This is a genomic window from Marilutibacter chinensis (genome assembly GCF_021725675.1).
GTDB classification, from domain to species: Bacteria; Pseudomonadota; Gammaproteobacteria; order Xanthomonadales; family Xanthomonadaceae; genus Marilutibacter; species Marilutibacter chinensis.
In genome coordinates, this window is sequence record NZ_JAKJPO010000001.1 from 1,027,650 (window position 1) to 1,082,415 (window position 54,766).

Here is a 54,766-nt window from a genome sequence, read left to right on the forward strand (position 1 = left end):
GTAACAAGTGCTTGTTATTTCTCCGAGAGTCATTGGTTCGCGCTGTTGCCATCGGCGCAAGCCACCTTCGTCACCCGCTGGATGGCAAAGAACTTTCCGCGCAGCACACCGTCCTCCTGCGCCTTCTGGAGGTTGCGTGCAGCTCGTGCGCCATACGCCACGAACACGGATCCGGTCGGCGCGGCAGTTCCGGTGGTTCCATCAGGACGCGTAAACTTCAGCCGGCCCCGGGTGAGGAGGATCGCGGTCGTGTTGGGGTGGTTGAGCACGAACTCGTGCATCCAGCCCGGATCCATGTGCGCCGGCACCAGCGCGACACCGCCACCGGGGTGGTTGGCCAGCTTGGCCATCCACTTGTCCATCCCCTTCCCGTAGGGCGGGTTCAACCACACGAAGGCCCTCGGCCACCACGGTGTGGCCAAGCCATCCTGGCTGGGCGGGATCATCCGGCGGGCCGTAGGTGCCGGCAGACGAGAGGGGTCTTCCGGCGTGCAAGGGTCGAGGTCAAACCCTTCCTTGCCACCCAGCGCTTCCACGATGGCCGGCGGGGTATACCAATCGACGGTCGAATGATCTTTGTCGGAAGCCTTGTAGCAAGCGGTGGTGAGCCGGGCGGCCTTGGGCGCTGAGAGGCGCTTGGGGCGCAATGCCGGTTTGAATTGAAGAACGTTGGACTGCATGTCGATCTCGTCTGTCGTTCCCGATCGGAACGGACACGAGATTGCAGTTCTGACCCTGTAGGCCTTCCACGCGAAAACGCCGCTTTATCGGGACAACTGTCCCGATAACGGCCGGGAAGCATTGGTGCGCTTCGCTTGAGCGTTTCCCGTTAAAAAGATCGGGATGTGAAACTTAGCCGGCGGCTTGAACGGCGCGTTCGGCGGCGGCCTGAAGCATGCCCATGGCCCAGTCGTGGAACGGCTGACGTGCTTCGCTGCTCACCCACGGGGCATCAAGAGCTTCAAGAACCGTGAGGGCACGCGCTGGCAACTGGGGGTGAAGCGACGCAAACCCCACCAGGCGATCGACGTGGTTGTAGGCCCAGGGAAGGTCCTGCTCCAGGCCTTCAAGGCCACGTTTCTTCAGCGCGGCCACGACGTCGTCGAGGCGTTGCGCCAGGACGTCGGATTGAATGCGTTCGGCACCGGCGCATCGCACCACCGATGACCATCGGTATTGCGCACCCTGGCGGTTGCTTTTCGCTTGCCGGTGCTCGGGGATCAGTCCTTCGTTGCGTTGGCGACGTTTCTTCAGCGCATCCTTGGAGATGCCCAGCATGTAGGCCGCGACCCCTGGCCCCACCCATTCGCGCGCACCCGCTTTCGCCTTGGCCAGCTCTTCTTCTTCGGTGACGGTCAACGCAAGCGGACCAGGTGCTTTCGAGGGACGGCCCGGCCGTCCACCCATGAGGCCATTTTCGCGCATGCTCAAAGCCGACCTTTCCCTTTCTCGAACGGCCGGAATCCATTGCCTTCCACCACATTGCCGCTCAACCGCTCTTCCAGGTCACTGGCACGCTGGCGCGACCGTGCCGCCTCGATGGCATGCTGAGTAGCGGATAGGACGGCCACGAATGCATCTTGATAGGGCTGTCGGCTCTCGGTGTTGATCCAGGGCTGAGCCAGTGCTTCTTCCAACGACCCTTCCCACTGCTCATCGTCTGCGGCGTTGAACGTGGCATCGTCCACCGCCCAGGCATGACCGGCGATGCGGCCGTCCACCGTAGACCACGGCTGGATTTCCAGCGCGTCGGTGAGGGATTGGAAGCAGACGATGCCCAGGCGTCGTGCGCGCGCCTTGGTCTTGGCGAGCCGATCTTCGGCTTCCTTCAACGCGATGAGGGCCTCGATGCGTTCGGCTTCCTTGAGCACGTCGCCGGTGTCGGTGCGCTTACCACGGGTGATAGGCTCGCCGCTTCGGGTGGCCAGGAACGCGTCCAGCGCTTCCAGCGTGAATCCCAAGTGCTGGTTCTGCGCCGTCGTGCCGGGCTTGCCCGGGTTCTGAATCGGCTGGGGCCCCCTGCCTTCGCGCACCCAGTCGCGCAAGGTTGTGTAGTGAACGCCGATGTAAAGGGCGGCTGCCTTGGTGCTGACCTTGGCACGCACGCCGGCCTTGGCGTCGGCGATCTCCTGGCGCCACTTCTGGGCGTCGGGCGCCGGTGAGGCCAGATCGGGGTCGCGTTGGAGGGGAAAGGAGCCGTCCATGGCCCCAGTGTATCGACGGCGGGCTATTCCTCGGAAGGTCCAGGCACCTGACGGGCCGGCAGCAATGGCCAGTCGGCGGGCTTGAGCATGTTGTAGAAGCTGGGTGCGCTCGATGCCATCAGGTGCTCCACCTTCTGCAACGCGTCTTGCAATTCAAACCACTCTGGCTCTTGGTATCGAACCGAGGACTTCGCGCCTTCGTCCTCGTCGTCCCGCTTGGGTGGCAGGTGGTTGAAAAGCCGGCTGATGATGCGATCGGAAATTCCCACACGCGTGGCGTAACGGCCGAGGGTGCGGCGCAGATCGTGGGGGGTGGGTCCGAATTCCACCGACAGCTTCTCGCCCAGCCCCTTCATGATCGCTTTGCTGTCCTTGTAGTGCCCCTCTGCCGCCCGCTTGCTGCGCGCCGGGTAGACCCAACGCGCCCGCGGATCGTCTTCAGCCAGCCGCTTCTCAAACCGGTGCTTGATGAGCTGGACGGAGATTGGACCTAGGGGCATGGAATGGTCACGGCGGTTCTTCGTCTTGGCGAAGAACACCTGAGGACCCTTTTTCTTGGTCGCCGGATTGACCGATGGAACTCCGGCGCGCCACGCCTTGGGGTCCATTTCGTCCAGCCACACCCACGACTTCGTGGCCCGCTCGCTCTCGCTCAACCGGTCGAACCACGCCAGCTTGGCCGTCTCGTTGCGACGGGCGCCCAGGAAAAGGGTCGTCAGCAGGTAGTAGACCCCGCTCTCGTTTTGCCCCCGCTGGGCTTCCCGCCGACTCCAGAGGTATTCGATGGCGTCGCCCAGTGTGTTGTCCTCGCTGCCCAGTGGATTTCGCACCCTCGCCTTTTCGTAGTAGTCGTGGAGGCCTGCGGCGTCGCGCATCTTGCCTTCCTCCCACAACACCCCGAAGTCGTTGCCGAACAGCACCGCCTTGCGCTCGGCCTTCTTCGCCGCGCGCGCTTCCTTGTCCACCACGTAATTGACGGCGCGGAAGGCGGTGGCGAACGTCTGCTCGGCCGCGGACACGCCAGCGGCGCGGATACGCGAGCGCATTGCTTCGCTGGTCACTCCCAGCTTGGTCAGCTCCGCGTCGGTGAGATCCACCCGCCCCGTCCGCTCCATGAAGTCCTTTACGGGCTGGGACAACCTGTTGGAATGGAGAGCGGCGGACAGCCGGGTGGCTTCAAACGCCTTGGTCACCTTTTCCTCGTCCAGGTCCATGATCGGGGTGTCGCCGATTCCCACCTCCGGACGGGCCAGGCGCGCTATGGAGTTGGTCAGGGTCTTGAGCGTGCCCTCGGTCGCCGGGCGGGTCCGACGGGCCAGCATGTCGTGGTAGAGCTGGATCGCTTGGTTGACGGTCAGTGCCTTGGTGGCCTGGATCGACAGTTCCTTCTCCGCCAGGACCTTGGGGTGCTTGCCTTCCTTCTTCGCCCCGGCGACTTTGACGCCAGCCAGATCATGGGCGTCCTTCAAGGTCAGTTCGCTGGTGTCCCCAATGCTGATCCGCATGACCTTGCCGCCGATCTTGCGTTGAACTTCGTAGGTGGACTTGAGCTTCCCTACGAAGACGCCGAACCCCGTGGGGGCACCCGGCGAGGCGTCGAGGAACCTCCACTGTTTGCCATCGGGATTGGGTTCGAGGACTGCAAACCCCTTTGCGCCGGTGACGATGCCCCCTGCTTTGTCTAGCTTCGGGCGCTGGGTGCTGCGAAGCTGTCGCAGCTGTTCTGGGTTGAGCTTCAGTCGAAATGCCACGGCGGCCACCTTTCCCTGTTCAACGCATCGATCGCGACCCTGTCGCGGGTAGCCAAATTTTGGCACGAATCGACGCATGCAGGAGTTTGGCTACCTTTGGCTACTAAAATGGTCTCCAGACCCTTCCACATGCATGCACTGACCCCCACTTTCGCTAGACTGAATAACGCGCTAAATGTCTGATAAAAAAGAACAATCAAAAAAATCAACGGGTTCGGTGGAGCATACCCCACTCATGAAGCAGTTCTTCGCCGCCAAGGCGGAGCATCCGGACGTGCTGCTGTTCTTCCGGATGGGCGATTTCTACGAACTGTTCTACGACGACGCGCGCAAGGCCGCGCGCCTTCTCGACATCACCCTGACCCAGCGCGGCAGTTCCGGCGGTGCGCCGATCCCGATGGCGGGGGTGCCGCACCACTCGGCCGAGAGTTACCTGGCACGGCTGGTCGCACTGGGGGAATCGGTCGCGATCTGCGAGCAGATCGGCGACCCGGCCGCAAGCAAGGGCCTGGTCGAACGCCAGGTGGTCAGGATCATCACCCCCGGCACGGTCACCGACGAGGCCCTGCTCAACGAGCGCCGCGACACCTTGCTGCTGGCAATCGCACGCAGCAAGGGTGGCTACGGCCTGGCCTGGGCCGACCTTGCCGCCGGTCGCTTCCTGGTCAACGAGGTGACGAGCGAGGACGCACTGGAAGCCGAACTCGCCCGGCTGGAGCCCGCCGAGACGCTGCTCGCCGACGAGGAAGGCTGGCCGGAGTTCGTGCTCGAACGCGGTGGCCTGCGCCGGCGCGCGCCATGGCTGTTCGACGCCGACAGCGGCCGCCGGCAACTGCTGAAATTCTTCAATCTGCATGACCTCTCGGGTTTCGGCATCGACGACAAGCCAACGTCGATCGCCGCCGCGGCCGCTTTGCTCGGCTACGTCGAGGAGACCCAGAAGCAGCGCCTGCCGCACCTCAGCTCGATCGCAGTGGAGTCCGGCGACGGCGCGATCGCGATGAACGCGGCGACCCGCCGCCACCTCGAACTCGACACCCGCGTCGACGGCGACACCCGCAACACCCTGCTCGGCGTGCTCGACAGCACGGTCACGCCGATGGGCGGGCGTCTGCTGCGGCGCTGGCTGCATCGCCCGCTGCGCGACCGCGACGTCCTGCGTCTGCGCCACCAGGCGGTCGAGACGCTGATCGAATCCGGTGCCGGCGACGACCTGCGCGGGCACTTTCGCGCGCTCGGCGACCTCGAGCGCATCCTGTCGCGGATCGCACTGCGCAGCGCGCGCCCGCGCGACCTGTCGACGCTGCGCGACGGCCTCGCCCTGCTGCCCGCGGTGCGTGCGCTGCTGGCGCCGCTGGACGCGCCGCGTCTGGCGGAGCTGACCGGCGAACTGGGCCAGCACGACGCCCAGGCGACGCTGCTCGCCGGAGCCCTCGTGGAGCAGCCGCCGGTGCTCGCGCGCGATGGCGGCGTCTTCGCCGAGGGCCACGACGCCGAGCTCGACGAGCTGCGCCGGCTGTCTGAGAACGCCGACCAGTTCCTGGTCGACCTGGAAACCCGCGAGCGCGAGACCAGCGGCATCCCGACCCTGAAGGTCGGCTACAACCGCGTGCACGGCTACTACATCGAGATCAGCAAGGCTCAGGCCGGCAAGGCGCCGACGCATTACACGCGCCGGCAGACGCTGACCAATGCCGAGCGCTACATCACCGAGGAACTCAAGCAATTCGAGGACAAGGTGCTGTCCGCGCGCGAACGCGCTCTCGCCCGCGAACGCCTGCTCTACGAGCAGTTGCTCGACACGCTCAACGAACGCCTTGCGGAGCTGAAGGCCTGTGCGGCCGCGCTGTCGGAGCTCGACGTGCTGGCCGGACTGGCCGAGCGCGCGCAGGCGCTGGACTGGTCGCGTCCGGAGCTGACCGACGAACCCAGGCTGCACATCGAGCGCGGCCGCCACCCGGTGGTCGAGGCGGTACGCAGCGAGCCGTTCGAGCCCAACGATCTGATCCTGGGAGACACACCCGACGACATCGACGGCGACGGTCGCCGCATGCTGGTGATCACCGGACCGAACATGGGTGGCAAGAGCACCTACATGCGCCAGAACGCGCTGATCGTGCTGCTCGCCCACATCGGCAGCTTCGTGCCTGCAACGCGCGCGGCGATCGGGCCGATCGACCGCATCCTGACCCGCATCGGCGCCGGCGACGACCTCGCCCGCGGCCAGTCGACCTTCATGGTCGAGATGAGCGAGACCAGCTACATCCTCCATCACGCCACCGAACGCTCGCTGGTGCTGATGGACGAGATCGGCCGTGGCACCTCGACCTACGACGGCCTTGCCCTGGCCGAGGCCTGCGCACGCCACCTGGCCGCGCACAACCGTGCCTGGACGCTGTTCGCGACGCACTATTTCGAGCTGACCGCGCTGGCCGAACCCGGCAGCGGCATCGCCAACGTGCACCTGGATGCGATCGAGCATCACGACAAGGTCCACGGCGACCGGCTGGTGTTCATGCACGCGGTCAAGGACGGGCCGGCGAACCGCAGCTTCGGCCTGCAGGTCGCCGCGCTGGCCGGCCTGCCGAAGGCGGTCGTGCAACAGGCCAAGGCGCGGCTGGCGGAACTCGAGCAGCGCGGGCACGACAATCCACCGCCCGCGCCGATGGTGCCGCAGACGCTCGACGCGCCGCGCCAGGCCAGCCTGTTCGCCGCGCCGTCGGCGGCGATGGAGGCGCTGGCCGGTCTCGATCCGGACGAGCTGACGCCGAAACAGGCGCTTGAAGCGCTGTACAGGCTCAAGCAGCTGCAGCGCGAATAGGACGCTTCACGGAGAAGCGGAAAGAAGGCCCGGCATGAAGATGCAGACCCTGATCGCGGTGCGCGACGTCGCCGCCAGCAGCGCCTGGTACCGCGCACTGCTGGACTGCCGCAGCGGCCACGGCGGCGATCATTACGAGCAGCTGCTCGCCCATGGTGAGGACGAGTTCTTCATGCAGTTGCATGCCTGGGGCGAACACGCGCACCCCAATCTCGGCGATCCCGACGCCGCCGTGCACGGCTACGGCACCGTGCTGTGGTTCCGCGTCGACGACTTCGATGCCGCACTCGAACGCGCGATGCGGCTGCAGGCGCAGGTCATCGAGCCGGCGCACGTGAACCCGCGCGCGAACCACCGCGAGTGCTGGCTGCGCGACCCGGATGGCTACGTCGTGGTGCTCGCCAGCCGTTACGGCGAACTCGGCGACGTCAGACCCCACGACACTTAGGCGCCCTCGCCGCCGGCCTCCGCGCCGCTCGTGCGTGCGGCGTCGAAACGACGGGTCTGGCGGCTCGGGTCGAACGGGCCGACCCGCTCTCGGCCATCGAAGCGGTACTCGGCGAACTCGCCGTCGGCGCGCACGTAATGCAGGAATGCCTGCACCCAGTAACGTCCGTCGAAACGCCCGCGCCAGTGCGGCAGATCGGCGCCGCGATACGCGAGCATGTCGCCCGCTCCCAGCGGCAGTTCCAGATCCTCGCCATCGGACTGGATTCCGAGCGACCATGGACGGTCGGCGTCGAAGCCCAGGGTCAGCGAGGTGCTGATCTCGCACGACGGCCGATCGAGGTGGCGCGGCAGCTCGGCACCGGGCATGTAGACACGCAGGTAGGAATAGCACGGATGCAGCGGGCCATCGGCGACCCGCTCCATCAACGGCAGCATCCGCAGCAGCAGGCATTCGCTCAAGGTGTCGGCGTAGCGTCCCTGCGAACCCAGGCTGTCCTCGCGGGTGTAGTAACCGGGAACGCCGGTCTGCATCACCGCGTAGTTCGCGCACAGTTCGGCCTCCTGCGGCGCCAACACCCCGCGCAGCACACTGAAGCCGCGGTCGCGGAAGTGTCCGGCGCACTGGTCGAGGAGATCGGAAGGCGCGCGGGCGGCCGGCTGGATTGCGCTCATGTCGGTGCGATGGCGGGAATGGCTGTGGACGGCCCATGGTAACCGCGTCGCCTGCGCTCTCCCCGGCACGAGCAGGGCACGAGCCGGGACCGCCTGCGAACGAATCCTCGTCTACAGCGAGCCACTGGAGCGGGCTGCAGGCTGCCGCGGAATTTCTGATAGTGCTGAACTATCAATTCAAACAAAACATTCTATTTCAGAAATCAATTGACCGGGCGTAACGTGGACCACGACACCGCAGCCGCTTCGCAACCGCCTGGACGGGCAACGAACTCTCCGTCCCGAGCGCTCCTCCAGGCCAGGCAGGCCCGGCCGCTGGATCGCCGGCACCCGGACGGCGTGCACGTCGCATGCGTCGTGGCGATCCGGATCCGACCGACCGCGTCCCGCTCGCGGTCGCCCTGCCGAACACAGCCAGCCAGAGGAAAGTCCCATGTCCAGCAACGCGAAGAAATGCCCCTTCCACGCCACTGCCGGCAGTGGCACACAGAACCAGGATTGGTGGCCGAACCGGCTGCGGCTCGACCTCCTCAACCAGCACTCGTCCCGCTCCGATCCGCTGGACGAGGATTTCGACTACGCCGAGGCGTTCAACAGTCTCGACTACGCGGCGCTGAAGAAGGACCTCGCCGAGCTGATGACCGATTCGCAGGACTGGTGGCCGGCCGACTTCGGCCACTACGGCGGCCTGATGATCCGGATGGCCTGGCACAGCGCCGGCACCTACCGCATCGGCGACGGCCGCGGCGGCGGTGGCCGCGGCCAGCAGCGCTTCGCTCCGCTCAACAGCTGGCCGGACAACGTCAGCCTGGACAAGGCACGCCGGCTGCTGTGGCCGATCAAGCAGAAATACGGGCAGAAGATCTCCTGGGCCGACCTGATGATCCTGGCCGGCAACGTCGCACTGGAAACGATGGGCTTCCGGACCTTCGGCTTCGGCGGCGGGCGCGAGGACACCTGGGAACCCGACCAGGACGTGTACTGGGGTCGCGAGACCACCTGGCTGGGCGGCGACATCCGTTACGCCCACGGCTCGGAAGGCGTCGAGACGCCTGGCGACGAGGGCGTGCTGGTGACGGAGGACGACGCCGATGGCGACATGCATTCGCGCCGGCTGGAGAACCCGCTCGCCGCCGTGCAGATGGGCCTGATCTACGTCAACCCGGAAGGCCCGGACGGCAACCCGGACCCGGTCGCTGCCGCGCACGACATCCGCGACACCTTCGGCCGCATGGCGATGAACGACGAGGAGACCGTCGCCCTGATCGCCGGCGGCCACAGCTTCGGCAAGACCCACGGCGCCGGTCCGGCGGACAACGTCGGCACCGAGCCCGAGGGCGCCGAACTCGAGGAGCAGGGCCTCGGCTGGCAGAACAGGTTCGGCAGCGGCAAGGGCGCGGACACGATCACCAGCGGCCTGGAAGTGACCTGGTCGAAGACTCCGACCCGGTGGGGCAACAGCTTCTTCGAGATCCTGTTCGGCCACGAATGGGAGCTTTCCAGGAGTCCGGCCGGCGCCCACCAGTGGGTCGCCAAGAACGCCGAGCCGTCGATCCCGCACGCCTTCGACAAGTCGAGGAAGCTGCTGCCGACGATGCTGACCACCGATCTGTCACTGCGTTTCGATCCGGCTTACGAAAAGATCTCGCGTCGCTTCCTGGAGAACCCTGACCAGTTCGCCGACGCGTTCGCACGCGCATGGTTCAAGCTCACCCATCGCGACATGGGACCGCGTTCGCGCTACCTGGGCCCGGAAGTGCCCGCCGAGGAACTGATCTGGCAGGACCCGGTACCCGCCGCCGATTATCCGGCGATCGACGCCGCCGATATCGCCGCGCTGAAGCAGAAGATCCTGGCCTCCGGGCTGTCGGTGTCCGACCTGGTCTCCACCGCCTGGGCGTCGGCTTCGACCTTCCGCGGAGGCGACAAGCGCGGCGGCGCCAATGGCGCCCGCATCCGGCTCGCGCCGCAGAAGGACTGGGAGGTCAATCAGCCCAGGCAGCTGGCGAAGGTGCTGGAGACGCTCGAGGGCGTCCGCGGCGACTTCAACGGCGCGCAATCCGACGGCAAACGGGTCTCGATGGCCGACCTGATCGTGCTCGGCGGTTGCGCCGCGATCGAGAAGGCCGCAGGAGATGCCGGCGTCGCCATCAGCGTGCCGTTCTCGCCAGGTCGCACCGACGCCTCGCAGGAGCAGACCGACGTCGACTCGTTCGCGCCACTGGAGCCTGTCGCCGACGGTTTCCGCAACTACACCGCGCGACGCTTCGCGATACCGGCCGAGCATCTGCTGGTCGACCGCGCCCAGTTGTTGACCCTGACCGCGCCGGAGATGACCGTCCTGGTCGGCGGCCTGCGCGTGCTCGGCGCCAACCACGGCGGCTCCGGCCATGGCGTGTTCACCGACCGCCCAGGCGTGCTGAGCAATGACTTCTTCCGCAACCTGCTGGACATGGGGACGGAATGGAAGCCGACCTCGGACGCGCGGGACACGTTCGAGGGCCGCGACCGCAGGACCGGCAAGACGAGGTGGAGCGCGACCCGTGTCGATCTGGTGTTCGGCTCCAATTCCGTGCTGCGGGCGCTTTCGGAGGTCTACGCAAGCTCGGATGGCCAGCAGAAGTTCGTCGCGGACTTCGTCGCCGCCTGGAACAAGGTGATGAACCTGGACCGTTTCGACCTGGCATGACCCCACTCCGGCGCCGCGATTCCGCCGCGGTGCCGCAACGATGGAGGCAGCCCGCCGGGATCATCGCCGGGCTGCCTCCGGCATGCGGCTACCGTCGCAACTGCGGTTACGGTTACCGCTTCTGGACAGTGGGAGGCTAGGATCACGGTTTCCCCAACCGGATGGACGCCATGACCGCCTCGCTGACCGACGACCTGTTCAACCAGCTCCAGGGACAGCCCCTGGCCGACATGGGCCATCGGCTGGGCCTGTCGCAATCGCAGACCGCCGGTGCGGTGTCGGCGGCGCTGCCGCTGCTGCTCGGAGCGCTGGGTCGCAACACCAGCCGACCGCAGGGCGCCGACGCGCTGTTCGGGGCGCTGCAGCGGGACCATGCCGGACTCGACCTGGGCAGCGTGCTCGGCTCGGTACTCGGCGGCGGCGGCCAGGGAGCAGGCATCCTCGAACACGTGCTCGGCGGACGCCAGGCCAACGCACAGCGCGGGCTCGGCGCCGCTACCGGTCTCGACGAGGGCCAGGCCGGCGCGCTGCTGAAGATGCTCGCGCCGATCGTGATGGCCTACCTCGCCAAGCGCATGTTCGCCCAGCCTTCCAGCACCAGCGCCGCGCCGGCGCTGACGCCGCAGGGTCTGGGCGACATCCTCGGCCAGGAACAGACCCAGATCCGCCAGCAGGGCGGGCTCGGTGGCGGCCTGTTGGGAGCGGTACTCGACCAGGACGGCGACGGCGATCTCGACATCAACGACCTGATGCGGTTGGGCGGTTCGATCTTCGGCAGCCGCTGAGCGGCGCACGGGGGCGAACGACTAGCGCGATCGGCAGCCGTTCGCGCGTCGCCGGGGACGCGCCAACCTCGCATTTCCAGGCCATCGGCGATGGCGCTTGCGCGACCCGCCTTCTCCGCGTGGCCGCTCCCGATCCCGCCGGCCGCGGTTCTGCGCCGGCCGCTAGCTGGCGTCGATATCGCCGAGCGCGCGGATCAGTCGCCGGGCGCGTTTGTCCGGCCTGCCTTCCGGTGCGCGGTAACCGGCGTTTGCAGCGGCCCGCAGCGCGCGCGCCTGCTCACGCGCCGACCTCGACGCTTCGCTCTCCGCATACAGGGCCTGCGCGACCGGCGCCGGTCCGCGGGTGTCGCTGAGCCCGCGCACCTCGACCTCGAACACCTCCTGCGCCCGGGCAATCCGCAACGTATCGCCGATCCGCACCGCGCGCGAGGGCTTGGCGCGCTGGCCGCCGACCTCGACCTTGCCGGTCTCGATCGCGTGCCTGGCCAGGCTGCGCGTCTTGAAGAAGCGGGCCGCCCACAGCCACTGGTCGAGGCGGACGGCGTCGATGGTATTGGCGTCTGTACTCATGAAGATCGACCTGGAAGGTGGCCACGGACGGTGGCGATCCCTCAGGTGTCGAAGTCGTCGATCGGGCCACCTGCACCTGCATGGGTGCGGGAGCCGCATCGATCAAGTGGCATGCGCCGCCCGTCGACAGGTGTCCGAAAACGACGACGGCCGCCCGGGTTGCCCAGGGCGGCCGTCGTAGGCAATGCTGCCGCCCGCGACTCAGTCGGCGGACTTGGCGTAGGCCGACAGGTCTTCCTTGATGCGCGCCTTCTTGCCTTCCAGGCCGCGCAGGTAGTACAGCTTGCCGGCGCGGACCTTGCCGCGACGCTTGACCTGCACCGAATCGATGATCGCGCTGTGGTTCTGGAACACGCGCTCGACGCCGTAGCCGTGCGAGATCTTGCGCACGGTGAACGAGGAATTCAGGCCGGCGTTCTTGATCGCGATGACCACGCCCTCGTAGGCCTGGATGCGTTCGCGGTTGCCTTCCTTCACCTTCACGTTGACGACGACGGTATCGCCGGGGCTGAACGCGGGCAGCTTGCGCTGGACCTGTTCGGCTTCGAATTCCTGCAGGAGCGTATTGAGGGTCATGGTCGTAGAGCCTTGTCGATGTCGCTTTTCTGGTCCATCCGACCGGAACCGGATGGCGCGTTGTTGCGCGAGTGCACGTGGACCCGCGTCATGGCATGGATGGAGCTAAGCCGCGCATTATAACGGCTTTTTTCCTGCCGGCGCCAGAGGCCGACCGCAACGGCAAGGCTCGGGCCGGCGCAGGGGCCAGACCCGAAGGATCTAGCGGTCGTCGCGGCCGGCAGCCGGCTCGCGGTCGTTCGAGGCCCGCCACTCCTCCAGCAGTCGGCGATCTGCCGGCGACAGCGCCGTTTCGTCGAGCAGGTCCGGACGCCGCAGCCAGGTCCGCCCCAGCGACTGCATCCGGCGCCAGCGGGCGATCTCGGCGTGGTTGCCGGACATCAGTACCGCCGGCACCGTGCCCAGCTCATGCTCGACCGGGCGCGTGTAGTGCGGGCAGTCGAGCAGGCCGTCAGCCTCGAAGCTGTCCTGGAGCGCCGACTCGGCGTCGTTGAGGGCGCCGTCCTGCAGCCGCGCGACCGCATCGACCACCACCGCCGCGGCCAGCTCGCCGCCGGACAGCACGTAGTCGCCGATCGACAACTCCTCGTCGACCTCGGCGCGGATCAGCCGCTCGTCGACCCCCTCGTAACGGCCGCACAGCAGGATCAGCCGATCCAGCGACGCCAGCTCACGGACCTTCGCCTGGGTCATCGGCGCGCCCTGTGGGCTCATGTAGACCACCGGCGCCGGCGTCGGCGCGGCAGCGCGGGCGGCGTGGATCGCCGACCGCAGCGGATCGATCAGCATCACCATTCCAGGACCTCCACCGAACGGCCGATCGTCGACCCGGCGGTAGTTGCCCTCGGCGTAGTCGCGCGGATTCCACGCGTGCAGGGACAACAGGCCACGCTCCCCGGCCCGGCCGGTGACGCCGAACGCGGCGCACTGGGCGATGAAGTCCGGGAACAGGGTGACGACGTCGATGCGCATCTGAGGGCTGAGGGCTGAGGGCTGAGGGCTGAGGGCTGAGGGCTGAGGGCTGAGGGCTGAGGGCTGAGGGCTGAGGGCTGAGGGCTGAGGGCTGAGGGCTGAGGGCTGAGGGCACTTTGCAGCGCCGGCGCGTTGATGTCATCCCGGGGCGGGCCCGCCCCAGGGCGCGTTCTCGATTGTGTCGGGCGTTTCAGCCAGATCGGAGATTCAACGCACCATGGAAGCCGTGCTTGTCGACCTGGCGTGCGTGCGCCTGCTCGGGAAGGATAGGACCGGATCTGGCTCGAACGCGGAGGGACTGTGGACCAGGCTGGATCCGTTCAGACCCATCTAGAATTCCGGGTCCCAGTCGACGGTGACGATACCGGCGTCGAAATCGACCGAGGTGACGTATTGCGGCTGCACGAACGGAATCAGGCGCTCGCGCTCGTCGTCGCGGGCGACCAGCACGTCGTTGGCGCCGGTCGAGAACAGATGCGACACGGTGCCCAGCGGCACGCCCCCGGTGGTGACCACGCGCAGCCCTTCCAGGTCGACCCAGTAGTATTCGCCGGGCTTCGGCGGCGGCAGCGCATCACGCGGCACGTGGATCTCGGTGCCGCGCAGGGCCTCGGCGGCATCGCGGTCGGTCACCTCGGGCAGATGTCCGACCAGATACTTGCCGCTCTCGCGCCCCCGTGCTCCGCGCAGCTCCCGCTCGCCGCCGGCCGGATCGACCAGGATCCACGGCTGATAGCGGAATATCGCCGCGCGCGGCTCGGTCCAGGATTCGAATTTCAGTTCGCCACGCAGACCAAAGGCGCCGAGCACCCTGCCCAACAGGATGCGGCGCCCTTGTTCGCTCATCTGTCGCGTATCGCGAGGGCGGCCACGCTGTCGCGCGGCCGGCCGGATCAGGCCGAGGCGGCAGCCGACGCGTCGGTCGACTTCAGCGCGTCCTTGTACAGCGTGGCGACCTTGTCGGTCAGCTGCGCGCCGTTGTCGACCCAGTGCTTGACGCGCTCGGTGTTCAGCTCGACGCGCTTCTCGCCGCCGGTCGCGACCGGGTTGTAGAAGCCCACGCGCTCGATGTTGCGGCCGTCGCGGGCATTGCGGCTGTCGGTGACGATGATGTGGTAGAAGGGACGCTTCTTGGCGCCACCGCGCGCCAGACGGATCTTGACCATTGCTTGCTTTCCTGTGTTGCCCAGCCGCCGGAATGGCGGGGTAAGCCGGCAACTATAGCGGAATCGGGCGCCACGCGGAAGGTGCCGTGGTGCGGCCCGCCTTCTCGGCTTTCCTCTCGGTGTGACCGTTCACGAAGACGCCGGGCCCTCGCGGGCCCGGCGTTTCGTCTGCCATCGTGACGCACGGATGAATCGGCTCAGGGAGTGACCGTGAGCCTCACCGGCACGCTGGCGACCGGTTGGCCGGGGTCGTTGCTGGCGAAGCAGGCCCGCGCCGCGTACGTGCCCGGGGCAAGACCGCCGGCGTTCACGTTCAACCACAGCGGCCGGGACTGGCCGCCCCAGATCCGTCCGCTGCCCGGCACCACGGCGCCCAGCCATGCGGCGCCGCACTGTGCGACGGCATTGACCTGGAAGGTCAGGCCGGGGTTGGTCGCCGAGGTATCGGTCCAGACACCGCCGAGTTCGGGCGACTGCACCACCTTGGCCTGGCTGCCCACGCCCTGCAGCGACTGGTACCAGGCCCAGCGGTTGGCGATGTTGGTGTCGGCGTGCACGTGCAGCCAGTAGGTGCCCGGCGGCAGTTGCACGTCCTGTCCGGCCAGGGTCGGGTCCAGCTGCAGCCAGCCATCGGAAAGCCCCATGCCCGGGCTGCCGGGCAGTGCCGTGTAGGTCCACAGCGCGGTTTCCGGCGCCAGTCTCGGATAACCGGCCGGCTGCCCGCCGTCGTCGGCGTATATCGACCAGGTGATGCTGTTGGCGGTCGCCAGCAGATCCGCCCCGCTGACGGTGAAACCGCGCGCCGCCAGGAAGTCGACCGTACCGCCCTCTTCCATGACGAAGTCGTCGGCCGCATAGAAGCCGCTGCCGTAGTCGGTCATGAAGGCGCTCAGCGTGCCGGTGGTGACGCCTTCGCTGCTGGAGGCATGGACGACGTTGCTGACCGCGCCGCTGGACTGGTAGCTCCACTCCAGCCAGCCGCCGCCATCGTTGTCGACGCTGGCGCGGGTCCAGCCCTGGCTTCCGGCCTTCAGCGAAACCTCGACCGGCGACGGCGCCAGCGCGATCTTCGGCGGCGGTACCGATATGGCCATCGGCAGATGCAGGTCGGCGACATGCGGCGAGTGGCCGACCGGCTCGAGCACCACCTTGCCGAAGTTCCAGCTGCCATCGGCCGGCAGCTTGTGGCCGTCGACGACGATCGTCAGCTTGACCTGCTCTCCGCCCTTGACGCGGAACAGCGCCGGCCAGACGAAGCCCTTCAGCCCTTCCACCCGCGCCGTCCACAGCACGTTGGGGCGGCGGACGCTGCGGAACGTACGGGTGAAGGTGCAGATCCCGACGCAGGCCTGCTCGTTCAGGCCCGGCAGGTTGAGTTCGCTGACGTCACCGCCGTCGACCGGATTGGCGGCCAGGTAGTTCTCGGTGGTCTCGTCCATCACCAGGCCGGCACGGGCGGCATTGCGCACCTGCACCCGCCCGGCCCCCATCGCGAACGGATCGGCCGGGGTCGCGCCGTCCTCGATCAACACCTCCGGGGTCGCGGTCATCATCAGCGCCGACTTGATCTCGGCCGGCGTCCACGACGGGTTCAGCTGCTTGAGCAGGCCCGCCGCGCCGGCCACGTGAGGCGACGCCATCGACGTGCCGTTCTTCAGGCCGACCAGGTCTTCGAAGCCTTCAAGGGTGTCGCCGGCATCGGCCGCCAGCACCGCGACACCGGGAGCGGTGACATCGGGCTTGACCAGCTCGTAGTTGGCCGGACCGCGGGAGCTGAAGCCGCCGAGGACATCGGGCGTGTTGGCCACCGGCGTCGCCGGATAGCCGATGCCTGCAGTGGCGGATGCGCCGGATGCGAAATCGCGGACCGCGTCGCCGTCGGCCTGGGTGATCGCGAACGCCGGAATCGTGGTACCCGGAACCGACGGAATCAGCCCGCCGGCGGCGTTGTTGGCGATCACCACCGCGATCGCACCGGCGGCGGTCGCGTTGTTGGTCTTGATCGAGAACGAGCAGCCGCCGCGGCGGACGAAGGCGATCGCCCCCTGGAAGGTACCGCCCGGATACGCCGCGCAGCCGTCGCTGCCGCTGTCGAAATCCGGAGCGACGACGAACGGCGTGGTGCCGGGAATCGCCATCGTGTGCGCGACGCCGTTGCTGCCGGGCGTCAGCACCACCGACTGCAGCGGTGCCGGCGGAACGCCCGGACCGGTCAGGCTCAGCAGGAACTCGTAGCCCTGGCGACCGTGGGTCGCCGCGGCGACCGTGGTCACCCAAGGCTCGTGGTGACCGAGCGTGCCGGCTCCCGGGCCGGAGTTGCCGGCCGAAGCGGCCACGAACACGCCGGCGTCGGCCGCCCCGAGGAAGGCCTGCGACACCGCCTCGCTCCACGGACTGCTGCCGCCGCCGATCGAGAAGTTGATCACGTCGACGCCGTCGGCGACCGCCTGGTCGATGGCCGCCGCCGAGGACACGTTCGGACACAGTCCGCGGCCGTCGCTGATGTTGGTATAGCAGACGTCGTAGGCAATGATGTTGCCGCGCGGCGCGACGCCGGAAATCCCGACCTGGGCGCCGCGGAAGTCGACGGTGCGCGGATTGCCGGCCGCGGTCGAGGCCACGTGCGAGCCATGGCCGTTGGTGTCGCCGAAGCCGGGCTCCTCGCGGATGCCGGCCACGCCGCAGCGGTTGCCGGGCGCATCGCAGACGAAGTCGTAACCGCCGATCAGCTTGTCGTTGCAGCGGCCCTCGTCGACACCACCGGGCGCGCAGGTGCCCAGGTAGTTGCCGGAGCCCAGCGGATTGACGTGCTGGTAGCCGTCGCTGGCGGTTGCGCTGAACGACGGGCTGCCGAAGTTGATGCCCGAATCGACGATGCCGAACACGATGCCTTCGCCACGCGCACCGGCCAGGTGCGGCGTGCCGGGCAGGGTCTGGCCGGGCGGCAGACCGCTGCCTGAATTCCAGACGGTGCCGGCGCCGATGTGGGTCGGTCCGCGGTCGGTATCGAGCTCGTATTCGCGATACGGCTCGACGAACGCGACTTCGGACATCGTGGCGACCGCGGCCGCCTCGTCGGCGGTCAGTTCCGTCACCACGGCGTTGAGCGCGTGACGCATGCGCTTGCGGATCGCCATCGGGCGGCCAAGCATGCGGGCGGCGTCCGCCTCATGCCGGGCCTGTTGTTGCCCCAGATCGGCGACATAGGCGCGCGCTGCCGCGCTGGCGACGTCGAGCCGCCCGCTGGCCTTTCGCGTGGGCCTGGCGAGACCGGCCTGGTCGCCCTGGTAGTTCGCGAGCGCCGGCTCGGTGTAGCCGACGATGTAGATCTCCCTGGGCCCCTGTTCCTGCGCGGCCGGCCCCTTCGGAGCGCCGCCTCCGGACCCGCCCGGCATCGACTGCGCCGAGACGCCGGACATTCCTGCTGCTGCAACCACAACCAGGGCCGTGCCGAGCACGACCCCGAACCTGGAATCGAAGTACTTCATGGGAATCCCCTCAATGGCAACGGACGGTCGGACGCACGCGGGAACACCGCGCGTCCGGCGGGACTGCGGACCTGCCACTTCTCCCCCTGTCGTTCACCCTGGCACCGCCGTTGCGGCGGCGCGCGGGGCGTTGCGCTGAAGCCTGCACAACGCCGCCGACTGTAGACCCAGCCGACGCAGTGGCGCAACAGCTCCGCCGCCGTCCATCGGTGACATCCCGATGACTGGCCGGATTCACATCGCCTTCGCACCGCAGCGGGGGGGTTCCGGGCGCGATCCGGACCCATCGGAGCATCATCCGCCGGCGACCGGACGGCACCGACCGCGGATGGCCCGCAGGCTCAGCCGAACGGCATGCCGCCGCGGCCGCCCATCATCCCGCGCATGCCGCGCAGCATCCCCTTCATGCCGCCGCGGCCCAGCTTGCCCATCATCTTTTCCATCTGCTGGTACTGCTTCATCAGCTTGTTCACGTCTGCGGGCGTGACCCCGGCGCCGGCGGCGATGCGCTTGCGGCGCGAACCGTTGAGCAGGGCCGGATTGCGGCGCTCCTTCAGCGTCATCGAGTTGATGATCGCGATCAGCCGCGGCACTTCCTTGCCGGTGACCTGGTTCTTCACGTGGTCGGGGATCTGGCCGACGCCCGGCAGCTTGTCCATCAGCCCGGACAGGCCGCCCATGTTCTGCATCTGCTCGAGCTGCTCGCGCATGTCGTTGAGGTCGAAACGCTTGCCCTTGGCGACCTTCTCGGCGAGCTTGCGCGCCTTGTCCTGGTCGACCTGCTGCTCGACCTGCTCGACCAGCGACAGCACGTCGCCCATGTCGAGGATGCGGCTGGCGATGCGGTCGGGGTGGAACACGTCCAGGCCGTCGGGCTTCTCGCCGACACCGATGAACTTGATCGGACGCCCGGTGACGTAGCGCACGCTCAACGCGGCGCCGCCGCGGGCGTCGCCGTCGGTCTTGGTCAGCACCACACCGGTCAGGGGCAGCGCCTCGCTGAAGTGCCTGGCAGTGACCGCGGCGTCCTGGCCGGTCATCGAGTCGACCACGAACAGGGTCTCGACCGGATCGACCGCCGCATGCAGCGCCTTGATCTCGGCCATCATCGCGTCGTCGATGCTGGTGCGGCCGGCGGTGTCGACCAGCAGCACGTCGACGTAGGACTTCTTCGCATCGGCGATCGCGGCGCGCACGATCGCCTCGGGCTTCTGCTCGGCCGAGGACGGGAAGAACTGCACGCCGACCTGTTCGGCCAGTGTCTTCAACTGCTCGATCGCGGCCGGACGGTAGACGTCGGCCGACACCACCATCACCTTCTTCTTTCGGCGCTCCTTCAGGTGCTTGGCGAGCTTGCCGACCGTGGTGGTCTTGCCCGCACCCTGCAGGCCGGCCATCAGGATCACCGCCGGCGGCGTGGTGGCGAGGTTCAGGTCGCTCGCAGTCGAGCCCATCACCGTGGTCAGCTCATCGCGCACGACCTTGATCAGCGCCTGGCCCGGGGTCAGCGACTTGAGCACTTCCTGGCCGACCGCGCGCACCTTGATGCGCTCGATCAGCGCCTGCACGACCGGCAGGGCAACGTCGGCCTCCAGCAGCGCGATGCGCACCTCGCGCAGCGACTCGCGGATGTTCTCCTCGGTCAGGCGGCCACGGCCGCGCAGGCGCTCGATGGTGCCGGACAGGCGCTGGGTCAGTGATTCGAACATCGCGGTACAGCCAATCGAAAGACGGGGGCGGATTATAGCGTCCACCGGCCATGCCGCCGGGAGCCTCCCCGCGTCGGCCGATGCCGCCGGCGAGGTGGTGGAAGCTCACGGGAGCGGACAGGACCTGCGGCCCTTACTGGCACCACGGGCATATGCGACACTGCGTCGATGACAATCGTTCTCATCGCCACGGTCGCCTACCTCGCCGCCGCCGGATGCCTGGTCGTGGACCTCGGCCGCGACCGGGCCCGTGGGCTGCGCCCGTGGTGGTGGCTGGCGCTGGCCGGCGCCCTCCTCCACGGCGGGCGCCACCTCCTGGCCTGGCAGGCCAGCGGCGCGACCGATCTGCACTTCTTCGCCGCGCTGTCGCTGGTCGGGCTGGGAATGGCGGCGCTGACCACCGTATTCGGCGCGCGCGGCCGGATGGCGGCGTTGGGCGTGGTGGTGTTCCCGATCGCCGCGGCGACCCTGCTCGGGTTCGCCCTGCACACGCCGCGGGCACCGGAAGCACTGGACTGGCGCCTGCAGCTGCATGCCTGGCTGGCCCTGCTCGCCTACGCCACGCTGGCGATCTCGGCCCTGCTCGCCGGGATGCTCTGGCTGCAGGAGCGCGCATTGCGCCGCCACCGCATCCACGGGTGGCTGCGGGCACTGCCGCCACTGGTGGAGCTGGAGATACTGCTGTTCCGAAGCATCACCGTCGGCTTCATCCTGCTCAGCGCGACCCTGCTGAGCGGCGTGCTGTTCGTCGAGAACCTACTGGCCCAGCACCTGGTCCACAAGACCGTGCTCAGCGTGCTCTCCTGGCTGCTGTTCGGCGGGCTGCTGGTCGGGCGCTGGCGGCAGGGCTGGCGCGGCACCAAGGCAGTGCACTGGACCCTGGTCGCGATGGCGCTGCTGGTGCTGGCGTTCTTCGGCAGCAAGGCCGTGCTCGAGCTGGTGCTCGGTCGGACCGCCTGAAGCCGCACCCCCCAACTTGCCTCACGGCGGCTGCAGGCCGAATACATCCGTTTGAAGAGCAATTCGCCGAGCAATATCCGCACTGGCGAATATTGCCTCGGCCAGCATCATGCCCGGCAGCAGGCGATGCGGATCGGCTTCAACGAGATCTTCCACCTGCTCGGCATCCTGTTGCTGCGGGTGAGCGTGTCCGTCTGGTCCGCCAGGCCGCCGCTCGCCGCCAAGGTCGGCGGCGCGGCCGGCGGTCATTGAGCCGGCACCATAAGCGGTTGCGGACCAGGGACGCACTGAGCAACCTCCATCAATCCGGTCCCGGCAGGATGACGGGGCGGAAACGACGGAGACCCGCATGAAACGACCCGCGACACGACGCAGCTACGCGGCCCGGGTGGAAAAGGTGGTCGCACACCTTGCCGACCGCCTCGACCAGCCGCTGAAACTGGAGCAGCTCGCCGCGATCGGCCACTTCTCGCCCTTCCACTTCCACCGCATCTACCGCGGGCTGATGGGCGAAACGGTGGCCGAGACCCTGCGCCGGATGCGCCTGCACCGGGCGGCGGTCGAACTCGTGCACGGCCGGCACACGCTGGAGACGGTCGCGCGCCGCTGCGGCTACGGCAGCGGCGCGGCATTCAACCGCGCGTTCGCGCAGGCCTACGGCATGCCGCCGGGGGCGTTCCGTCGCCGCCAGGACCGTCCCATCGCGGGCCTGTCCTGTCCCGACTCCGATTCATCCGAGGACACCGACATGTACGAGGTAAAGATCGAGGCCCTGCCGTCGCACCACGTGGCCGCGCTGCGGCACGTCGGCCCGTATCACCAGATTGGACGCGCCTTCGAAAGGCTGGGCGCCTGGGCGGCCGGTCACGGCATGGGATTCGCCCGGCAGCGCAGCTTCGGCATCTATTACGACGACCCGGAAAGCAAGCCGGCCGACGAACTGGTGGCCGATGCCTGCATCGAGATGGCGGCCGGGCAGCCGCTGGACGGCGAAATCCGTCCGCTCACCATCGCCGGCGGCCGCTACGCCGTGCTGGTCCACACCGGACCCTACGCCGAACTGGAGCGTCCCTATCGCTGGTTGTTCGGGGAATGGCTGCCTGCCAGCGGCGAAGAGGCCGCAGACACGCCGGTGGTCGAGGAATACCTCAACGACCCGCAATCGCTGCCGCCCAGCGAGTGGAAGACCGCGATCTGCATGCCGTTGAAATAGCGCCCCGGCTCGCCGATCGCGATCGGCAGGGGCGCGCAGCAATGAAAAAGGCCGGGGACTTCCCCGGCCTTCTTTGTCGGATCAGGACTCAGGCCTGTTTCGGATCGTCGCCGAACCGGTTGGCACCGCGGGTACCCTCCAGGCACATGAAGACGAGCACGATCAGCCCGCCCAGGTACGGGATCAGTCCGAGCAGCACGAACCAGCCGGACTTGTCCTGGTCATGGAAGCGCCTCACCTGGACGGCCAGCGACGGCACGATCAGCGCCAGGGCCACGATCACCATCAGTCCGAAACCGATCTTGGAAAGCATGCCCATGCCACCGCCCTGCGTATCGATGCCCGCGAAGACCGGGATCATCAGCACCGCGAACACGATGAGCTGGAACAGCACGAACATCCAGTATTCCTTGCGCCGCGAGCGCCCCGAAAAATCCGCGTAGCGACGCAGCGGCATCAACATCCATTCCATTTCGACCCCCTGATATTGTCTTTTTAGTGTTGCCCCGCTGAGCGGGGCCGGGGATGATGGCACGAATCTGAACAGGGCAACAGCCCAAGCGTCGCCCGGACTCAGATCGCCGCCTCGACCGCTTCGGCCAGGCGCTCCACCGCGACCACCTGCATCTCGCCGACCTGGCCGGAACGCGGCGCGTTGGCCTTGGGCACGATCGCCCGCTTGAAACCGTGGGTCGCCGCCTCCTTCAGGCGCTCCTCGCCGTTGGGCACCGGGCGGATCTCGCCCGACAGGCCGACCTCGCCGAAGGCAATGGTGCGCTCGGCGAGCGGCGCATCGCGCAGGCTGGACAGTACCGACAACAACACCGGCAGGTCGGCGGCGGTTTCCTGCACGCGAATGCCGCCGACCACGTTGACGAACACGTCCTGGTCGCCGACCCCCACGCCACCGTGCCTGTGCAGCACCGCCAGCAGCATCGCCAGCCGGTTGCCTTCCATGCCGACCGCGACCCGGCGTGGATTCGACAGCGGCGACGCGTCGACCAGCGCCTGCACCTCGACCAGCAGCGGCCGGGTACCCTCGCGGGTCACCATCACGCAACTGCCCGGCTGCGGCTCTCGGCTGCCCGACAGGAAGATCGCCGACGGGTTCGGCACCTCGCGCAGGCCCTTGTCGCCCATCGCGAAGACACCCAGCTCGTTGACGGCGCCGAAGCGGTTCTTGAACGCGCGCAACACCCGGAAGCGGCTGCCGCTCTCGCCCTCGAAGTACAGCACCGCGTCGACCATGTGCTCGAGCACGCGCGGGCCGGCGATGCCCCCTTCCTTGGTCACATGGCCGACCAGGAACACCGCGGTGCCGGTCTCCTTCGCGTAGCGCACCAGCCGCGCCGCGCTTTCGCGCACCTGGCTGACCGAACCCGGGGCGGCGGTCAGCGATTCGGTCCACAGCGTCTGCACCGAATCGGCGACGATCAGCCGCGGATGCATTTCCGCCGCCTGTTCGAGGATCTTCTCGATACCGGTCTCGGCCAGCGCATGTACGCCATCGAGCGGCAATCCGAGGCGAGCGCCTCGGCCGGCGACCTGCGCCAGCGACTCTTCGCCGGTCACGTAAAGCGAAGGCAGCGTGCCGGCCATCTTCGCGACCGCCTGCAGCAACAGAGTCGACTTGCCGATACCCGGGTCGCCGCCGACCAGTACCACCGAGCCATGCACCAGGCCGCCGCCAAGCACCCGGTCGAGCTCGCCGATTCCGGTGGAAACCCGCTCGGCCTCGGTATGGGTGACGTCCTTGAGTGCGGTGACCTTCGGCGGATCGACCTTGCCGGCCCAGCCGCTGCGCCGCGCGGCCGCCCCCTTGGCGGCAGCAGCGGCGGGCTCGATGACGAATTCGCTCAACGAGTTCCAGGCCCCGCATTCGGCGCACTGGCCCTGCCACTTGGAATGGTCGGCACCGCACTCGGCGCAGACATAGGCGGTGCGGGCCTTGGACTTGGCGGACTTCGAGGGGACTGTCGACATGTTCGGGGGGAGGGGTTGAGTGTTGGGTCTGACGGTTCCGCACCCATCACTGCCGGAAGCCGGCTCCTGGCGATGCGTTCACACGGACATCCACTGTACCCGGGGCGGTCGCAGACCGTGAGATCGCCCGCGCAGGACCTACAGCCGCCCGTCGACGCCTTCCGCGCCCAGTACCGATTTCACGTCGTAGACCACGCAACCCGGCTTGCCGTAGCCCCGCGCCATCGCGATTCCGCCGTCGCGGAACACGCGATGCGGCACTGCCAGGATCACCGCGTCGTACTCGCCCGGCCGCGGCGCTTCCAGAAGCCGGATGCCGAGCTCCTCGCGGGCCTCATCCGGGTCGGCGAGCGGATCGTGCACGTCCACCCGCGCGTGCGAGGCCTGCAATTCGCGGACGATCTCGCCGACGCGGGTGTTCCGCAGGTCCGGGCAGTCCTCCTTGAAGGTCAGGCCCAGCACCAGCACCTTCGAATCGACCACGTGGATGCGCTTGCCGGCCATCAGCCGCAACACCTGGTGCGCGACGTGCAGCCCCATCCGGCTGTTGATCCGGCGCGCGGTGAGGATCAGCTCCGGGTGGTAACCGAGCACGGTCGCCTTGTGGGTCAGATAGTACGGATCGACGCCGATGCAATGGCCACCGACCAGACCCGGCGTGAACGGCAGGAAGTTCCACTTCGTCCCCGCCGCGTCGAGCACGTCGCGGGTGTCGATCCCCATCATGTTGAAGATCATCGCCAGCTCGTTGACCAGGGCGATGTTGACGTCGCGCTGGGTGTTCTCGATGACCTTGGCGGCCTCGGCGACCTTGATGTTCGGCGCACGGTGGGTACCGGCCTCGATGATGGTCGCGTACAGGCGGTCGACGAAATCCGCCGCCTCCGGCGTCGAGCCCGAAGTGACCTTGGTGATCGTCGCCAGCCGGCGCCGGCGGTCGCCGGGATTGATCCGCTCGGGGCTGTAGCCGCAATGGAAGTCCTCGTTGAAGCGCAGTCCGGACGCCTGCTCGAGGATCGGTACGCAGACTTCCTCGGTCGTGCCCGGGTAGACGGTGGATTCGTAGATCACGGTGTCGCCGCGTTTCAGCAGCGCACCGACCATGCGACTCGCGGCTTCGACCGCGCCCAGCGCCGGGCGGTTCGCCTCGTCCACCGGGGTCGGCACCGTGACGATGTAGACGTTGCAGCCTGCGATCTCCGCCGGTTCGGTGGCGAACGACAGGCGTCCCGCCGCGGCGATCTCTCCTGCCGAGGTTTCCAGCGTGCGGTCGCGGCCCTGCCTCAGCTGCTCGACGCGACGCACGTCGATGTCGTATCCGACCGTGTCCAGATGGCGGCCGAACGCCACCGCCAGCGGCAACCCCACGTAACCCAGCCCGATCACGGCCAGGCGGACATCCTCTATCGACTGCATGCAGGCCCGTATCCATCACCCTGAAAACTGCCGGCCACTCTATCGCGATTCGCGCCCTACCGGACCCCGACGATGGCGCAGTTCACCGCGACGAGCCCGGACGAGGCGAATCCTCGCTCCCGCGCCGGTTGCAAGTGAAACACCACCCGACCAGACTCGGCCAGGACCTGTGCATGGCCGGGCCGAATGTCGCGCGACCACTGTGTACACGTCACGGGGAGTACCTTTCGACGTTATCCCTCGAATGGACCCTGATGGGACCCGACGGCGACCCGGTCGCGCCTCCGCGTCCGGCGCCGCAGACCACGTGCCAAACCAGGAGAAGCCAGATGGCAGGAAAGTTCGAACTCAAGAAGTCCGCAAACGGCCAGTTCCACTTCAACCTCAAGGCCGGCAATGGCGAAATCATCCTCAGTAGCGAAATGTATGAATCCAAGGACTCGGCCAGGAACGGCATCGCGTCGGTCCAGAAGAACTGCAGCGACGACGCCCGCTACGAGAAGAAGGAGACATCGACCGGCAAGCACTACTTCACCCTGAAGGCCGGAAACCACCAGGTGATCGGCAACAGCCAGATGTACACGAGCGCCGCCTCGCGCGACGCCGGCATCGAATCGGTTAAGCACAACGGCACCAGCACCGACATCGAAGACAACAGCTGAGACAGGCACCCGCGCGGCGAGCCACGCATGTTCGTCATGCGCACGCACCACGCCCGCAAAAGCCCGCCATCGGCGGGCTTTTGCGTATCCACCCGAGATCCCGGAACGGAGATAGACGCGACCGTCGCACTTGTCTCCTGATGCCGCCTGACGCAGGCTTCCGGTATCGCTCCATGCCGGGGGCTCCGCGGGTGCCAGGCCGTTGATCATGTTCGGACGATTCATGCAGATTTTCCTGCAACTGCTCCGAGTGACGGTCCCTCTTGCTCTCGCCGGCATGACATGCTCGCCACTCCCGCCGTACTGACACCTCTTGCTGGGGCTACGTCGCCCCACTCCGGGTCGAGGATGGAATGACAGCACTCGTGATACTGCCCGGGCTCGACGGCACCACGGCCCTGCTCGAAGCGTTCTGCTCCCGTATCCGGCAATCGGGGCTGCCGGCTCGCACCACCGCCTATCCGCCTGATCGCGTGCTGGGCTATCCCCAGCTCGAATCCCTGGTTCGAGCCAAATTGCCTGCCTCGGAACCCTTCGTGTTGCTTGGCGAGTCGTTTTCGGGGCCATTGGCCATCCGTATCGCGGCCCGGCCGCCGGCCAACCTGGCCGGACTGGTGCTGTCCACTACCTTTGCCCGTTCGCCCGTGCCCGCCCTGGCGCCGTTGACCGGGCTCGTCCGCTTCGCCCCGGCTCGCCCGCCGATGCCGCTGCTGTACTGGTGGCTGCTCGGATCGTGGGCGACGCCGCCCCTCCGCTCGGCTCTTCAGTCGGCGCTGCATACGGTCGTGCCCTCGGTACTACGCGCCCGGGCCGCAGCGGCGATGAGCGTGGATGTGTCGGCCGTCTTGCCTTCCATACGAATGCCGGCAATGCATCTGGTGGCCAGTCGCGACCGGCTGCTTGGCCGATCTGCTGCCCAGTTGGTGGCGCACGGCATTCCGCATTGCCGTACCGTCACCGTCGCCGGACCACATCTGCTGCTGCAGGCTGCAACAGAGCCATGCGCCCTCGAGGTCGCGGATTTCGTATCTGGCCTTGCCATCGGCAACTCGCCCGCACGATCATGACCCGGCCAGTCGCGACCACTGACGACTGGCGCGCCCACGAAGCAGCCGCCTCCAGACCTTTGCGTTGCGATAAGCTGCAATACGATGAACATCGATCTTTTCCAGCGGCGGAAACACGATCCCCATGAGCTCCGGCAACATGTTCGCGGCGACATGTTTCCCACTGGAACCAGGCGTTGACTCCCGGATTCCTCCCACTGGCCCTGCTGGGATCGACCGCGGTCGTCACGACGGCGATCGGAGGATTTCTTTGCTATCGCGGACACGCCTTCGTCGGCGTTCCTGTGCTTTTTCTCGCCCTCGTTCTCGTCGACTTCTTCCGCAACCGGGCCATCCGCATCGCCGCCGCTCGTAACGACAAGGACCGGGACAGGCGTGAAGATTGATACAGGATGCTCCCGCATCCGACGCCCGGCAGACTGGCCCGGAGCCTCGTCGTCCGGCTGCTCACGCGTTCAGTACCGTGCCTGAATCCCGGGCGGTGTAGTGCGCCCGCCGCTGCTGCGATTCGGGTAGATTGCGGGAGTCCCGGAAGCACATGGAGGTCGACGATGCGACTGTTGCTGACGAACGTCCTGCTCGCGTTCGCGCTGTGCCTGTCGGCGCCCGCGTCCGCGCACGATGACGACGAATGGGTTTTCTACCAGGCCAGCGAGCTGGTGCCGTGGTGCCGGCAGGAGGCCGAGGCGCTCTACATCGGCCTGGGCATGACGCCGTACCAGTGGGCGGCCTCGTATCACGACCGCAGCAACGTCCTGTACGTGCAGGGCCGGTTGCGCGTGCACGGCGACGATGTCGCGGTGCGCTGCCGGGTGGCGCGAGGCGCCCGCGAGCGGTACGCGGTGATCGAGGTCGACGACCCCACGCTGCAGCAGGAGAGCGAGGCGGCGGGCGGCATCGACGGTTCTCCTCTCCGTGCAGCGCAGGCCACGCAGGCACCGCGCTGAGATGATCAGCGCCGGCCGGCGTACGGATGGGCGATACGATGGACCTGCTGTACTCCGCGTCCCTGTTGCTGGCCATCGTCCTGGCCGGCACCGGATTGGCGGCCGCGGCTACCTGCCTGCTGATGCGAGCCGCCGCGAAGCGTTCCACCGGATACCCGCCATCGCCGACCGTTCCTGCGAGACACCGTGCCTGGCTTCGCGGCAGCGCGGCCCTGGTCGTGACCGCAACAGCATGTCTGTGCGTATCGGTGTTGGCGCACCGTTTCTCCGGCCACGGCCCGGGCAGTCCGGCACCGATGGACATGCCGCGGTTCCTGATCGAGCATCCGGCCTTCGGGATCGCGGCCCTGCTGGTACTCTCGGCGGCCACCGCATTGGCATTCGCGAGGAACAAGGCCTGAGCGGCCCGGCACGATGAGCAGATCCGCCCTCCTGTCCCACCGCATGCAGTTCCACTGCATGGCCGCCCTCGCGCTGGCGCTGACTGCGTGCACCACGAGCGGGCATACCGCGAAGGCCGAGCCGCAGGCTTCACGCTTCGTCATCGTCCGGCATGCCGAGAAGCAAAGCGGCGACGCGGCGACGGCCAGACCGGACGATCCCGCACTCACCGATGCTGGCCGCGAGCGCGCCGTGCGGCTGGCCGCTTCGCTCGTCGGCGATCCGGTGGTGGCCGTGTATGCGACGCCGTACCGCCGCACCCGAGACACCGCATCGCCGACCGCACGCATGCACGGTCTGCAGGTCAGCGAGTACGATCCGCACCAGCCGGCCTCGGCGCTGGTCGACGCACTGCGTACCGCGCATCCGCACGGCACGGTGCTGGTGGTCGGCCACAGCAACACCGTGCCCGCGATCGCTTCCGCACTGTGCGGCTGCGAGATCGCCCCGATCGGCGAGGACGAGTACGACCACCGCCACGTCATCGACATCGACCGCCAAGGGCGGGCGCGGCTGGGCGGCAGTCCGGCGCCCTGAACTCGGCCCCGACGGGGTCGCATCGCGCGCCCACGCGTTGTCCGCCGCTGCAACGCTGTGTCGCGACCGCCGGTCTTCGCCTTCACGCCGACGATGCCAAGCTTTGAGCCTCTCGCAATCACGATCACCACCATGACCACGATCATCGCGCCCCGCGTGCACGACCTCGGCGGCTTCCAGGTCCGACGCGCCGTCCCCACCCTTCAGGCCCGCAGCGTGGGCCCCTTCGTCTTCGTCGATCACATGGGCCCGGCGGTGTTCGAGCCCGGGCGCGGCATCGACGTGCGGCCGCATCCGCACATCGGACTGGCGACGGTGACCTTCCTGTGGTCGGGCACCATCACCCATCGCGACACGCTTGGCAGCGTGCAGGACATCAACCCGGGCGACGTCAACTGGATGACCGCCGGCCGCGGCATCGCCCATTCCGAACGCACGCCGGCGCCGCTGCGCGAGGGCGAGCACCCGCTGCATGGCATGCAGACCTGGGTCGCGCTGCCACTGGCCGACGAGGAAACCGCCCCATCCTTCCATCATCACCAGGCCGCTACCCTGCCGCAGCAGCGCCGCGACGGCAGCTGGCTGCGGGTGGTCGCCGGCCGCGGCTTCGGCGAGGAGTCGCCGGTGAAGGTGTTTGCCGACACCTTGTACGTCGCGATCGACCTGGATGCGGATGCCGAACTGGCGCTGGACGACCGTCACGCCGAACGCGCGCTCTACGTACTGGAAGGGCAGGCCCAGCTCGACGGCGCTGACATCCCCGAGCGGCACCTGATCGTGCTCGACCCCGGCAGCCGCGCGCGGCTGCGGGCGAAGACGACGGTCAAGGCGATGCTGCTGGGCGGCGAACCGCTCGACGGCCGCCGCCACCTGTGGTGGAACTTCGTTTCCAGCTCGAAGGAGCGGATCGAACAGGCCAAGCAGGACTGGCTCGAGGGCCGGTTCGGCCGGATCGAGGGCGACGACGAGTTCATCCCCCTGCCCGACCGTTGATCGGCGCGGAGGCAGACGTATTCACGAAATCGTGACAAATATCACGCGACGTGACGACCGCGTGATTTGTCAATCCCCTCCGTCTGCTTTATGGTCGTGACGTTGGTCACGCGGTGGCCGGCACACCCATTCCGGGTGGCAACACCTGGATCACGCGGTAGCCAGGGGGATTTCATGAAGATGGGGACACGTTGCAAGACGTTCTGCGTGCTGGCCCTGCCATTGCTGGGCCTGTTTTCCACGGCCGCGGCGCACGCACAGGATGTCCAGGGAGGGTGTCCAGAACTTCCGGCCGAGACGGGACTGACCTGGGAATACCGGGGCATGGACGGTGCCGATTTCTGCCGCGCGTTGCGTGAAGACGGCAGCGAGGCCTTCGGCATGTACATTTCGAAGGATCCGGCATTCGAGCCCAAGCGCTCGAACAAGGCCGAGGACGGGCGGATCGACGGGCAGGCGGTGGTCTGGTACCGCAGCGAGCTGGCCGGCAAGCCGGACGTGATCGCCCGCGAGACACTGCTGGAGGTGGGCAAGAACCGGACCGCCCACATCTGGGTCCAGGCACAGGACGAGCAGCAGTTGCAGGAGTCCTATCGGCAGGCCGCCGACCTGCGCTTCAACCCGCAGCGGCAGCTCAGCAGCAACTGACCGGCACGCGGCGGCAGACGATGGCCGGGCGCGGAGGCGATGATCGGTCGCTCTCCGCGTCGGGTCGCTGACGTCCCCGGCGTCGGGGATCGGCAACGATCGGCCGGTGTCGCTCTTCTTCCGGGCACTGCGCCCGCTCGCGTCGGACTACCGCACGGCCCGCTGTGGCCGCACGCGCAACCGCGCGCACGCCGCCCCTCGGCCCTGCCTGACAGTGCCTCGGCCCCCACCCCCAAGGTTCGGACCCTCTGCGCCATCTGCAACGGACGCGGTGCTTCCAGGACGCCCCCGCCCCTTAACCAATTTGGAACATTCCTTCACGGCCTTTGCACTAGCGTCGGCTTCGGCCGTGCCCGGCTGACCGGCGCCACGCGCCGCCCATTCTACTTTCGGGGAGAAAGTCCATGATCAAACGACTCGGTGCGGAGTTCCTCGGCACGTTCTGGCTGGTGCTGGGCGGCTGTGGCAGCGCGGTGCTGGCAGCGAACTTCGGGGGCGAAGGCAACCCGCTGGGCATCGGGCTGCTGGGAGTGTCGCTGGCGTTCGGCCTGACCGTGCTGACCGGCGCCTACGCGTTCGGCCACATCTCGGGGGCGCATTTCAACCCGGCGGTGAGCTTCGGCCTGTGGGCCGGAGGACGCTTCCCGATGCGCGACCTGGTGCCGTACATCGTCGCCCAGGTACTCGGCGGCCTGTTCGCCGGCTTCATCCTCTGGCAGATCGCCAGCGGGTCGCCGGCCTTCGCCCCGGATCCGTCCGCGGCCGGCAATTTCGCCAGCAACGGCTTCGGACCGCTGTCGCCGGGCGGCTACACGGTCGCGGCTGCGTTCCTGTGCGAAGTGGTGCTGACGGCGATGTTCCTGGTCGTGATCATGGGCGCGACCCACAGCCGCGCGCCGGCGGGGTTCGCCCCGATCGCGATCGGCCTGGCACTCACGCTCATCCACCTGATCAGCATCCCGGTCACCAATACCTCGGTGAATCCGGCGCGCTCGACCGGCGTAGCGGTGTTCGCCGGCTCGGGGGCGCTGTCGCAGCTGTGGCTGTTCTGGCTGGCGCCGATCCTCGGCGGACTGCTGGGCGGCTTCCTCTACAGGGCACTGGGGCCGGAGCGGCCGGACGTGGTTGGCGACCGCTGAGTACCGCGACTGCGGTCGGAAATACGGAAGGCCGCCCCCGGGGGCGGCCTTCTTCGCTTCAGGCATCGGCGCTCAGACTCCGTCGTCCTCGTGCACTGCCTTGAGTTTGCCGATGAACGCGCCGAGCGCCGGCTTCAGCGACTGCAGCAACGGATCATCGCGGTTGCGCAGCACCGCCTCGCTGAGCAGCTTCAGGCCGACAGCGAACGCGGCCGCCTCGTCTTCGCTGGCGAAGCGGCCGCTGTCGCGCTGCAAGCCGACGATCCGGAACAGGTCGTCGTGGTTGCCGTCCTCGAACACCAGCGGGTCATGCAGCAGCATGCCCCCGCGCGGCGCCGCCAGATGCTCGACGGTGATCCGGTAGCGATGTTCGCGTTTTGCCATCGGTGCTCTCCTTCTGTCGATTTCCTGCGGACCCGGGGGCGGTCCCTCAGAACCGGCCTTCCTGGTAGTCGACGAAGGCCTGCATGATTTCCTGCTTGGTGTTCATCACGAACGGACCGTAACGGGCGACCGGCTCGCGCAAAGGGCGACCGGCGACCAGGATCAGACGCGCCGCCGTTTCTCCCGCGCGCAGCAGCAGGCGTTCACCGCCGCCGAGCACGGCCAGGGTCTGCGCCGGCACGTCGCGGGCATCCTCGCCTTCGCCGATCGCGATGCCGCCCTCGTAGGCGTACGCGAATGCGCTGTGCCCCTCGGGCAGCCCGTACGTCCAGGCGACACCAGGCTCGAGCGCGATGTCGAGATAGACCGGATCGGTCGCCGGCTGCACGATCGGGCCGCGGCTGTCGCCAACCTCGCCGGCAATCACCTTCACCGAAACACCCGGCGCCGGCGTCGTCTGCGGAATGCGGTCGGGCGCGAACTCCTGGTACTGCGGTGCGGTCATCTTGTCGCGCGAAGGCAGGTTCACCCACAGCTGGAAGCCGCGCATCCGCCCCTCTTCCTGCTCGGGCATCTCCGAGTGCACCAGGCCGCGGCCGGCGGTCATCCACTGCACGCTGCCGGGCACCAGCACACCCTCGTTGCCGTGGTTGTCCTTGTGCCGCATGCGGCCGTCGAGCATGTAGGTCACGGTCTCGAAGCCGCGGTGCGGGTGATCCGGAAACCCGGCCAGATAGTCCTCGGGCCGGTCGGTGCCGAATTCGTCCAGCAGCAGGAACGGATCCAGATCGGGCAGCACCGGCCCGCCGATGACGCGGGTCAGGCGCACGCCGGCCCCGTCGGAGGCCGGCTGGCCACGAACCAGGCGGTTGACCCGGGCATCGCGGGTGTCGGTCGAGGAAGTGTTCATGGTCGTGTCTCCAATCGGTTGGCCGGTAGCCGTCGGTATCGGCACGGGCAGGTATGGGGCTGGAGAAAGGATGCGCCCGGACAGGCCGACAGGAACGCGTGTCGGGGCGCATATTCGTTCCAAAATTGGAACGATGATCAAAGCCGAAGCTCTAATGCGCTCAATCATGCCGCCAGAGCGACAGCCCAGAGTCCCTACCAGATCCGGGACTTCGCGCTTCGAATCCGCGATCTGGCGCTTCCAGTCCGGGACCTGGCGCCTCAGGTCCAGGACCTCGCGCACCAGTTCCGGAACCCGGCACTTCTGGTCCGGGACTTCGCGCTTCGAATCCGCAACCTGGCGCATCAAGTCCCGGACCTCGCGCGTGAGGTCCCGGACCCGATGCTTCAAGCCCGGGACTTCGCGCTCCAGGTCCTGGGTCCCGAGGCCCGGCTCAGCGCCTGCGGGTCAGCCGCCAGCAGCGGTGGATGCGCGGGTTCCGCTCGAAGTCCGGCGGGATGGTCGCGGCACTGATCTCCTCGCAGTCGGCGAAGACGGCGACGGCCGCGTCGTCGAGGCGGAAGCGGCGGAAGTTGTTGGAGAAGTACAGCACCCCGGCGGGTGCCAGCCGCGCCACCGCCAGCTTCAGCAGTTCGACATGCCGCGCCTGTACGTCGAAGTCGTCGGCGCGCTTGGAGTTGGAGAACGTCGGTGGATCGCAGAACACCAGGTCGTACTCGCCGCGGTCGGCGGCCAGCCAGGCCATCACGTCCGCCTGCACCAGCGCATGCGTGCGGCCGCCGATGCCATTCGCGGCCAGGTTGTCCGCGCACCACTGCAGGTAGGTCGCCGACAGGTCGACGGTGGTGGTAGCGGCCGCACCGCCGACCGCCGCCTGCACCGTGGCGGCGCCGGTGTAGCCGAACAGGTTGAGGAAGCGCTTGCCGCGGGCCTCCTCGTGCAGCCGCTGGCGCATCGGCCGATGGTCGAGGAACAGGCCGGTGTCGAGATAATCGAACAGGTTGACGCGCAGTCGCGCCGCGCCCTCGCGCACGACGAGGAGTTCGCCGCGCTGGTCGAAGGCGCCGTACTTGCTCCCGCCCTTGCCACGCGCACGGGTCTTCAGCGCGAGCTGCTCGCGCGGTACGCCGAACACCTCGCGCGCGGCGGCCAGCAGTTCGTTGCGGCGACGGCGCTGATCCGCCTCGGGGATACTGGCCGGCGCGGCGTACTCCTGCACGTGCAGGAAGGTGCGCGGCGGCGATTCATCGGTTTCGTAGACATCGATCGCCGCTGCGTATTCGGGCAGGTCGGCGTCGTAGGCGCGGAAGCAGCCGATGCCCTGTTGCCTGCGCCAGCCTTTCAGTTTCCGCAGATTCCTGCGCAGGCGGTTGGCGACCATCGTCGCGCCATCGTTGAGTTCGCGCGGACCATCTTCGACACGCTGTGGAGGGCGGACCGGGTCGACGGCGATCAGCGCGCACTCGATCGCGCCATTGAAGACCGGATAGACCTTCATGGCCCGCAGGCCGGTCGCGCGCGCGAGTTCGGCGTCGCCACACAGCAGGCTCGCGCGCCAGTCGGGCACCGCGCGCCCGAGCGCGTCGCCGAGCAGGCGGTACAGCGCGGGATCGGCGGCCAGGCGCGCGTCGTAGGGTGGATTGCAGACCACCAGCCCAGGCGCATCGGCGATCGGCAGCGCCCCGGATTCCAGCGTGGCGATATCCCCCACCTGCCAGTCGATCATGTCCTCCAGCCCGGCGCGCGCGGCATTCTCGCGCGCGGCACGGATCGCCTGCGGATCGCTGTCGCGACCGGCGAAGCGCGGTTGCAGCGCTGCCCGTCCGGCCGCCGCACGCGCCTGCGCCTCGTCCACCAGCGCGCGCCATCCGTTCGCATCGAAGCTGCGCCAGCGGGTGGGCGCAAGGCCCTCGTAGCGGGACAGGCCCGGGGCGACGTCGGCCGCCATCAGCGCCCCCTCGATCACCAGGGTGCCGCTGCCGCACATCGGGTCGAGCAACGCCCCCCCGGCCGCGTGCAGCTTCGGCCACTGGCCGCGCAGCAGGACGGCAGCGGCGAGGGTCTCCTTCAGCGGCGCCTCGCCCTGCCGGCGACGCCAGCCGCGGCGGTGCAGCGGACCGCCCCCCAGATCGACCGACAGGATCGCGCGGCCCTTGCGCACGACCAGATTGAGGCGCAGGTCGGGCGCCTCCAGGTCGACGTCCGGACGGGTACCCGTGGCCTCGCGCATCGCGTCGACGACGGCGTCCTTGACCCGCTGAGCGGCATAGCGCGCATGGGTGATCGCGGCACCGGACACGTGCGCATCGACCGCGATCGCGTGGCGCGGTTCCAGCTGCGCGGCCCAGTCGAGCGCACGCGCACCAGCGTACAGCGCCGCCTCGTCGGGACAGTCGAATTCGGCCAGCGGCCACAGCACACGGCTGGCCAGCCGCGACCACATCACCGCGCGTTGCGCGTCGGCGAGCATGCCTTCGGCATTGACCCCGGCAACGGTCGCCTTCGCCGACGCGCAACCCAGCGCGAGCAGTTCGTCGGCAAGCAGGTATTCCAGGCCCTTGCCGCAGCTGGCGAAGAAACGATGGCCTTCGGCGGTGGTACCGGCACTCATGCGTGCACCGGCCCGGCCAGCGAACGCAGCAGGGCGGCGAACGCCTCCGCGCTGTCCTCGACGTGACCGGAAAGGCGATGGCTGTCGTCGACCATCAGCAGCCGTGCATTGCGCTGCCGCGCCCAGGTCACGACGTCGGTAGCGGGGATCAGTTCGTCGTGCCAGCCGTGCACGACCGAGGTCGGCACCGCGGCAGCCTCCAGCGGCGGCGCCTCGCCCATCCGCACCGGCGGCGCCATCAGGAACAGTCCCGCCACCGGCACCTGCAGGGACACCCGCCCGGAGATCCACGCGCCCAGGCTGGAACCGGCCAGTAGCAGCGGGCCGCGCACGGCGGCCGCCTTCGCGAGCGCGAGCAGCCGCTGCAACCGGGCCGGCACGTCGCCGAGTTCGCTGACCTCGCGACGGGCATCCAGATCGGTGTAGTCCGGGCGCTCGTGGCTCCAGCCCAGACGCCCGGCGACCTCGGCCAGCGCGGTGACCTTGGTCGCGTCCGGACCGCTCTCGAAACCGTGGGAAAGAATGCAGTGTCCGCGCATGTCTCAGCCGTTCTCGTCGCCGTGGTGCGGGGCCAGCGCCTCGACGGCGCCGCCGAGCGCGAGCACGCCGCCCTCGACGATCCGGGCGCACAGCCCGCCCATGCCGCACATCGCGTTGTAGCCGCCGGGATCGAGGGCGTCCTCCATCCGCGAGCATGGATCGCAGGCCTCGGTACCTTCGAGCACGAGTCCGCCGATGCGGAGGCGAAGCCCCTTCAGCGCGATCAGCGGGATGCCCGACACCACCAGGTTGCGGCGCAGGATCTCCGGCGAGACCGAGGCATGTCCGGCCAGTGCCGCGATGGCCGGCAGGTGCTCGGCCTGGATCAGGGTGATGCCGCGCTTGCCGCTGCCGCCCGCGTAGCGATCGCCGGCCAGGCCGCCGCCGGCGCGGGCTTCGACGCGGTCGACGGAGCGCATCGACACGTTGCGCGCCGGACGCAGTCCGATCCATTCGACCCGGCCGGTACGCGGCAGACGGGTCATCAGGCGACCTAGGGATGAGTCGGCGGGGGGCAAGGTCATGGAGGAGGCTCCGGAAGGCGCGGCAGCGTGCGCAGGGCACGGCAAAGCCGGGATCGGATGGTAGCATCCGGCCATGCCGGCCCCACCCATCCTCCACGCACCACTGCCTTACGAAAACCGCCTGCAGGCGCGCGATATCGCCGGCGTCGACCTGGTCGTGATCCATTGCACCGAACTGCCGGACCTGGCGACCGCGCGCGAATACGGCGAGCGCATCCACTACCCCGGCAGTGGCACCGGCAACAGCGGCCATTTCTATCTCGATCGCGACGGCAGCGTGCAGCAGTGGGTCGACCCCGCCCGCATCGCCCATCACGTGCGCGGCTACAACGCCCGTGCGATCGGCATCGAGCTGGTCAACCGGGGCCGCTGGCCGCACTGGCACGACGCGACCCATCAGGCGATGGAAGAGCCGTACACCGCCGCGCAGATCGCGGCGCTGATCGACCTGCTCGTCCATCTGTGCGACGCGCTGCCGTCGCTGCGGCAGATCGCCGGCCACGAAGACCTGGATACCGACGAGGTGCCCGCGCTCGATGATCCAGCGCAACGGGTGCGCCGCAAGCGTGATCCGGGTCCGTTGTTTCCGTGGGGGGAAGTGCTCGAAGCCGTTCCGCTCGAACGCATTCCCTAGTCGCGGGTCGCTCCGGTCGAAATGACCGAACGGCGTATCCGACACGACACGCCATGCCAGCGAACCGGATGGTGCGATCTGCGGTTTCGCGGGCTCCGCGACCCGCGTCCCGTCGCTCTCCGTGCGGGACGAAACTCATTGGGGACGCCACGCCGCCGGTATACTGGCCTGCCTCACTCCGCCTGGTCCGCTGCATGGCCTCCCCCGTTTCGGAACTGATCGAACTGCTGTCGCTCGAGCGGCTCGAGGACAACCTGTTCCGCGGGCAGAGCCGCGACATCGGCACCAAGTACGTGTTCGGCGGCCAGGTGCTCGGCCAGGCGCTGTCGGCGGCGCAGGCGACGATGAAGGAACCGCGCCCGGCGCACTCGCTGCACGCGTACTTCCTGAAGGCCGGCGACATCGAGGCGCCGATCGTCTACCAGGTCGACCGCACCCGCGACGGCGGCAGCTTCTCGGTGCGCCGGGTCACCGCGATCCAGCACGGCCAGCCGATATTCTTCCTCGCCGCCTCGTTCCAGAAGCACGAGGACGGTGCCGAGCACCAGCTGTCGATGCCCGAGGTGCCCAAACCCGAGGACATCGCCCCGGCGCCACCGGTGCCGGAAGAGGTGATGGCCAAGCTGCCGACCAAGATCCAGCGCTGGCTGTCGCGCGGCGGCCCGTTCGAGTTCCGCCACGTGTACCCGCGCGACGAACTCAATCCGCCCAAGCGTCCGCCGTTCCAGCAGGTCTGGTTCCGGCTCGCCGAGCGGGTCGGGGATGCACCCGAGCTGCACCGCGCCCTGCTCGCCTACGCCTCCGACTTCCACCTGCTCGGCACCGCGACCTTTCCTCACGGAATCAGTTATTACCAGCCGAACGTGCAGATGGCCTCGCTCGACCATGCTTTGTGGTTCCACCGCCCGTTCCGCGCCGACGACTGGCTGCTGTACTCGATCGACAGCCCCAGCGCGCAGGCCGGCCGCGGCCTGGCGCGCGGACAGATCTTCGACCGCGACGGCCACCTGGTCGCCAGCACCGTCCAGGAAGGCCTGATCCGCGTGGTCGCCGACGCCTCGGCCGCCCGCCACGTTCCGGCCAGGGACTAGGCTCCGTCAACGCCATCGCGATCGATCGCGCCACGGTCATGCGCGCGCAGAACCTGGAAGAACGAGGAAGCTCATGCCGATAGACACCCGAACTTCGCCGCCTCCCGCGCACACGGGTGCGGCCGGCCCCGACGGCGACGACAGGTCCTAGGGCGATGCGGCAGGTATTCAGCAGCCAGCGTCTGGAGAACGTCGAAGGCGTCGCCCGTCTGCTGGAGGACGCCGGCATCGAGGTGCGGATCACCGATGGTCGCTCCTACCGCGGCAACCGCCGCGGCACCTTCAGCTACCGTGACGGCGATGTGCCGAAGCCGGCCGTGTGGGTGGTCAAGTCCGACGACCAGGTCCGCGCGCGCGAGATCCTGCGCGAAGCCGGCCTGATCGACTCGACCCGCCATCGCGACAGCTTCGTCGCCAGTTTCCGCAGCGACGACGCTCAAGTCGCCCAGGCCGATGCGCGCCGGCGCCGCATCTCGCGAATCAAGTACAGCCTGCTGGTCGTGCTGCTGATCGCAGCCGGCGCGATGACGATGTCGATGATCCGCAACCGGCCGCAGGCACCGTCGACTGCGTCGACACCGGCTGCGTCCCCCGCACCTGCACCGGATGCGACCGATGCCACCTCGATACGGCCACAGACGCCGGAACCGCCGTTCGACGGCACCCCGCAACCGACGCTGCCCGCAGTCGCCGAGGCGGTGTTCGCGCACGAGCTGCCGCAGGCCCGGCTCGACATCGCGTGCCTGTCGATCGACGGCCGCGACGCACCCGCACCGCTGATCGAATCGCTGCAGGCCTCGCTGCCGGCCGACAGCGCGCTCAAGCTGGTTTCCGCCTCGGCCTGCATGCGCAATGCCGAGGAAACCGAGGGCAGCACCCACATCGCCAGTGGCCGGCCGGCGCTGATGTTCGACGTCAGCTACTTCCGGCCGTCCGCCGCCGACGCCGGAGAAGTCGACTTCAGCGCCTATCACCACCGGATGTTCGCGAACTACCGCACCCTCGAAGTGCGGCGGGCCGATGGCCGTTGGCAGGTCACCCGGGTGCTGCGCAACATCGCGATCTGAGCACGGCGGCCGCACCGCAGGCGTGACCGCCTCCTCATCCGGCGGCGCTTACGCGGGCGAGCGGAGCCGCGGACCTTCCGGCGACCGGGGATGCTGTGTGCGTATCGCTGCGCACGCGTCGAATTGACAGGATCTTCACAGTACGACGCCGTCGGCCTGCCAGGCGGCAACGCCCGAGCGCGCGTTGAACCTGCGACATGCCTCATCAAAATGGGGGGGCTATCACATATCCGTCTGTTGGCCGCAGCGCCTGTCGCCGTCTGTGCCGATACTGGGGCATCCATTCCAGCGGCATGATTCAGGGGAGCACCATCATGGGGTTTTTCAGCAGGCTGTTCGGCAACAAGGAGCCGGCGGCGCCGGTCGCGGTTGCGCATCCTTCCGGAGCGCCGAGGGCCATCAGCTACGACCCGACGCTGATCGAGCGGCTCAAGGGCGATCACGAAGATCTGGTCGCGCTGTACCAGCGAATCGGCACTCTGCTGGAAGCGGGCCAGTTCGGCGACATCCGCAGCGAACTGGTCAACTTCAAGACCCGCTTCGAGGCCCACATCCTCACCGAGAACGTGCGCTTCTATGTGTACCTGGAGCAGCACCTGCCCGACGCGCACGACATGGACCTGATGCGCGACTTCCGCCGCGAGATGAACACCATCGCGCGTGGCGTCGTCGACTTCGTCAAGAAGTACCAGTTCGCCGCATTCGATGCGAACGTCCGCGAGCAGTTCGTGAGCGACTACAGTGCGGTCGGCGGTCTGCTGGCCCAGCGCATCGAGCGCGAGGAGAGCAACCTGTACCCGCTGTACCAGGCGACCTGAGCCGTCGCGGTACCGGCTTCGCGCCCCGCCCGCGCACATCACGACGCGACAACACGGCATCCGCCGGCCGGGCACCTCCCCGGCCGGCGTTCCGTCTGCACGTCCGGACGGGTCAGCGACGCCGCGGCGGCTGCAGTTCCTCGCGGCTCAGGTAGCCGTCGCGGTTCTCGTCCATGAAGGCGAAGGCGCCGCTCATGCGCGGCATGCCCGCCTCGACTTCGGAACGGCTCAACCGCCCGTCGCCATTGCCGTCGGCCTGCTTGAACTTCGCTTCGCGTCGTTCGGCCGCCCTGGCGACGTGCTCGGCGCGCATGCGCTCGCGGTAGGTGCGCAGCTCGCTGCGGACGATGTAGCCGTCGCGATTGCCGTCCATGTCGTCGAAACGACCGGCGAGGCGCGGCGCCTCGGCGGCCTCGACCTTGCTGATCCGGCCGTCCTGGTCGGTGTCCAGGGCGACGATGCGCGCCAGCCCACCGTGCCGGCCGTGGCCCCGGCCATCGCGATGGCGGGCATGACGGGCAGGACGCTCCGATGCGTCGAGACGGCCATCGCCGTTGGCATCGAGCCTGTCGAAGTGCCCGGCCAGGCGTGGGGCCGCCGCCGCTTCGTTGCGGTCGATTGAGCCATCGCCGTTGCTGTCGAGCTTGGCCATGCGATGCGGGTGGCCGTGCTCTCGGTTGCCGTCGGCACCCGCTGCGAAGGCGGTGCCGGCGACCAGGGCAGCCAGGGCCATTGCCACGGCCAAAGCACTGTGACGGAAGGGAATGGGACGGTTCATCGAATGTTCTCCGGTTTGCGGCGCGGCGGACGGGAAGCAGCTTCGGGATGCGCCGTTGTCCCCAACAACGCCTGCCTGCCGTTCGCGTTGACAACACGCCGACAACGGCGCGGCAGCGCGGTTCAGCCCATGGACACCCTGGCTTGCGCAGCCGGCGCCGACAGGCCCTAGACTGACGACATGGGCAACTCCCCCGCCCCGGACGAGAACGATCTGCGCCTGTTCCACACCGGCGAGCACGCGTGCGGCTACTGGCCCGAACGGATCGCCCGCGACCTGGTGCTGGATCCGCGCGACCCGCGCCTTGCCCAGCGCTATCCGCTGGCGCTGGAGTGGGGCTTCCGACGCTCCGGCGACATCGTCTATCGGCCGCACTGCCACGGCTGCCGGGCCTGCGTGGCGGTGCGCGTTCCGGTCGACCGGTTCCGCCCCGACCGCAGCCAGCGCCGCTGTCTGAAACGCAACGCCGACGTCGAGATGCGGATCTGCCAGCCGGTGCGCACCAGCGAACAGCTCGCGCTGTATCGGCGCTACCTGGCTGCCCGCCACGCCGGCGGCGGCATGGACGGGCACGGCGCGGTCGAGTTCGACCAGTTCCTGATCGGCAGCTGGAGCGATGGCCGCTTCATGGAGCTGCGCGAGGCCGGGCCGCCGCGCCCGGGGCGCCTGCTCGCGGTCGCGGTCACCGATGTCACCGAGAACGCGCTGTCGGCGGTGTATACCTTCTTCGACCCGGACTTCGCGCGACGCGGTCTCGGCACGCTGGCGATCCTCAAGCAGATCGAGTGGGCCCGCCGCGAACGCCGCGAACACCTTTACCTCGGATACTGGATCGCCGGCCACGCCAAGATGGACTACAAGCGCCGCTTCCATCCGCTCGAGAGCTTCGACGGCCGCCGCTGGCACGCGTTCGACGAGTGCGAGGCGCCCGAGCGCCTCCTGACGGACGTCCCTCCTGCCGCAGACGACGACATCACGGACAACGCATGACCCCCCTGTCCCGCCGTACATCGACGCGCTGCCGCGTCGTCACCGTCCTGCCACGCGCCTTCGCCCTTGCTTCCACCGTTGCCATGCTGGCGCTGACGGGCTGCGTGCGCGTGCAGGTCCACGGCGCCCCCGACTCCACCGGATCGATGACTGCCCCATCCCCGCCCACCCTGCGCCTGGCGACCTACAACACCTCGCTCTACGACGAGGCCACCGGCGGTCTCGTCGGCCGGCTCCAGGCGGGCGATGGCCATGCCGCCAGGATCGCCGCCGTGCTGCAACGCGTGCGCCCGGACGTCGTGCTGCTCAACGAATTCGACTACGACGGCGCGCATCGCGCGGCCGAACTGTTCCAGCGCCGCTATCTCGAAATCGCGCAGCCCGGCGGCGGTGCGCCGCTGCACTACGGTTATCGCTACCTCGCTCCGGTCAACACCGGAGTGCCGAGCGGCCTGGACCTGGATGGCAATGGCGAGGTCGGAGGCGGCGGCCGCGAGCGCGGCAACGACGCCTGGGGTTACGGCCTGCACCCGGGCCAGTACGGAATGCTGCTGCTTTCGAGATATCCGATAGACGCCGCCTCCGCGCGTACGTTCCAGCACCTGAAATGGAGCGCGATGCCCGGAGCGCGCCAGCCACGCGATCCCGCCACCGGCATCGCCCACTATCCGCCGGCGATCTGGTCCCGGCTGAGGCTTTCCTCGAAGTCGCACTGGGACGTGCCGGTGCGCCTGCCCGGCGGCGATCTGCACGTGCTCGCCGCCCATCCGACCCCTCCGGTCTTCGACGGTCCGGAGGATCGCAACGGCGCGCGCAACGCGGACGAGATCAGGCTGTGGCGCGAGTACATCGGCGGCGGCGACCTCTCATGGCTGTGCGACGACACCGGTCGCTGCGGCGGTCTGGCGGAGGATGCGCGCTTCGTGATCGTCGGCGACCTGAACAACGACCCATCCGACGGCGATGGCGACCATGCCGCAATCCTCGAACTGCTCGAACATCCGCGGGTCGCGCGTATGCCGACACCACGCAGCGAGGGCGCCGTCGAGACGGCCGCACGCTATCCGCACCTCGTCCGCCGCGGCGCGGCGGCACATGCGACCGGCGATTACGGTGCGCGCGTCGGCACCCTGCGGCTGGACTACGTGCTGCCCTCGGTCGGCATGGCGGTGCGCGGCAGCGGCGTGTTCTGGCCGAAGCCGGGCCAGCCCGGCGCGGAGCTGGTCACGGCGAGCGATCACCGCCTGGTCTGGGTCGACATCGAATGGACCGCCATCGGCACGGACGATGCGGCCCCGGGGCGCTGAGCGCCATACCGGATCACTTCGGGGTCTTGCCCGGCTCCGTCGCGGCCGGTTTCGCCGCGGACGCGGTCCTGGGTCCGAAACCGAACGCTTCTTCGCTGCGCGCGGACACCACCATCCGTACCATGTTGGCCGGCACCATCAGTTCCAGCTCGATCGTGTCGCCGGCCGGGGTACGGCCGTCCATGATCATCTTGATGAAGGCGCCGCCGGTGTCGATCTCGCGGCACATCACGTGCTCGGCGCCGGCTTCGCCCTGCAGATAGGGCTTGATCGCCCCGCCGAGCGCCTCGACGGCCTGCGGAAAGAAGAACACGGCATAGCCGCGGGTGTCGTTCATTCGTTGCTCCCATCCGGATGTGGCGACCATGGAGCGACACCGACGGACGCGGATGGAGCACATTGAAAGGCTTCATCCGGGTTCATCCGCGCCATCCGAGGCCGATGCTCTGCATTCAACGCAAGTCAACCTTCAATTTCGACGCCGCCTCGCGCGCGTTCGCGCGCGCCTGCTCGACGTCGTCGCCGTGGGCGAGTGTCACCGCGACCCGGCGCTGCCCTTCCACCCGCGGCTTGCCGAACAGGCGCAGCTGGGTGCCGGCTTCCGCCAACGCCGCATCGACCCGTGAGAACACCGGCACGCCATGCCCCTGCGCGAGCACCGCGCACGAGGCCGTGGGGCCCATGTGCGCGATCCAGCCGTCGGCATCGGCATGGACCGGCAGGCCGAGGATCGCCCGCGCGTGCAGGGCGAACTCGCTCAGCACCTGCGAGGCGAGCGTGACCAGTCCGGTGTCGTGCGGACGCGGCGACACCTCGCTGAACCAGACCTCGTCGCCTTTCACGAACAATTCGACCCCGAACAGCCCCCAGCCGCCGAGGTCGTCGGTGATCGCGCGGGCGATCTGCTGGGCGCGCTGCAGCGCGCTCGCCGACATCGGCTGCGGCTGCCAGCTCTCGCGATAATCGCCGTCGCGCTGCAGGTGGCCGACCGGCGCGCAGAACGCGGTACCGCCGGCATGGCGTACGGTCAAGAGGGTGATCTCGTAATCGAAATCGACGAACCCCTCGACGATGCAGCGGCCGGCGCCGGCGCGGCCGCCAGTCTGCGCGTACTCCCACGCGGCGTCGATGTCGGCCTCGCCGCGCACCGTGCTCTGGCCCTTGCCGGAAGACGACATCACCGGCTTGACCACGCACGGCAGCCCGACCTCGGCAATCGCCGCACGATAGTCCTCGACGGTGTCGACGAAACGATATGGCGAGGTCGGCAGGCCGAGCGTCTCCGCGGCAAGACGACGGATGCCCTCGCGGTCCATCGTCAGCCGCGCGGCACGCGCGGTCGGAATCACCCGGGTATCGGAACCGCGTTCGGCGAACTCGCGCTCCAGCTCGATCAGGGTCTGGGTGTGGATCGCCTCGATCTCCGGCACGATCAGCGCCGGGCGTTCGGCACCGATCAGCTCGCGCACGGCCTGGCCGTCCAGCATGTCCAGGACATGGCTGCGATGGGCGACCTGCATCGCCGGCGCGTCGGCGTAACGGTCGGCGGCGATCACCTCGACGCCGAAGCGCTGCAGCTCGATCGCGACCTCCTTGCCGAGCTCACCCGAACCCAGCAGCAGAACCCGGAAGGCGTGGGGCGAGAGCGGGGTTCCGACGGTGGTCATGCGGGGCCTCGGTGGCGGGAATGGGGCACTAGTCTAACTTCGACGCCCGACCGGCTTGGGTGCCCGCAACGGCCATGCGATCCTTCGGCGATGCCGCCCGCGCCGCCGCCAGTGTCCACGTCGCCGACCGCCCCTCCACGGGGGCGTGGCACCCGCACGCTTGCCCGCCGCGCCGTGCGCGCGGCGCTGGCAGGATGCCTGGCGGGGTGCCTGGTCGTCGCCTGCAGCGGCCGCGACCATGCGGTGGAGGAGCACGGCACGCAGTTGATGGGCGTGCTGCTGGACGCGCAGATGAGCGAGATCAGCGGCCTGGCGGTCTCGCGCCGCCATCCCGGGGTGATCTGGATGCATGACGACGGCGGCAATCCCGAGCGCCTGTTCGCGACCGATGAGAGCGGCACCCGGCTGGCGACCTTCCGCGTCGAGGGCGTGACCAAGACCGACTGGGAGGACATGGCCAGCTTCGAACTCGACGGCACCTCCTATCTGCTGGTCGCCGACACCGGCGACAACGGTGGCCTGCGCCGCAGCCTGCAACTGCATGTCTTCGAGGAGCCGGAGACGCTGGAGAATGCCCGCCTGACCCCGGCCTGGTCGATCGCGTTCCGCTGGCCGGACGGCGCCCGAGACTGCGAAGCGGTCGCGGTCGACGCCGCAGGCGGCCAGGTGCTGCTGGTGTCGAAGAAGCGCACGCCGCCGGAGCTGTTCTCGCTGCCGTTGCGCCCGTACGGCACCGGCCTGCAGACCGCCAGTCCGATCGGCGCGCTGGCCGGGGTCCCGGCACCCGCGACCGACCTGCCCGAAAACGCCCCCCGGCGGTCGCAGGTCGAACACCAGGTCACCGCTGCCGACGTCTCGCCAGACGGCCGCACGCTCGCGGTGATGACCTACAAGGACCTGCTGTTCTACTCCCGCATCGGCGCCGAGAACTGGGGCCAGGCGGTTTCGCGGGCGCCGGTGCTGACGGCTCTGCCGTGGCTGCCACAGGCCGAGGCGATGGGATGGAACCGCGATGGCAGCGGCGTGTTCACGACCGGCGAGTTCATCCCCGCGCCGCTCTACCTGATCGGCGCACCTTCCGCGTCGGCCTCTGACTCCCCCACATCTTCCTGATTCCAAAGGAATTCGCATGCAATCGACGGACCGGAGCCGGCCGTCGCGGGTACCGTTCGTCTGATCTCCATTGATTTTGATATCAATTTGATATCAATATTCCAGACATCCAAACGAGGCCCACACCATGAAAGAGAACCCGATCCGCTCCCTGTCCGGCATCCCGTTCCTGCTCGGGGTGCTGGCCACCGCCCTCTTCGCCGGCTGGTTGTTCGTCAGCGGCACCGCGGCCGACCCGCAGACCGGCGAGCCCTCCACGATCCGTCTGGTCGGTGGCGTGTTGCTGGGCGTGCTCGCGTTGCTCAGCCTGATCGGCCTGTACACCGTGCAACCGAACCAGTCGGCGGTGCTGAGCCTGTTCGGCAAGTACGTCGGCACGGTGCACGAGAACGGCCTGCGCTGGAACAATCCCTTCTACAGCAAGCGCAAGGTCTCGCTGCGGGTGCGCAACTTCGAGAGCGGCCGGCTGAAGGTCAACGAACTCGACGGCAGCCCGATCGAGATCGCCGCGGTGATCGTGTGGAAAGTGGTCGACTCCGCCGAGGCGGTGTTCAACGTCGACGACTACGAGAGCTTCGTCCATATCCAGTCCGAAGCGGCGCTGCGCGCGATGGCGACCAGCTATCCCTACGACCAGCACGAGGACGGCCAGATCTCGCTGCGCAGCCATCCCAACGAGATCTCCGACCGCCTGAAGGAGCACCTCGACGAACGCCTGACCGCCGCCGGCGTGGACGTGCTGGAGGCCCGCATCAGCCATCTCGCCTACGCGCCGGAGATCGCCCACGCGATGTTGCAACGGCAGCAGGCCAACGCGGTGATCGCGGCGCGTACGCGGATCGTCGCCGGCGCCGTCGGCATGGTCGAGATGGCGCTGGCGGAACTGCAGAAGAACGGCGTGGTCGATCTCGACGAGGAGCGCCGGGCGGCGATGGTCAGCAACCTGCTGGTGGTGCTGTGCGGCGATCGCAGCACCCAGCCGATCGTCAACGCCGGCACGCTCTACTGATCGCACGTCCATGCGCAGGAACCCGCACACCCGTACGCGGATTTCTCGAGCGATCGCGTATTCATGCGCAGGAAGCCGCCCGTCGACGCGCGGGTTCTTCATGGAAACCTACCGATGACAGACCTGCTCGTACCCACCCTCCTCGCCGCCGGCAGCCTGCCGATGTTCGCGATCGCCTACCGGGTGGCCCGTGGCGACCTGCACTGGCTCAACGGGCTGGATGCAGGCCGGCTGCGCGACCCGCAGCGGATCGCGGCGCGCATGTCGCGGCTGCTCGGCCTGGTCGGGGTCGCCCTGCTGCTCGGCGCCGCCGGCATGTACTGGGCCGGCGGCATGCAGGCACGCGTGGGTGCGGTCACGGTGGGCCTGCTGATCGCGGTGAACGGTCTTGGTGTCGCCCTGGTCCTCGCCATACGACGCGCCAGACGCGACTACCTGCCGCCGGGGCAACGACACGGCGGAGGGAACGGACAGCCGTGAGCGAGAAGTCGCCAGGCACGCCGAAGAAGGCGTATCCGCTGCGCATCAACGCCGAGGTCCTGGAGGCTGCACAGCGCTGGGCCGACGACGAGCTGCGCAGCCTCAACGCACAGATCGAGTACGTACTGCGCGACGCGTTGCGCAAGGCCGGACGGTTGGCTCGGCCGCAGTCCCGGTCGTCGCCGGAGCCGGCCGAAGACGTCCACAACGGAGAATCCCACGATGAGTAGCCGCTGGCAGCACAAGGTCGTCGAGATCGCGTACAAGCTCTTCGCCAACCACACCGAGCGCGTGCAGCAGGAACTGGACAAGCACGGCCAGCAGGGTTGGGAGCTGGTCGCGGTCGTGCAGTCCAACGCCGCCGACTCGATCCGCCTGTTCTTCAAGAAACCCGCCTGACGTCCCGGCGCCGCCGCCCGGAATCCCGGTCCCGCCCGATCCGGCCATCCAGTCCCACGAGGAGATCACCATGTTGCACGTCGTCAAGCTGATCGAACGCCGTCATCCCGGGCACGCCCGCCGGATCGTCACGCTGCTGCTGACCGCCTCGCTGGCCCTGCTTTGCGGCGGCCTCATCACCTTGCTGTTGCGCTGAGCCCGTCAGCCATCGGCAGCCCTGAGACCAACGTGTCCACGAAGCGAAGAGGATCAGCCTTGAGCTCCCCAGACACCCGGGATTTTCCGTCCGCGCCGCTGGCGCATCGCACGACCTGGTTCTTCCCCGCCTTGTGGGTGCTGATCGTGATCGTGGCCTACATGACTCCGTCCGCGCGGCCGGCCACGACCGAACCGGTACCCCCGTGGCTGATCACGCCGTTCGCTTGCGCGCTGGTGGTCATCGGTCCCTTCATCCTTCTGCAGTATCGGCGCATCCGGGTCGAGGGCGGCGCGTTGCGGGTCATGGCAGCTTCCGTGTTCACGCACACGATCGCCATCGCGGACCTGGATCTGGAGCGGGCCCGGATCGTCAACCTCGATGAACACCCGGAGTACCGCCCCTGGCTGCGCCTGTTCGGCATGTCGCTGCCCGGCTTCACCGCCGGCCATTGCCTGTTGCGCAATCGCACGCGCGCATTCTGCCTGCTGACCGATCGCGAACGGGTGCTGGTGCTGCCACAACGGAACGGCCGCTACCTGCTGCTCAGCCCCGAACGCCCACAGGCCATGCTCTCGCAGCTGCGCGAGCTGGCGGGGAACGCACCCCGGAACTAGGCGCGCGTTCGATGCCCCTGCATGCAGAAGCATTGAACAGGCTCTAAGCTCACCCCATGCGCGGCGCGTCCGACATCCTGATCAATACCACCGAGGTCGAGCTGTGGCCGGCGTATCTGCTGCGCGCACGCAGCAACCGCGATGCACGCGCGCTCGCCCGCGCGCGGCGGGTGCTGCGACGCAAGCGCGATGGTCGCTATCTCGCCGCCGAACTGCCTGAAGGCCTGTTGGCGCTGGTACCACGACTGGCGCGCGAACCCGGCCTGGACGGCGCCCTTGCCGCGCTGGACGCGGCGTCGGACCATCGCCGCCCGGGCATCGAGCGGGTAGGCCAGCTGCCGCTGGCCCGGCTCGAGCAGCGGCTGGATGCGCTGGGACTGGATCATGGCTACGGCCAACGCACCGGCCTGCCGCTGGTCGCCGAGCCCGACTGGCTGGCGCTGGCCGGGTTCGACCGTTACCGGCGTCCGCTCTGGCTGCACGTGGACGCCGCTCGGGCCTGGCAACACCTGCAATCCGAGGCCCTGCGCGACGACGTCGTGCTGGAAGCAATCTCCGGCTATCGCAGCCACGACTACCAGCTCGGCATCTTCGAGCGCAAACTCATCCGCGGCCAGAGCGTCGAAGAGATCCTGAAGGTCAACGCGGCGCCCGGCTACAGCGAACACCATTCAGGGCTCGCGCTGGACATCGGCACTCCGGGCGAACCGCCGGCCGAGGAGTCGTTCGAGCGCACCGACGCGTTCGCGTGGCTGGTCGACAACGCCGGTGGCCACGGCTTCGTGATGAGCTATCCACGCGACAACCCTTACGGGATCGTCTACGAGCCCTGGCACTGGGCATGGCAGGGCGCGACACGGAACATTTGCCAATCGCACGCATGACACATACCTCTTTGGGGGAGAGGATGGGTGCATGATCGCGCCCGCACATTAAACCGCCATGATCGCCGGTCCGTCGGCCGGACACCGCCTTCAGGCCGATGGCGGATCCGCTTCGGCGCGTGCCACGGAGCGGTCGGGCACACCCGTGGAACGCGGCGGAAATCGCTCGGGACGCGGGCTGGACGAGGTCCGGGTCAAGTGCAGGAAACCCGCAGACGGACACTAGCCCTGCGAACGGTTGGTCGGCGTCACCGCCTCGCTGGCACTGTCCGCGATCCGCCACAGATAGAGGCTGGCGTAGGTGCGATACGGTCCCCAGCGTTCGCCGCGCTCAAGCAGCGCCTTCGGCGTCGGTGCCTGCTCGGCCTTGTCCACCATGCCGGCGCCCTTGCGCACACCGAGGTCGTCGATCGGCAACACGTCCGGCCGCCCCAACCGGAACATCAGCATCATCTCGACCGTCCAGCGGCCGATTCCGCGGATAGGCACCAGCGCCTCGATGATCGCCTCGTTGTCCAGCGAAGCCATCTGCCGCAGCGTCGGGATCTCGCCACGCGACTCGCGCAGCGCGAGATCGCGCAGCGCCAGGGTCTTGTTGCCGGACACGCCGCAGGCACGCAGCCCGGCATCGTCGATGCGACCGAGAGTGTCGAAATGCAGGCGGGTGCTGCCGATCGCAGCCTCGACCCGCCCCACGATCGTCGAGGCCGCCTTGCCGCTGAGCTGCTGGAACAGGATCGCCCTCGCCAGCGCGTCGACCGGATCGAAGCGCCGGCGCCAGCGCGGATCCGGGCCGATCGGCCCGATCCGGCGCATCCAAGTGCCCAGCCTGCGATCGCATCGCGCCAGATGCGCGAAAGCGGCGTCGGTGTCGAAGCCACGTACGTGACGGGGCATCGTTCAGTGCCTCGCCGCGTCGACGGCGTAGCCCAGCCACGCCAGGATCATCAGGCTGGCGCCGGCCGGCGCCAGCCGTGTCGGCCAGCCCAGCACATGCGCGGCGACCAGACTGCCGGAGAACAGCAACACGCCGACCAACAATCCGGCCAGGGCCGCCCGTCCGAGCCGACGCATCGTCCGCGGCGCCAGCGCACACAACGCGAGGCCATGGCCGAACACGAATGCCGCTGCCAGCTGCAGCTGCGCCCTCGCATCCACCCCGGCCGCATGCGCGGCATAGGCGGCCAGGGCGATCGACAGCGCCGCCAGCAACGCCCCGGCGCTGGCCAGCCCCCGCTGCAGCGGCGAAGTCGGCAGGAGAAGGGCAGCGGAGGCTTCGAGCATGGCGAACCTGGGGGCGGCGTCGGGGTCCCGACGATATCAGGCCGGCAAAAGAAAAGCGCCGCACGAGGCGGCGCCTTTCCCGGGGCCGATCCGTGCGGACGGACCGGCTGCGACAGGATTGCCCCCTGTCGGCTTACTTGACCGACCAGTAGACGTTGAAGTCGCCTTCCTCGGTGAAACCCTTCTCGATGCCGTTCTTCCAGTCCTCGTACGGACGATCGACGGTCTCGTAACCGTGGGTCAGGGCCCAGGCCCGCAGCGCATCGCGCACCTTGGCGAGGTTGGCCATGTGGCCCACGAACGGCACCATCGCGACCTTGGAGCCTTCCGAGTAGACCGCCTCGACCGGCCCCTCGACCTTGATGTCGAGCTTGACGGCATCGGCGGCCGGCGCGGCGGCGGCGGTAGCCTCGGCCTGGTCCTCGCCCTCTTCGGCATTGCCGTTGCCTTCGTCCTCGCTGTCGGCGCCGCCCTTCTTGCGCACCGGCTGGGCGACGTCGAACGAATAGGTCTCGGCGCCGAACTCGTTGGTGATGATGCGGACCGGGCCGGCGGCGACCAGGTCATTGGCGTCCATCACCTTCTTGATCCACTCCATGTTGCTCTTCATCTGGCGCGCGACCGCCTCGTTCTCGCGCGGCACCGCGGCGCGCACGATCAGCAGGTTCTCGGCCGGACGCTGCGACAGCTGCGGTGCCTTGCTCGGGTCGTCCTCGCCGAACACCGAGTAGTCATGATTCGGCACCGTCGCCAGCATGTTGCTCAGTCGGCTCAGGCTCAACTTCATGTCCTGGCCGAAATTGCTGGTCACGTACATGCCGGAGTAGCGGCCCAGCAGGTCCCAGCCGTACTCGACATCGTAGGTCTGGGTGATCATCACGTTGCGACCGCTGCGACCGGTCGGGGTCAGGGTGTAGGTGGTGCGCTCGTTCTTGCCACGTCCCCGGAACGGATTGTTGCCCTTCGGGTTGGAGGTCAATGCGTAGGTCACGCTCTTGTTCGGCTCGTTGCCGATGATCTCCCAGCTGCCGCTGCCCACTTCCTCGACGTCGGACTCGTAGTCCATTCGCGCGCCGACGCCTGATTCCGGGCCGGACAGCTTGAGCTCGATCGCCGGATCATGCAGCACCAGTGCGTTCCAGTCGTCGAAGCGGCGCAGGCTGTTGATCGTGTCGTACACGATCGTCAGCTTGCGGTTGGACTCGACGCTTTCCTCGAGGTGGCGGCGGTCGGGCAGCAGGACGCCGACCGTCAGGAACAGCACGGTCACGATGGCAACGGAAATCAGGATCTCGATCAGACGGGTCATTCAGGTTTTCTCCAGGGCCGACCCGGGACCAGACCGGGGCGCAGACCCCTAATCCTAACAAGGAAGCCGGGCCGGGCGCATTACCCATTGGCAGAAGGTTCGCCGGCCGGCGGAGGCGGGGTTTTCATGACAGCCGCCACCCCGCCGGGCCGGTGCGTGGCACCAGGCACCTGCCCCGTCCCCGGCCGGAGAGAGCAGCGTAACGCGAGCACGTCGTGCGGGCCGGGCATCCCGTCGATCAGACCAGTTGCAGCTCGAATGCCTTCAACACCGCCCGGGTGCGGTCGCGTATGCCGAGTTTTGACAGGGCGGGCGGCCAACGCCTGCGAGGCATCGCCTGGCCTGGCCGCGAGCGCCCGCCGTGCTGCGGCGGGCCGGGCATCCTGTCGATCAGACCAGTTGCAGCTCGAATGCCTTCAACACCGCCCGGGTGCGGTCGCGTACGCCGAGTTTTGACAGGATGTTGGAAACGTGGTTCTTGATCGTGCCCTCGGCCACGCCGAGCGAGTTGGCGATTTCCTTGTTGGAGAAACCGCCGGCCATCAGGCGCAGGATCTCGGTTTCGCGGTCGGTCAGCGGATCCGGGCGATCCAGGCTGACGAAGTCGTTGCGCATGTGCTCCAGTCCCGATAGCAACCGCTGCGTGACCGCCGGCTGCACCAGCGAACCGCCCTGGGCGACGGTCTGGATCGCGCCCACCAGCTGCTCGAGCGAGACGTCCTTGAGCAGGTAGCCCTTGGCACCGGCTTTCAGCCCCGCCAGCACCAGCTGGTCGTCGTCGAAGGTGGTCAGGATGATGGTCGGCGGCAGGCTGTCGGTCCGGGCCAGCGCCTGCAGCGCCTCCAGCCCCGACATCACCGGCATCCGCATGTCCATCAGCACGACATCGGGCTTGATCTCGGGAACCATTTCCACCGCCTGGCGCCCGTCGCCGGCCTCGGCCACCACCTCGATGCCCTCGGCCAGCGACAGCAGGGACCGTACCCCCTGCCGGACCAGGGTCTGATCGTCAACAAGCAATACGCGGATCATGCAACCGCTCCTTCAGGGGGGATCATCGTGGCCGGCAACATCAGGCGCAAGGCGAAGCCTGCCTGTGGCCGTGTTTCGATCTTCAGGTCGCCGCCGTACTGGCCGAGCCGCTCGCGCATGCCGCGCAGGCCGTTGCCGGACACGGGAGAGCTGGCACCCCGGCCGTCGTCGCGCGCTTCCATCACGATCATGTCGCCGTCCCGGTACGCCTTCACCCACAGATTACCCGCACCGGCGTGGCGGACGGTATTGGTGATGATTTCCTGGGTGCTGCGCAGCAGGATGTGCGCGCGCTCGGGGTCGTCGAGCGTCAGCGGCGACTCGATGTCCATGTGGATCCGCAGCGACGGCACGTTCTCCGCCAGCGGGCGCAGCGCCGCCTCCAGGTCGATCGCCCCGCCCTCGCGCAACTGGCTGACCGCCTCGCGGACGTCGGTCAACAGCAGCCGCGCGAGGGTGTGGGCCTGGCGCACGTGCTCCCGGACCCGCCCCTCGGACAGGTGGCCGGCAACTTCCAGGTTCAGGCTCAGCGCGGTCAGGTGGTGACCGAGCAGGTCGTGCAGCTCGCGCGAGATCCGGGTGCGCTCGTTGACCCGGGCACTCTCGGCCAGCAGGGCACGGGTCGCGCGCAGTTCCGAATTCAGCCGCCGCTGCTCCTCGCGGGCCAGCGACTGCTGGCGCGCGACCAGGCTGGTCACGAACACGAAGCCCGAGAAACCGGCGTACAGCACCGACTGCATCACCGCCTCGAAGATCGGCAGGTCCAGGCGGACATACACCGGGACGATGATCAGCTGGCTCATCACCAGCCACGCGATACCGACCCACAACGGCAGCATCCACGGCAGGACGCTGGCGGTCACCATCAGCAGGATGCTGCCCAGCCCGGTTTCGGTGAAGTAGCTGACCCCGACCGCGCTGGCGGTCAGCACCAGCAACGAGACCTGGTCGAACCAGCCGGTCTGGCGGAAGCCGAGCTGACGGGTCAGCCAGGCGTAGCTGATGCCGAACAGGGCGTAGGCCGAGATCGCCGCCCACGGCACCGACTGCAGCGCGCCGGCGCCATCGAGGATCCCGCCCGCCTCCAGCAGCCAGGACCATGAATAGAGGTAAAGCAGCGGCACCCCGACCACGACCCAGGTGAACAGGCCCGCATAGCGCAGCAGTCGGGAATGGTTCAGGCGATTCAGCATCCCGGCATGCTAGCCCTATCAGGGACTTGCGTAGCCGTCCGAAAGTCATGGAATCGTCATCGCCCAGTCG

At 68.3% G+C, this 54,766-nt stretch carries 58 protein-coding genes and 1 pseudogene; 29 read left to right on the forward strand and 30 right to left on the reverse strand.

Going from position 1 to position 54,766, the window contains the following annotated elements; genetic code table 11:
* Positions 1–29: 29 nt before the first annotated feature.
* From L3V18_RS04530 to L3V18_RS19320, 4 genes are all read right to left on the reverse strand, one after another.
* Positions 30–680 (reverse strand): phage N-6-adenine-methyltransferase, encoded by a 651-nt coding sequence (locus L3V18_RS04530; protein WP_237053399.1) that lies wholly within the window; start codon positions 678–680, stop codon positions 30–32.
* A gap of 172 nt (positions 681–852) precedes the next feature.
* Positions 853–1,359, reverse strand: coding sequence for a hypothetical protein (locus L3V18_RS04535; RefSeq protein WP_237053400.1), 507 nt, complete (start codon positions 1,357–1,359; stop codon positions 853–855).
* 68 nt (positions 1,360–1,427) lie between these two features.
* The gene (locus L3V18_RS04540; RefSeq protein ID WP_237053401.1) at positions 1,428–2,204 is read right to left on the reverse strand and encodes a helix-turn-helix transcriptional regulator; all 777 of its coding nucleotides are present in this window, start codon (positions 2,202–2,204) and stop codon (positions 1,428–1,430) included.
* A gap of 23 nt (positions 2,205–2,227) precedes the next feature.
* Complete coding sequence (locus tag L3V18_RS19320; protein ID WP_237053402.1) at positions 2,228–3,955, reverse strand: tyrosine-type recombinase/integrase; 1,728 nt, start codon at positions 3,953–3,955, stop codon at positions 2,228–2,230.
* 175 nt (positions 3,956–4,130) lie between these two features.
* Between L3V18_RS19320 and mutS the strand changes: the two genes are divergently transcribed.
* Both mutS and L3V18_RS04555 read left to right on the forward strand, forming a co-directional pair.
* On the forward strand, positions 4,131–6,776 hold the full coding sequence (gene mutS, locus L3V18_RS04550) for a DNA mismatch repair protein MutS (RefSeq protein ID WP_237053403.1): 2,646 nt from the start codon (positions 4,131–4,133) through the stop codon (positions 6,774–6,776).
* Positions 6,777–6,810: 34 nt separating this feature from the next.
* Positions 6,811–7,224: a VOC family protein gene (locus L3V18_RS04555; protein WP_237053404.1), complete on the forward strand. Its 414-nt coding sequence runs from the start codon at positions 6,811–6,813 to the stop codon at positions 7,222–7,224.
* On the opposite strand, the gene L3V18_RS04560 is transcribed toward L3V18_RS04555, so the two are convergent.
* Positions 7,221–7,898 (reverse strand): hypothetical protein, encoded by a 678-nt coding sequence (locus tag L3V18_RS04560; RefSeq protein ID WP_237053405.1) that lies wholly within the window; start codon positions 7,896–7,898, stop codon positions 7,221–7,223. The genes L3V18_RS04555 and L3V18_RS04560 overlap by 4 nt on opposite strands.
* A 433-nt stretch (positions 7,899–8,331) precedes the next feature.
* On the opposite strand from L3V18_RS04560, the gene katG reads away from it, so the two are divergent.
* Positions 8,332–10,587, forward strand: a complete 2,256-nt coding sequence (gene katG, locus L3V18_RS04565; RefSeq protein WP_237053406.1) for a catalase/peroxidase HPI — start codon at positions 8,332–8,334, stop codon at positions 10,585–10,587.
* Positions 10,588–10,757: 170 nt separating this feature from the next.
* Positions 10,758–11,372, forward strand: coding sequence for a DUF937 domain-containing protein (locus tag L3V18_RS04570; protein ID WP_237053407.1), 615 nt, complete (start codon positions 10,758–10,760; stop codon positions 11,370–11,372).
* Positions 11,373–11,534: 162 nt separating this feature from the next.
* Here L3V18_RS04570 and L3V18_RS04575 read toward each other — a convergent pair whose 3' ends face one another.
* From L3V18_RS04575 to ffh, 7 genes are all read right to left on the reverse strand, one after another.
* Positions 11,535–11,942 (reverse strand): RNA-binding S4 domain-containing protein, encoded by a 408-nt coding sequence (locus L3V18_RS04575; RefSeq protein ID WP_237053408.1) that lies wholly within the window; start codon positions 11,940–11,942, stop codon positions 11,535–11,537.
* 201 nt (positions 11,943–12,143) lie between these two features.
* Positions 12,144–12,518, reverse strand: a complete 375-nt coding sequence (rplS, locus tag L3V18_RS04580) for a 50S ribosomal protein L19 (RefSeq protein ID WP_237053409.1) — start codon at positions 12,516–12,518, stop codon at positions 12,144–12,146.
* A 201-nt stretch (positions 12,519–12,719) separates the two neighbouring features.
* Complete coding sequence (trmD, locus tag L3V18_RS04585) at positions 12,720–13,490, reverse strand: tRNA (guanosine(37)-N1)-methyltransferase TrmD (protein ID WP_237053410.1); 771 nt, start codon at positions 13,488–13,490, stop codon at positions 12,720–12,722.
* Positions 13,491–13,820: 330 nt separating this feature from the next.
* A complete protein-coding gene (gene rimM / locus L3V18_RS04590) occupies positions 13,821–14,336 on the reverse strand; it encodes a ribosome maturation factor RimM (RefSeq protein ID WP_237053411.1) in 516 nt (171 codons plus the stop codon).
* A gap of 47 nt (positions 14,337–14,383) precedes the next feature.
* Positions 14,384–14,656, reverse strand: coding sequence for a 30S ribosomal protein S16 (gene rpsP, locus L3V18_RS04595; RefSeq protein WP_237053412.1), 273 nt, complete (start codon positions 14,654–14,656; stop codon positions 14,384–14,386).
* Positions 14,657–14,853: 197 nt separating this feature from the next.
* Positions 14,854–18,144 carry a S8 family serine peptidase gene (locus L3V18_RS04600; RefSeq protein ID WP_237053413.1) on the reverse strand — a complete coding sequence of 1,097 codons (3,291 nt, stop codon included), beginning with the start codon at positions 18,142–18,144 and terminating at the stop codon, positions 14,854–14,856.
* Between the two features lie 341 nt (positions 18,145–18,485).
* Entirely contained in the window at positions 18,486–19,853 is a 1,368-nt protein-coding gene (gene ffh, locus L3V18_RS04605) for a signal recognition particle protein (RefSeq protein WP_237053414.1), read from the reverse strand.
* 168 nt (positions 19,854–20,021) lie between these two features.
* On the opposite strand from ffh, the gene L3V18_RS04610 reads away from it, so the two are divergent.
* The gene (locus tag L3V18_RS04610; protein ID WP_255783670.1) at positions 20,022–20,813 is read left to right on the forward strand and encodes a cytochrome C assembly family protein; all 792 of its coding nucleotides are present in this window, start codon (positions 20,022–20,024) and stop codon (positions 20,811–20,813) included.
* Between the two features lie 21 nt (positions 20,814–20,834).
* Here the strand turns inward: L3V18_RS04610 and L3V18_RS04615 are convergent, their stop codons facing one another.
* On the reverse strand, positions 20,835–21,062 hold the full coding sequence (locus L3V18_RS04615) for a hypothetical protein (protein ID WP_237053415.1): 228 nt from the start codon (positions 21,060–21,062) through the stop codon (positions 20,835–20,837).
* Between the two features lie 100 nt (positions 21,063–21,162).
* Between L3V18_RS04615 and L3V18_RS04620 the strand changes: the two genes are divergently transcribed.
* The gene (locus tag L3V18_RS04620) at positions 21,163–22,026 is read left to right on the forward strand and encodes an AraC family transcriptional regulator (RefSeq protein WP_237053416.1); all 864 of its coding nucleotides are present in this window, start codon (positions 21,163–21,165) and stop codon (positions 22,024–22,026) included.
* 88 nt (positions 22,027–22,114) lie between these two features.
* Here L3V18_RS04620 and L3V18_RS04625 read toward each other — a convergent pair whose 3' ends face one another.
* From L3V18_RS04625 to L3V18_RS04635, 3 genes are all read right to left on the reverse strand, one after another.
* Positions 22,115–22,498, reverse strand: a complete 384-nt coding sequence (locus tag L3V18_RS04625) for a DUF805 domain-containing protein (protein WP_237053417.1) — start codon at positions 22,496–22,498, stop codon at positions 22,115–22,117.
* 101 nt (positions 22,499–22,599) lie between these two features.
* Complete coding sequence (gene radA, locus L3V18_RS04630; RefSeq protein WP_237053418.1) at positions 22,600–24,009, reverse strand: DNA repair protein RadA; 1,410 nt, start codon at positions 24,007–24,009, stop codon at positions 22,600–22,602.
* Positions 24,010–24,147: 138 nt separating this feature from the next.
* Entirely contained in the window at positions 24,148–25,425 is a 1,278-nt protein-coding gene (locus L3V18_RS04635) for a nucleotide sugar dehydrogenase (protein WP_237053419.1), read from the reverse strand.
* Between the two features lie 329 nt (positions 25,426–25,754).
* Here L3V18_RS04635 and L3V18_RS04640 point away from each other — a divergent pair, with 329 nt between their 5' ends.
* The 9 genes from L3V18_RS04640 to aqpZ all read left to right on the forward strand — a co-directional run bounded on the left by L3V18_RS04640 (position 25,755) and on the right by aqpZ (position 31,859).
* Entirely contained in the window at positions 25,755–26,087 is a 333-nt protein-coding gene (locus tag L3V18_RS04640; RefSeq protein WP_237053420.1) for a YegP family protein, read from the forward strand.
* Positions 26,088–26,440: 353 nt separating this feature from the next.
* Positions 26,441–27,154, forward strand: coding sequence for an alpha/beta fold hydrolase (locus tag L3V18_RS04645; RefSeq protein WP_237053421.1), 714 nt, complete (start codon positions 26,441–26,443; stop codon positions 27,152–27,154).
* A gap of 176 nt (positions 27,155–27,330) precedes the next feature.
* Positions 27,331–27,540 (forward strand): hypothetical protein, encoded by a 210-nt coding sequence (locus tag L3V18_RS04650; RefSeq protein ID WP_237053422.1) that lies wholly within the window; start codon positions 27,331–27,333, stop codon positions 27,538–27,540.
* A gap of 165 nt (positions 27,541–27,705) precedes the next feature.
* A complete protein-coding gene (locus tag L3V18_RS04655; protein ID WP_237053423.1) occupies positions 27,706–28,101 on the forward strand; it encodes a hypothetical protein in 396 nt (131 codons plus the stop codon).
* 38 nt (positions 28,102–28,139) lie between these two features.
* On the forward strand, positions 28,140–28,502 hold the full coding sequence (locus tag L3V18_RS04660; protein WP_237053424.1) for a hypothetical protein: 363 nt from the start codon (positions 28,140–28,142) through the stop codon (positions 28,500–28,502).
* 13 nt (positions 28,503–28,515) lie between these two features.
* Positions 28,516–29,079: a SixA phosphatase family protein gene (locus tag L3V18_RS04665; RefSeq protein WP_237053425.1), complete on the forward strand. Its 564-nt coding sequence runs from the start codon at positions 28,516–28,518 to the stop codon at positions 29,077–29,079.
* Between the two features lie 132 nt (positions 29,080–29,211).
* Positions 29,212–30,072 carry a pirin family protein gene (locus L3V18_RS04670; RefSeq protein ID WP_237053426.1) on the forward strand — a complete coding sequence of 287 codons (861 nt, stop codon included), beginning with the start codon at positions 29,212–29,214 and terminating at the stop codon, positions 30,070–30,072.
* 174 nt (positions 30,073–30,246) lie between these two features.
* Positions 30,247–30,720 (forward strand): hypothetical protein, encoded by a 474-nt coding sequence (locus L3V18_RS04675; RefSeq protein ID WP_237053427.1) that lies wholly within the window; start codon positions 30,247–30,249, stop codon positions 30,718–30,720.
* Between the two features lie 404 nt (positions 30,721–31,124).
* Positions 31,125–31,859, forward strand: a complete 735-nt coding sequence (gene aqpZ / locus L3V18_RS04680) for an aquaporin Z (RefSeq protein WP_237053428.1) — start codon at positions 31,125–31,127, stop codon at positions 31,857–31,859.
* Between the two features lie 72 nt (positions 31,860–31,931).
* On the opposite strand, the gene L3V18_RS04685 is transcribed toward aqpZ, so the two are convergent.
* From L3V18_RS04685 to L3V18_RS04705, 5 genes are all read right to left on the reverse strand, one after another.
* Positions 31,932–32,243: a DUF3861 domain-containing protein gene (locus L3V18_RS04685; protein ID WP_237053429.1), complete on the reverse strand. Its 312-nt coding sequence runs from the start codon at positions 32,241–32,243 to the stop codon at positions 31,932–31,934.
* Positions 32,244–32,289: 46 nt separating this feature from the next.
* Positions 32,290–33,153, reverse strand: coding sequence for a pirin family protein (locus L3V18_RS04690; protein WP_237053430.1), 864 nt, complete (start codon positions 33,151–33,153; stop codon positions 32,290–32,292).
* Between the two features lie 433 nt (positions 33,154–33,586).
* A complete protein-coding gene (gene rlmKL, locus L3V18_RS04695; RefSeq protein ID WP_237053431.1) occupies positions 33,587–35,764 on the reverse strand; it encodes a bifunctional 23S rRNA (guanine(2069)-N(7))-methyltransferase RlmK/23S rRNA (guanine(2445)-N(2))-methyltransferase RlmL in 2,178 nt (725 codons plus the stop codon).
* Positions 35,761–36,303: a hypothetical protein gene (locus L3V18_RS04700; protein WP_237053432.1), complete on the reverse strand. Its 543-nt coding sequence runs from the start codon at positions 36,301–36,303 to the stop codon at positions 35,761–35,763. The genes rlmKL and L3V18_RS04700 overlap by 4 nt, the downstream gene beginning before the upstream one ends.
* 3 nt (positions 36,304–36,306) lie before the next feature.
* Positions 36,307–36,828 carry an MOSC domain-containing protein gene (locus tag L3V18_RS04705; RefSeq protein ID WP_237053433.1) on the reverse strand — a complete coding sequence of 174 codons (522 nt, stop codon included), beginning with the start codon at positions 36,826–36,828 and terminating at the stop codon, positions 36,307–36,309.
* Positions 36,829–36,901: 73 nt separating this feature from the next.
* Here L3V18_RS04705 and L3V18_RS04710 point away from each other — a divergent pair, with 73 nt between their 5' ends.
* The 4 genes from L3V18_RS04710 (at position 36,902) to L3V18_RS04725 (ending at position 40,438) form a co-directional block, all read left to right on the forward strand.
* Positions 36,902–37,462, forward strand: coding sequence for an N-acetylmuramoyl-L-alanine amidase (locus L3V18_RS04710; RefSeq protein WP_237053434.1), 561 nt, complete (start codon positions 36,902–36,904; stop codon positions 37,460–37,462).
* Positions 37,463–37,656: 194 nt separating this feature from the next.
* Entirely contained in the window at positions 37,657–38,553 is an 897-nt protein-coding gene (gene tesB, locus L3V18_RS04715) for an acyl-CoA thioesterase II (protein ID WP_237053435.1), read from the forward strand.
* A 155-nt stretch (positions 38,554–38,708) separates the two neighbouring features.
* Positions 38,709–39,620, forward strand: coding sequence for a hypothetical protein (locus tag L3V18_RS04720; RefSeq protein ID WP_237053436.1), 912 nt, complete (start codon positions 38,709–38,711; stop codon positions 39,618–39,620).
* 314 nt (positions 39,621–39,934) lie between these two features.
* Positions 39,935–40,438, forward strand: coding sequence for a hemerythrin domain-containing protein (locus L3V18_RS04725; RefSeq protein ID WP_237053437.1), 504 nt, complete (start codon positions 39,935–39,937; stop codon positions 40,436–40,438).
* Between the two features lie 112 nt (positions 40,439–40,550).
* On the opposite strand, the gene L3V18_RS04730 is transcribed toward L3V18_RS04725, so the two are convergent.
* A complete protein-coding gene (locus L3V18_RS04730) occupies positions 40,551–41,171 on the reverse strand; it encodes an EF-hand domain-containing protein (RefSeq protein WP_237053438.1) in 621 nt (206 codons plus the stop codon).
* Positions 41,172–41,396: 225 nt separating this feature from the next.
* Here L3V18_RS04730 and L3V18_RS04735 point away from each other — a divergent pair, with 225 nt between their 5' ends.
* On the forward strand, positions 41,397–42,206 hold the full coding sequence (locus L3V18_RS04735; protein ID WP_237053440.1) for an arginyltransferase: 810 nt from the start codon (positions 41,397–41,399) through the stop codon (positions 42,204–42,206).
* Between the two features lie 83 nt (positions 42,207–42,289).
* Entirely contained in the window at positions 42,290–43,513 is a 1,224-nt protein-coding gene (locus tag L3V18_RS04740; protein ID WP_425493470.1) for an endonuclease/exonuclease/phosphatase family protein, read from the forward strand.
* 13 nt (positions 43,514–43,526) lie between these two features.
* Here L3V18_RS04740 and L3V18_RS04745 read toward each other — a convergent pair whose 3' ends face one another.
* Positions 43,527–43,850, reverse strand: coding sequence for a hypothetical protein (locus L3V18_RS04745; protein WP_237053441.1), 324 nt, complete (start codon positions 43,848–43,850; stop codon positions 43,527–43,529).
* Between the two features lie 115 nt (positions 43,851–43,965).
* The gene (purT, locus tag L3V18_RS04750; RefSeq protein ID WP_237053443.1) at positions 43,966–45,180 is read right to left on the reverse strand and encodes a formate-dependent phosphoribosylglycinamide formyltransferase; all 1,215 of its coding nucleotides are present in this window, start codon (positions 45,178–45,180) and stop codon (positions 43,966–43,968) included.
* 111 nt (positions 45,181–45,291) lie between these two features.
* Between purT and L3V18_RS04755 the strand changes: the two genes are divergently transcribed.
* The 8 genes from L3V18_RS04755 to L3V18_RS04785 all read left to right on the forward strand — a co-directional run bounded on the left by L3V18_RS04755 (position 45,292) and on the right by L3V18_RS04785 (position 49,878).
* Positions 45,292–46,293 carry a hypothetical protein gene (locus L3V18_RS04755; protein WP_237053445.1) on the forward strand — a complete coding sequence of 334 codons (1,002 nt, stop codon included), beginning with the start codon at positions 45,292–45,294 and terminating at the stop codon, positions 46,291–46,293.
* 127 nt (positions 46,294–46,420) lie between these two features.
* Entirely contained in the window at positions 46,421–47,302 is an 882-nt protein-coding gene (locus L3V18_RS04760) for an SPFH domain-containing protein (protein ID WP_237053446.1), read from the forward strand.
* Positions 47,303–47,416: 114 nt separating this feature from the next.
* The gene (locus L3V18_RS04765; RefSeq protein ID WP_237053447.1) at positions 47,417–47,782 is read left to right on the forward strand and encodes a hypothetical protein; all 366 of its coding nucleotides are present in this window, start codon (positions 47,417–47,419) and stop codon (positions 47,780–47,782) included.
* Positions 47,779–48,012 (forward strand): type II toxin-antitoxin system antitoxin, encoded by a 234-nt coding sequence (locus L3V18_RS04770; RefSeq protein WP_237053448.1) that lies wholly within the window; start codon positions 47,779–47,781, stop codon positions 48,010–48,012. Before L3V18_RS04765 ends, L3V18_RS04770 begins: the two co-directional genes overlap by 4 nt.
* Positions 48,005–48,181 (forward strand): DUF4177 domain-containing protein, encoded by a 177-nt coding sequence (locus tag L3V18_RS04775; protein ID WP_237053450.1) that lies wholly within the window; start codon positions 48,005–48,007, stop codon positions 48,179–48,181. Before L3V18_RS04770 ends, L3V18_RS04775 begins: the two co-directional genes overlap by 8 nt.
* Before the next feature lie 70 nt (positions 48,182–48,251).
* Positions 48,252–48,377, forward strand: coding sequence for a hypothetical protein (locus L3V18_RS19230; RefSeq protein WP_255783672.1), 126 nt, complete (start codon positions 48,252–48,254; stop codon positions 48,375–48,377).
* A gap of 59 nt (positions 48,378–48,436) precedes the next feature.
* On the forward strand, positions 48,437–48,994 hold the full coding sequence (locus L3V18_RS04780) for a PH domain-containing protein (protein ID WP_237053451.1): 558 nt from the start codon (positions 48,437–48,439) through the stop codon (positions 48,992–48,994).
* 56 nt (positions 48,995–49,050) lie between these two features.
* Complete coding sequence (locus L3V18_RS04785; protein ID WP_237053453.1) at positions 49,051–49,878, forward strand: M15 family metallopeptidase; 828 nt, start codon at positions 49,051–49,053, stop codon at positions 49,876–49,878.
* A 222-nt stretch (positions 49,879–50,100) separates the two neighbouring features.
* Here L3V18_RS04785 and L3V18_RS04790 read toward each other — a convergent pair whose 3' ends face one another.
* The 6 genes and pseudogenes from L3V18_RS04790 to L3V18_RS04815 form a co-directional block, all read right to left on the reverse strand.
* Entirely contained in the window at positions 50,101–50,775 is a 675-nt protein-coding gene (locus tag L3V18_RS04790) for a DNA-3-methyladenine glycosylase family protein (protein WP_237053455.1), read from the reverse strand.
* Positions 50,776–50,778: 3 nt separating this feature from the next.
* Entirely contained in the window at positions 50,779–51,162 is a 384-nt protein-coding gene (locus L3V18_RS04795) for a DUF423 domain-containing protein (RefSeq protein ID WP_237053456.1), read from the reverse strand.
* 133 nt (positions 51,163–51,295) lie between these two features.
* A complete protein-coding gene (locus tag L3V18_RS04800) occupies positions 51,296–52,471 on the reverse strand; it encodes a polyketide cyclase (RefSeq protein WP_237053457.1) in 1,176 nt (391 codons plus the stop codon).
* Between the two features lie 238 nt (positions 52,472–52,709).
* A pseudogene (locus tag L3V18_RS04805) lies at positions 52,710–52,778 on the reverse strand (DNA-binding response regulator); the annotation flags it as partial.
* Between the two features lie 83 nt (positions 52,779–52,861).
* Positions 52,862–53,503 carry a response regulator gene (locus tag L3V18_RS04810; RefSeq protein WP_237053458.1) on the reverse strand — a complete coding sequence of 214 codons (642 nt, stop codon included), beginning with the start codon at positions 53,501–53,503 and terminating at the stop codon, positions 52,862–52,864.
* On the reverse strand, positions 53,500–54,696 hold the full coding sequence (locus L3V18_RS04815) for a sensor histidine kinase (RefSeq protein WP_237053460.1): 1,197 nt from the start codon (positions 54,694–54,696) through the stop codon (positions 53,500–53,502). Before L3V18_RS04815 ends, L3V18_RS04810 begins: the two co-directional genes overlap by 4 nt.
* Positions 54,697–54,766: the final 70 nt, after the last annotated feature.

Excerpts from the sequence above, each read along its gene's own strand:
- L3V18_RS04530 (WP_237053399.1), bottom strand. The coding sequence starts at position 680 with ATGCAGTCCAACGTTCTTCAATTCAAACCGGCATTGCGCCCCAAGCGC.
- L3V18_RS04540 (WP_237053401.1), bottom strand. The coding sequence starts at position 2,204 with ATGGACGGCTCCTTTCCCCTCCAACGCGACCCCGATCTGGCCTCACCG.
- mutS (WP_237053403.1), top strand. The coding sequence starts at position 4,131 with ATGTCTGATAAAAAAGAACAATCAAAAAAATCAACGGGTTCGGTGGAG.
- L3V18_RS04555 (WP_237053404.1), top strand. The coding sequence starts at position 6,811 with ATGAAGATGCAGACCCTGATCGCGGTGCGCGACGTCGCCGCCAGCAGC.
- L3V18_RS04560 (WP_237053405.1), bottom strand. The coding sequence starts at position 7,898 with ATGAGCGCAATCCAGCCGGCCGCCCGCGCGCCTTCCGATCTCCTCGAC.
- katG (WP_237053406.1), top strand. The coding sequence starts at position 8,332 with ATGTCCAGCAACGCGAAGAAATGCCCCTTCCACGCCACTGCCGGCAGT.
- L3V18_RS04570 (WP_237053407.1), top strand. The coding sequence starts at position 10,758 with ATGACCGCCTCGCTGACCGACGACCTGTTCAACCAGCTCCAGGGACAG.
- L3V18_RS04575 (WP_237053408.1), bottom strand. The coding sequence starts at position 11,942 with ATGAGTACAGACGCCAATACCATCGACGCCGTCCGCCTCGACCAGTGG.
- rplS (WP_237053409.1), bottom strand. The coding sequence starts at position 12,518 with ATGACCCTCAATACGCTCCTGCAGGAATTCGAAGCCGAACAGGTCCAG.
- trmD (WP_237053410.1), bottom strand. The coding sequence starts at position 13,490 with ATGCGCATCGACGTCGTCACCCTGTTCCCGGACTTCATCGCCCAGTGC.
- rimM (WP_237053411.1), bottom strand. The coding sequence starts at position 14,336 with ATGAGCGAACAAGGGCGCCGCATCCTGTTGGGCAGGGTGCTCGGCGCC.
- rpsP (WP_237053412.1), bottom strand. The coding sequence starts at position 14,656 with ATGGTCAAGATCCGTCTGGCGCGCGGTGGCGCCAAGAAGCGTCCCTTC.
- L3V18_RS04600 (WP_237053413.1), bottom strand. The coding sequence starts at position 18,144 with ATGAAGTACTTCGATTCCAGGTTCGGGGTCGTGCTCGGCACGGCCCTG.
- ffh (WP_237053414.1), bottom strand. The coding sequence starts at position 19,853 with ATGTTCGAATCACTGACCCAGCGCCTGTCCGGCACCATCGAGCGCCTG.
- L3V18_RS04610 (WP_255783670.1), top strand. The coding sequence starts at position 20,022 with ATGACAATCGTTCTCATCGCCACGGTCGCCTACCTCGCCGCCGCCGGA.
- L3V18_RS04615 (WP_237053415.1), bottom strand. The coding sequence starts at position 21,062 with ATGACCGCCGGCCGCGCCGCCGACCTTGGCGGCGAGCGGCGGCCTGGC.
- L3V18_RS04620 (WP_237053416.1), top strand. The coding sequence starts at position 21,163 with ATGAAACGACCCGCGACACGACGCAGCTACGCGGCCCGGGTGGAAAAG.
- L3V18_RS04625 (WP_237053417.1), bottom strand. The coding sequence starts at position 22,498 with ATGGAATGGATGTTGATGCCGCTGCGTCGCTACGCGGATTTTTCGGGG.
- radA (WP_237053418.1), bottom strand. The coding sequence starts at position 24,009 with ATGTCGACAGTCCCCTCGAAGTCCGCCAAGTCCAAGGCCCGCACCGCC.
- L3V18_RS04635 (WP_237053419.1), bottom strand. The coding sequence starts at position 25,425 with ATGCAGTCGATAGAGGATGTCCGCCTGGCCGTGATCGGGCTGGGTTAC.
- L3V18_RS04640 (WP_237053420.1), top strand. The coding sequence starts at position 25,755 with ATGGCAGGAAAGTTCGAACTCAAGAAGTCCGCAAACGGCCAGTTCCAC.
- L3V18_RS04645 (WP_237053421.1), top strand. The coding sequence starts at position 26,441 with ATGACAGCACTCGTGATACTGCCCGGGCTCGACGGCACCACGGCCCTG.
- L3V18_RS04655 (WP_237053423.1), top strand. The coding sequence starts at position 27,706 with ATGCGACTGTTGCTGACGAACGTCCTGCTCGCGTTCGCGCTGTGCCTG.
- L3V18_RS04660 (WP_237053424.1), top strand. The coding sequence starts at position 28,140 with ATGGACCTGCTGTACTCCGCGTCCCTGTTGCTGGCCATCGTCCTGGCC.
- L3V18_RS04665 (WP_237053425.1), top strand. The coding sequence starts at position 28,516 with ATGAGCAGATCCGCCCTCCTGTCCCACCGCATGCAGTTCCACTGCATG.
- L3V18_RS04670 (WP_237053426.1), top strand. The coding sequence starts at position 29,212 with ATGACCACGATCATCGCGCCCCGCGTGCACGACCTCGGCGGCTTCCAG.
- L3V18_RS04675 (WP_237053427.1), top strand. The coding sequence starts at position 30,247 with ATGAAGATGGGGACACGTTGCAAGACGTTCTGCGTGCTGGCCCTGCCA.
- aqpZ (WP_237053428.1), top strand. The coding sequence starts at position 31,125 with ATGATCAAACGACTCGGTGCGGAGTTCCTCGGCACGTTCTGGCTGGTG.
- L3V18_RS04685 (WP_237053429.1), bottom strand. The coding sequence starts at position 32,243 with ATGGCAAAACGCGAACATCGCTACCGGATCACCGTCGAGCATCTGGCG.
- L3V18_RS04690 (WP_237053430.1), bottom strand. The coding sequence starts at position 33,153 with ATGAACACTTCCTCGACCGACACCCGCGATGCCCGGGTCAACCGCCTG.
- rlmKL (WP_237053431.1), bottom strand. The coding sequence starts at position 35,764 with ATGAGTGCCGGTACCACCGCCGAAGGCCATCGTTTCTTCGCCAGCTGC.
- L3V18_RS04700 (WP_237053432.1), bottom strand. The coding sequence starts at position 36,303 with ATGCGCGGACACTGCATTCTTTCCCACGGTTTCGAGAGCGGTCCGGAC.
- L3V18_RS04705 (WP_237053433.1), bottom strand. The coding sequence starts at position 36,828 with ATGACCTTGCCCCCCGCCGACTCATCCCTAGGTCGCCTGATGACCCGT.
- L3V18_RS04710 (WP_237053434.1), top strand. The coding sequence starts at position 36,902 with ATGCCGGCCCCACCCATCCTCCACGCACCACTGCCTTACGAAAACCGC.
- tesB (WP_237053435.1), top strand. The coding sequence starts at position 37,657 with ATGGCCTCCCCCGTTTCGGAACTGATCGAACTGCTGTCGCTCGAGCGG.
- L3V18_RS04720 (WP_237053436.1), top strand. The coding sequence starts at position 38,709 with ATGCGGCAGGTATTCAGCAGCCAGCGTCTGGAGAACGTCGAAGGCGTC.
- L3V18_RS04725 (WP_237053437.1), top strand. The coding sequence starts at position 39,935 with ATGGGGTTTTTCAGCAGGCTGTTCGGCAACAAGGAGCCGGCGGCGCCG.
- L3V18_RS04730 (WP_237053438.1), bottom strand. The coding sequence starts at position 41,171 with ATGGCCCTGGCTGCCCTGGTCGCCGGCACCGCCTTCGCAGCGGGTGCC.
- L3V18_RS04735 (WP_237053440.1), top strand. The coding sequence starts at position 41,397 with ATGGGCAACTCCCCCGCCCCGGACGAGAACGATCTGCGCCTGTTCCAC.
- L3V18_RS04740 (WP_425493470.1), top strand. The coding sequence starts at position 42,290 with ATGCTGGCGCTGACGGGCTGCGTGCGCGTGCAGGTCCACGGCGCCCCC.
- L3V18_RS04745 (WP_237053441.1), bottom strand. The coding sequence starts at position 43,850 with ATGAACGACACCCGCGGCTATGCCGTGTTCTTCTTTCCGCAGGCCGTC.
- purT (WP_237053443.1), bottom strand. The coding sequence starts at position 45,180 with ATGACCACCGTCGGAACCCCGCTCTCGCCCCACGCCTTCCGGGTTCTG.
- L3V18_RS04760 (WP_237053446.1), top strand. The coding sequence starts at position 46,421 with ATGAAAGAGAACCCGATCCGCTCCCTGTCCGGCATCCCGTTCCTGCTC.
- L3V18_RS04765 (WP_237053447.1), top strand. The coding sequence starts at position 47,417 with ATGACAGACCTGCTCGTACCCACCCTCCTCGCCGCCGGCAGCCTGCCG.
- L3V18_RS04775 (WP_237053450.1), top strand. The coding sequence starts at position 48,005 with ATGAGTAGCCGCTGGCAGCACAAGGTCGTCGAGATCGCGTACAAGCTC.
- L3V18_RS19230 (WP_255783672.1), top strand. The coding sequence starts at position 48,252 with ATGTTGCACGTCGTCAAGCTGATCGAACGCCGTCATCCCGGGCACGCC.
- L3V18_RS04785 (WP_237053453.1), top strand. The coding sequence starts at position 49,051 with ATGCGCGGCGCGTCCGACATCCTGATCAATACCACCGAGGTCGAGCTG.
- L3V18_RS04790 (WP_237053455.1), bottom strand. The coding sequence starts at position 50,775 with ATGCCCCGTCACGTACGTGGCTTCGACACCGACGCCGCTTTCGCGCAT.
- L3V18_RS04795 (WP_237053456.1), bottom strand. The coding sequence starts at position 51,162 with ATGCTCGAAGCCTCCGCTGCCCTTCTCCTGCCGACTTCGCCGCTGCAG.
- L3V18_RS04800 (WP_237053457.1), bottom strand. The coding sequence starts at position 52,471 with ATGACCCGTCTGATCGAGATCCTGATTTCCGTTGCCATCGTGACCGTG.
- L3V18_RS04810 (WP_237053458.1), bottom strand. The coding sequence starts at position 53,503 with ATGATCCGCGTATTGCTTGTTGACGATCAGACCCTGGTCCGGCAGGGG.
- L3V18_RS04815 (WP_237053460.1), bottom strand. The coding sequence starts at position 54,696 with ATGCTGAATCGCCTGAACCATTCCCGACTGCTGCGCTATGCGGGCCTG.